Annotated in this window: 53 protein-coding genes (1 of these 53 running past the window's edge); 26 read left to right on the forward strand and 27 right to left on the reverse strand. The window is 59.7% G+C overall.

Features of this window, described 5'->3' with window-relative positions; genetic code table 11:
* The first annotated feature begins 406 nt into the window (after positions 1 to 406).
* The 3 genes from hrpB (at position 407) to FHT76_RS12815 (ending at position 4844) form a co-directional block, all read left to right on the forward strand.
* Positions 407 to 2860 (forward strand): ATP-dependent helicase HrpB, encoded by a 2454-nt coding sequence (hrpB, locus tag FHT76_RS12805; protein ID WP_259127016.1) that lies wholly within the window; start codon positions 407 to 409, stop codon positions 2858 to 2860.
* A gap of 28 nt (positions 2861 to 2888) precedes the next feature.
* Positions 2889 to 4199 carry an ActS/PrrB/RegB family redox-sensitive histidine kinase gene (locus FHT76_RS12810; protein ID WP_114714263.1) on the forward strand — a complete coding sequence of 437 codons (1311 nt, stop codon included), beginning with the start codon at positions 2889 to 2891 and terminating at the stop codon, positions 4197 to 4199.
* Positions 4200 to 4268: 69 nt separating this feature from the next.
* A complete protein-coding gene (locus FHT76_RS12815) occupies positions 4269 to 4844 on the forward strand; it encodes an ActR/PrrA/RegA family redox response regulator transcription factor (protein WP_016556903.1) in 576 nt (191 codons plus the stop codon).
* A 2-nt stretch (positions 4845 to 4846) separates the two neighbouring features.
* Here the strand turns inward: FHT76_RS12815 and FHT76_RS12820 are convergent, their stop codons facing one another.
* Positions 4847 to 5341: an MmcB family DNA repair protein gene (locus FHT76_RS12820; RefSeq protein WP_183864427.1), complete on the reverse strand. Its 495-nt coding sequence runs from the start codon at positions 5339 to 5341 to the stop codon at positions 4847 to 4849.
* A 181-nt stretch (positions 5342 to 5522) separates the two neighbouring features.
* On the opposite strand from FHT76_RS12820, the gene FHT76_RS12825 reads away from it, so the two are divergent.
* On the forward strand, positions 5523 to 6209 hold the full coding sequence (locus tag FHT76_RS12825) for a L,D-transpeptidase (protein WP_016556901.1): 687 nt from the start codon (positions 5523 to 5525) through the stop codon (positions 6207 to 6209).
* A 75-nt stretch (positions 6210 to 6284) separates the two neighbouring features.
* On the opposite strand, the gene FHT76_RS12830 is transcribed toward FHT76_RS12825, so the two are convergent.
* The 5 genes from FHT76_RS12830 to hslV all read right to left on the reverse strand — a co-directional run bounded on the left by FHT76_RS12830 (position 6285) and on the right by hslV (position 13023).
* A complete protein-coding gene (locus FHT76_RS12830; RefSeq protein ID WP_183864426.1) occupies positions 6285 to 8456 on the reverse strand; it encodes a malate synthase G in 2172 nt (723 codons plus the stop codon).
* Positions 8457 to 8548: 92 nt separating this feature from the next.
* Complete coding sequence (locus tag FHT76_RS12835; protein WP_183864425.1) at positions 8549 to 9961, reverse strand: cytochrome P450; 1413 nt, start codon at positions 9959 to 9961, stop codon at positions 8549 to 8551.
* A gap of 51 nt (positions 9962 to 10012) precedes the next feature.
* A complete protein-coding gene (locus FHT76_RS12840) occupies positions 10013 to 10960 on the reverse strand; it encodes a DUF1402 family protein (protein WP_183864424.1) in 948 nt (315 codons plus the stop codon).
* A 188-nt stretch (positions 10961 to 11148) separates the two neighbouring features.
* A complete protein-coding gene (hslU, locus tag FHT76_RS12845; RefSeq protein ID WP_183754817.1) occupies positions 11149 to 12456 on the reverse strand; it encodes an ATP-dependent protease ATPase subunit HslU in 1308 nt (435 codons plus the stop codon).
* 39 nt (positions 12457 to 12495) lie between these two features.
* Positions 12496 to 13023: an ATP-dependent protease subunit HslV gene (gene hslV, locus FHT76_RS12850; protein WP_183754819.1), complete on the reverse strand. Its 528-nt coding sequence runs from the start codon at positions 13021 to 13023 to the stop codon at positions 12496 to 12498.
* Between the two features lie 179 nt (positions 13024 to 13202).
* Here hslV and hisB point away from each other — a divergent pair, with 179 nt between their 5' ends.
* Genes hisB through coaA form a run of 7 tightly spaced genes read left to right on the forward strand, consistent with a single transcriptional unit; the run spans position 13203 to position 17856 of the window.
* Positions 13203 to 13811, forward strand: a complete 609-nt coding sequence (hisB, locus tag FHT76_RS12855) for an imidazoleglycerol-phosphate dehydratase HisB (RefSeq protein ID WP_183754821.1) — start codon at positions 13203 to 13205, stop codon at positions 13809 to 13811.
* Positions 13812 to 13833: 22 nt separating this feature from the next.
* Entirely contained in the window at positions 13834 to 14319 is a 486-nt protein-coding gene (locus FHT76_RS12860; RefSeq protein ID WP_183864423.1) for a DUF2628 domain-containing protein, read from the forward strand.
* Entirely contained in the window at positions 14320 to 14970 is a 651-nt protein-coding gene (gene hisH, locus FHT76_RS12865; protein WP_183864422.1) for an imidazole glycerol phosphate synthase subunit HisH, read from the forward strand. It abuts the gene before it with no gap.
* A 26-nt stretch (positions 14971 to 14996) separates the two neighbouring features.
* Entirely contained in the window at positions 14997 to 15746 is a 750-nt protein-coding gene (gene hisA / locus FHT76_RS12870) for a 1-(5-phosphoribosyl)-5-[(5-phosphoribosylamino)methylideneamino]imidazole-4-carboxamide isomerase (RefSeq protein WP_183864421.1), read from the forward strand.
* Positions 15743 to 16525 carry an imidazole glycerol phosphate synthase subunit HisF gene (gene hisF, locus FHT76_RS12875; RefSeq protein WP_183864420.1) on the forward strand — a complete coding sequence of 261 codons (783 nt, stop codon included), beginning with the start codon at positions 15743 to 15745 and terminating at the stop codon, positions 16523 to 16525. The genes hisA and hisF overlap by 4 nt, the downstream gene beginning before the upstream one ends.
* 15 nt (positions 16526 to 16540) lie before the next feature.
* Positions 16541 to 16864, forward strand: a complete 324-nt coding sequence (locus tag FHT76_RS12880) for a phosphoribosyl-ATP diphosphatase (protein WP_183864419.1) — start codon at positions 16541 to 16543, stop codon at positions 16862 to 16864.
* Entirely contained in the window at positions 16861 to 17856 is a 996-nt protein-coding gene (coaA, locus tag FHT76_RS12885; protein ID WP_016556888.1) for a type I pantothenate kinase, read from the forward strand. The genes FHT76_RS12880 and coaA overlap by 4 nt, the downstream gene beginning before the upstream one ends.
* On the opposite strand, the gene FHT76_RS12890 is transcribed toward coaA, so the two are convergent.
* From FHT76_RS12890 to FHT76_RS12900, 3 genes are all read right to left on the reverse strand, one after another.
* Positions 17853 to 18464 carry an alpha-ketoglutarate-dependent dioxygenase AlkB gene (locus FHT76_RS12890; protein ID WP_183864418.1) on the reverse strand — a complete coding sequence of 204 codons (612 nt, stop codon included), beginning with the start codon at positions 18462 to 18464 and terminating at the stop codon, positions 17853 to 17855. The two genes, coaA and FHT76_RS12890, sit on opposite strands and share 4 nt — an antisense overlap.
* 1 nt (position 18465) lies before the next feature.
* The gene (gene arfB, locus FHT76_RS12895) at positions 18466 to 18900 is read right to left on the reverse strand and encodes an alternative ribosome rescue aminoacyl-tRNA hydrolase ArfB (RefSeq protein ID WP_183754835.1); all 435 of its coding nucleotides are present in this window, start codon (positions 18898 to 18900) and stop codon (positions 18466 to 18468) included.
* Positions 18901 to 18996: 96 nt separating this feature from the next.
* Positions 18997 to 20607: a phosphoenolpyruvate carboxykinase gene (locus FHT76_RS12900; RefSeq protein ID WP_259126983.1), complete on the reverse strand. Its 1611-nt coding sequence runs from the start codon at positions 20605 to 20607 to the stop codon at positions 18997 to 18999.
* 341 nt (positions 20608 to 20948) lie between these two features.
* On the opposite strand from FHT76_RS12900, the gene FHT76_RS12905 reads away from it, so the two are divergent.
* The 12 genes from FHT76_RS12905 to trxA all read left to right on the forward strand — a co-directional run bounded on the left by FHT76_RS12905 (position 20949) and on the right by trxA (position 38560).
* Positions 20949 to 21680 (forward strand): response regulator transcription factor, encoded by a 732-nt coding sequence (locus tag FHT76_RS12905; protein WP_189637167.1) that lies wholly within the window; start codon positions 20949 to 20951, stop codon positions 21678 to 21680.
* A 78-nt stretch (positions 21681 to 21758) separates the two neighbouring features.
* Positions 21759 to 23549: a stimulus-sensing domain-containing protein gene (locus FHT76_RS12910; RefSeq protein WP_405049267.1), complete on the forward strand. Its 1791-nt coding sequence runs from the start codon at positions 21759 to 21761 to the stop codon at positions 23547 to 23549.
* Positions 23546 to 23998 (forward strand): HPr kinase/phosphorylase, encoded by a 453-nt coding sequence (locus FHT76_RS12915; RefSeq protein WP_405049266.1) that lies wholly within the window; start codon positions 23546 to 23548, stop codon positions 23996 to 23998. Before FHT76_RS12910 ends, FHT76_RS12915 begins: the two co-directional genes overlap by 4 nt.
* 154 nt (positions 23999 to 24152) lie before the next feature.
* Complete coding sequence (locus FHT76_RS12920; protein ID WP_007528763.1) at positions 24153 to 24554, forward strand: PTS sugar transporter subunit IIA; 402 nt, start codon at positions 24153 to 24155, stop codon at positions 24552 to 24554.
* Positions 24555 to 24570: 16 nt separating this feature from the next.
* Complete coding sequence (locus tag FHT76_RS12925; protein WP_016556881.1) at positions 24571 to 24846, forward strand: HPr family phosphocarrier protein; 276 nt, start codon at positions 24571 to 24573, stop codon at positions 24844 to 24846.
* A gap of 169 nt (positions 24847 to 25015) precedes the next feature.
* Positions 25016 to 26416: an adenosylhomocysteinase gene (gene ahcY, locus FHT76_RS12930; RefSeq protein WP_183864414.1), complete on the forward strand. Its 1401-nt coding sequence runs from the start codon at positions 25016 to 25018 to the stop codon at positions 26414 to 26416.
* Between the two features lie 203 nt (positions 26417 to 26619).
* Entirely contained in the window at positions 26620 to 29178 is a 2559-nt protein-coding gene (locus FHT76_RS12935; RefSeq protein WP_183864413.1) for a PAS domain-containing sensor histidine kinase, read from the forward strand.
* On the forward strand, positions 29175 to 30686 hold the full coding sequence (gene tsaE / locus FHT76_RS12940) for a tRNA (adenosine(37)-N6)-threonylcarbamoyltransferase complex ATPase subunit type 1 TsaE (RefSeq protein ID WP_259185618.1): 1512 nt from the start codon (positions 29175 to 29177) through the stop codon (positions 30684 to 30686). Before FHT76_RS12935 ends, tsaE begins: the two co-directional genes overlap by 4 nt.
* A gap of 13 nt (positions 30687 to 30699) precedes the next feature.
* On the forward strand, positions 30700 to 31431 hold the full coding sequence (locus FHT76_RS12945) for a nucleotidyltransferase family protein (protein WP_183754851.1): 732 nt from the start codon (positions 30700 to 30702) through the stop codon (positions 31429 to 31431).
* 3 nt (positions 31432 to 31434) lie between these two features.
* A complete protein-coding gene (gene addB / locus FHT76_RS12950) occupies positions 31435 to 34623 on the forward strand; it encodes a double-strand break repair protein AddB (RefSeq protein WP_183864411.1) in 3189 nt (1062 codons plus the stop codon).
* A complete protein-coding gene (gene addA / locus FHT76_RS12955) occupies positions 34616 to 38167 on the forward strand; it encodes a double-strand break repair helicase AddA (protein ID WP_183864410.1) in 3552 nt (1183 codons plus the stop codon). The genes addB and addA overlap by 8 nt, the downstream gene beginning before the upstream one ends.
* 72 nt (positions 38168 to 38239) lie before the next feature.
* Positions 38240 to 38560 carry a thioredoxin gene (gene trxA, locus FHT76_RS12960; protein ID WP_007528746.1) on the forward strand — a complete coding sequence of 107 codons (321 nt, stop codon included), beginning with the start codon at positions 38240 to 38242 and terminating at the stop codon, positions 38558 to 38560.
* A gap of 51 nt (positions 38561 to 38611) precedes the next feature.
* On the opposite strand, the gene FHT76_RS12965 is transcribed toward trxA, so the two are convergent.
* The 9 genes from FHT76_RS12965 to FHT76_RS13005 form a co-directional block, all read right to left on the reverse strand.
* The gene (locus tag FHT76_RS12965) at positions 38612 to 39964 is read right to left on the reverse strand and encodes a folylpolyglutamate synthase/dihydrofolate synthase family protein (protein ID WP_183864409.1); all 1353 of its coding nucleotides are present in this window, start codon (positions 39962 to 39964) and stop codon (positions 38612 to 38614) included.
* Between the two features lie 21 nt (positions 39965 to 39985).
* Entirely contained in the window at positions 39986 to 40888 is a 903-nt protein-coding gene (gene accD / locus FHT76_RS12970; protein WP_016556872.1) for an acetyl-CoA carboxylase, carboxyltransferase subunit beta, read from the reverse strand.
* A gap of 39 nt (positions 40889 to 40927) precedes the next feature.
* Positions 40928 to 41767, reverse strand: coding sequence for a tryptophan synthase subunit alpha (trpA, locus tag FHT76_RS12975; RefSeq protein WP_183864408.1), 840 nt, complete (start codon positions 41765 to 41767; stop codon positions 40928 to 40930).
* A 3-nt stretch (positions 41768 to 41770) separates the two neighbouring features.
* Entirely contained in the window at positions 41771 to 42991 is a 1221-nt protein-coding gene (gene trpB / locus FHT76_RS12980; RefSeq protein WP_183864407.1) for a tryptophan synthase subunit beta, read from the reverse strand.
* Between the two features lie 2 nt (positions 42992 to 42993).
* Positions 42994 to 43662: a phosphoribosylanthranilate isomerase gene (locus FHT76_RS12985; protein WP_183864406.1), complete on the reverse strand. Its 669-nt coding sequence runs from the start codon at positions 43660 to 43662 to the stop codon at positions 42994 to 42996.
* Between the two features lie 73 nt (positions 43663 to 43735).
* Positions 43736 to 44497: a M48 family metallopeptidase gene (locus FHT76_RS12990; protein WP_183864405.1), complete on the reverse strand. Its 762-nt coding sequence runs from the start codon at positions 44495 to 44497 to the stop codon at positions 43736 to 43738.
* Positions 44498 to 44590: 93 nt separating this feature from the next.
* The gene (locus FHT76_RS12995; protein WP_114714233.1) at positions 44591 to 45025 is read right to left on the reverse strand and encodes a DUF2852 domain-containing protein; all 435 of its coding nucleotides are present in this window, start codon (positions 45023 to 45025) and stop codon (positions 44591 to 44593) included.
* A 145-nt stretch (positions 45026 to 45170) separates the two neighbouring features.
* On the reverse strand, positions 45171 to 46448 hold the full coding sequence (locus FHT76_RS13000) for a polyhydroxyalkanoate depolymerase (protein ID WP_183864404.1): 1278 nt from the start codon (positions 46446 to 46448) through the stop codon (positions 45171 to 45173).
* Between the two features lie 206 nt (positions 46449 to 46654).
* Positions 46655 to 47497, reverse strand: coding sequence for a fumarylacetoacetate hydrolase family protein (locus tag FHT76_RS13005; RefSeq protein ID WP_183864403.1), 843 nt, complete (start codon positions 47495 to 47497; stop codon positions 46655 to 46657).
* Positions 47498 to 47889: 392 nt separating this feature from the next.
* Between FHT76_RS13005 and FHT76_RS13010 the strand changes: the two genes are divergently transcribed.
* Positions 47890 to 48483 carry a nitroreductase family protein gene (locus tag FHT76_RS13010; RefSeq protein WP_183864402.1) on the forward strand — a complete coding sequence of 198 codons (594 nt, stop codon included), beginning with the start codon at positions 47890 to 47892 and terminating at the stop codon, positions 48481 to 48483.
* A 66-nt stretch (positions 48484 to 48549) separates the two neighbouring features.
* Here the strand turns inward: FHT76_RS13010 and gyrB are convergent, their stop codons facing one another.
* The 5 genes from gyrB to FHT76_RS13035 form a co-directional block, all read right to left on the reverse strand.
* On the reverse strand, positions 48550 to 50985 hold the full coding sequence (gene gyrB / locus FHT76_RS13015; protein WP_183864401.1) for a DNA topoisomerase (ATP-hydrolyzing) subunit B: 2436 nt from the start codon (positions 50983 to 50985) through the stop codon (positions 48550 to 48552).
* A 134-nt stretch (positions 50986 to 51119) separates the two neighbouring features.
* Entirely contained in the window at positions 51120 to 51497 is a 378-nt protein-coding gene (locus tag FHT76_RS13020) for a helix-turn-helix domain-containing protein (RefSeq protein ID WP_183864400.1), read from the reverse strand.
* Positions 51494 to 52054 carry a Smr/MutS family protein gene (locus FHT76_RS13025; RefSeq protein WP_183864399.1) on the reverse strand — a complete coding sequence of 187 codons (561 nt, stop codon included), beginning with the start codon at positions 52052 to 52054 and terminating at the stop codon, positions 51494 to 51496. Before FHT76_RS13025 ends, FHT76_RS13020 begins: the two co-directional genes overlap by 4 nt.
* A complete protein-coding gene (locus tag FHT76_RS13030; RefSeq protein ID WP_183864398.1) occupies positions 52054 to 53172 on the reverse strand; it encodes a murein transglycosylase A in 1119 nt (372 codons plus the stop codon). The genes FHT76_RS13025 and FHT76_RS13030 overlap by 1 nt, the downstream gene beginning before the upstream one ends.
* A complete protein-coding gene (locus FHT76_RS13035) occupies positions 53169 to 53870 on the reverse strand; it encodes a Tim44/TimA family putative adaptor protein (RefSeq protein WP_183864397.1) in 702 nt (233 codons plus the stop codon). The genes FHT76_RS13030 and FHT76_RS13035 overlap by 4 nt, the downstream gene beginning before the upstream one ends.
* A 125-nt stretch (positions 53871 to 53995) precedes the next feature.
* On the opposite strand from FHT76_RS13035, the gene FHT76_RS13040 reads away from it, so the two are divergent.
* Positions 53996 to 54484 carry an FxsA family protein gene (locus FHT76_RS13040; protein ID WP_183864396.1) on the forward strand — a complete coding sequence of 163 codons (489 nt, stop codon included), beginning with the start codon at positions 53996 to 53998 and terminating at the stop codon, positions 54482 to 54484.
* Positions 54485 to 54575: 91 nt separating this feature from the next.
* Positions 54576 to 55058, forward strand: a complete 483-nt coding sequence (secB, locus tag FHT76_RS13045; protein ID WP_016556856.1) for a protein-export chaperone SecB — start codon at positions 54576 to 54578, stop codon at positions 55056 to 55058.
* A gap of 57 nt (positions 55059 to 55115) precedes the next feature.
* On the opposite strand, the gene dnaQ is transcribed toward secB, so the two are convergent.
* The 4 genes in view from dnaQ to FHT76_RS13065 are tightly spaced (each overlapping or abutting the next) and all read right to left on the reverse strand, a layout consistent with a single transcriptional unit that may run on beyond the window.
* Positions 55116 to 55826 (reverse strand): DNA polymerase III subunit epsilon, encoded by a 711-nt coding sequence (gene dnaQ, locus FHT76_RS13050; RefSeq protein WP_259126959.1) that lies wholly within the window; start codon positions 55824 to 55826, stop codon positions 55116 to 55118.
* Positions 55819 to 56430, reverse strand: coding sequence for a dephospho-CoA kinase (gene coaE / locus FHT76_RS13055; protein WP_183864394.1), 612 nt, complete (start codon positions 56428 to 56430; stop codon positions 55819 to 55821). The genes dnaQ and coaE overlap by 8 nt, the downstream gene beginning before the upstream one ends.
* A complete protein-coding gene (locus tag FHT76_RS13060) occupies positions 56430 to 57287 on the reverse strand; it encodes a shikimate dehydrogenase (RefSeq protein WP_183864393.1) in 858 nt (285 codons plus the stop codon). The genes coaE and FHT76_RS13060 overlap by 1 nt, the downstream gene beginning before the upstream one ends.
* Positions 57280 to 57671, reverse strand: the 3' portion of a protein-coding gene (locus tag FHT76_RS13065) for a Maf-like protein (RefSeq protein ID WP_183864392.1). 208 nt of this gene lie beyond the right edge of the window; only the last 392 of its 600 coding nucleotides appear in the window; its start codon lies beyond the right edge, outside the window — the gene reads right to left on this strand; its stop codon occupies positions 57280 to 57282. Before FHT76_RS13065 ends, FHT76_RS13060 begins: the two co-directional genes overlap by 8 nt.

Below are 57671 nucleotides of genomic sequence, written 5' to 3' on the forward strand. Positions count from 1 at the left end.
AAATCTCTAGAGCGAAGGACTTCGTCGCCAGCAGCGCCGCCGCCCTCGTTCAGTGAGTGGGCTTATAGATCCTACCCCTTTTCTAAGTCAACAGCGCAAAACAAAGTTTTTTGACATTTTTGTAACACACTGATTCGATTGACGGATTTTCGGGAGGTGCGGTTTTGGCCGTTCTTAGGGCACCGGAACGGCGACTCCCGGCTGTGCTTTTGGCGCAGTTTCCATTTTCAGCTGCAGAATCCCTCTCTCTTACCTCTGTGGCGGTCCCCGAAGAGAGACGACTTGCGCAATGGCGCGGTGTCAGTAGGTTCACGAGCGATGCAACCGCGGGGAATGACCGCATGCCGATCCTGACGGAAATGCGCCCCGCCCACGCTTATGAGATGAAGACGCGCACGTGACCCGCATGACTTTGCCGGACCTTCCGGTCTCAGACGTTCTCCCGGATATCGGCGCGGCGCTCGCCGCAGAGCGCCGCGCGGTGCTGTCTGCTCCTCCCGGCGCCGGCAAGACTACGCTTGTTCCCCTTTATCTGCTTGATCAGGATTGGCGTGGCGATGGCAAGATCGTGCTTCTCGAGCCGCGGCGTCTGGCAGCCAGGGCGGCGGCAAGCCGTATGGCATCGTTGCTCGGTGAGACCGTAGGTGAGACCGTCGGCTATCGCATGCGCCTCGACACCAGAATATCGGCCAAGACCCGCATCGAGGTGGTCACGGAAGGCGTGTTCGCACGCATGATCCTCGATGATCCGGAACTCTCGGGCGTGTCGACGGTGATCTTTGATGAGTTCCACGAGCGTTCGCTCGACGCCGACTTCGGACTGGCGCTGGCGCTGGACGTACAATCCGCTTTGCGCGAAGACCTGCGGGTGCTGGTGATGTCAGCGACGCTCGACGTGGCGCGCATCATGACACTCCTGGACCAGCCCCCGCTCGTCGAAAGCATGGGGCGCAGCTTTCCGATCGATATCCGCTATCAGGATCGACCTGCAAGCGAGCGCATCGAAGAAACGATGGCGCGCGCCGTCACAAACGCGCACGCCAGCGAAAGCGGATCGATCCTTGCCTTCCTGCCTGGCCAAGCAGAAATCGCGCGCACCGCTGAGCGGCTCGAAGGGCGCTTCGGGTCACAGACACTGATCGCTCCGCTCTACGGCAATCTCACACAGCGGGAACAGGACGCGGCGATCCGGCCGGCCGAGCCAGGAACGCGCAAGATCGTGCTCGCCACCTCGATCGCCGAGACATCAATCACCATCGACGGTGTGCGGATTGTTATCGACAGCGGTCTGCAGCGGCTACCGGTGTTCGAGGCGTCAACCGGCATCACGCGGCTGGAGACGGTGCGCGTGTCGCGCGCCTCGGCGGACCAGCGCGCCGGGCGCGCCGGCCGAACCGAGCCGGGTATCGCCATCCGCCTGTGGCACCAGGGACAGACTGCCGCACTGCCGGCATTTACACCGCCACAAATACTCTCCAGCGATCTCTCCGGCCTTGTCCTCGACTTGGCGAATTGGGGCGTTCAGGACACACGTTCGCTCTCCTTCGTCGATCAGCCGCCGGAGACGACGCTTTCCGAAGCACGTACGCTGCTAGTTCAGCTCGGTGCACTCGACAAGGAAGGTGCTTTGACGCGGCGCGGAAAGATGATGCGCGATCTTGCCCTGCCACCGCGTCTGGCCGCCATGGTGATTTCGGCAGGCGAGACGGGGCATGCAAGAGATGCAGCGGAGCTTGCGGTGCTGCTGACTGAACAGGGGCTCGGAGGCCCCAGCATAGACCTCGAAGAGCGGATGCGGCGCTTTCGCTCGGAGCGCGGCGATCGCGTCGAAGGCGCGCGTCAGCTGGCGGCTCGACTGGCCAAGGGTCTCGATGTCACCAAAGCAACGGAACCGAGCCAGACGGGACGGCTGTTGCTGCACGCCTTTCCGGACCGCATCGCACTGCAGCGCGGCGGCAGAGGCCGCTTCCTGATGGCGAACGGGCGCGGCGCCGAACTGCCGGAAACCGAACGGCTCGCCGGCAGCCCGATGCTCGTCATCGCAGACTTGACGGGTCGGGCCGCGCAAGGGCGCGTCCTGTCGGCAGCCGAGATCTCACGCGCCGACATCGAGGAGGACCTGCCCGGCGCCATTTCGACCGGCGATCAGATCGTCTTCGACCGGCAGAGCCGGCAGGTGAGAGCCAGGCGGGCGACACGGCTCGGCGCCATTATCTTCGACGAGACACCTCTGCCCCGCCCCACCGGCGAAGCCGTCAGCCGCGCGCTGGCAGACGGTGTGCGCGAGTTGGGGTTGGAACAGCTGCCGTTTTCCAAAGAAGCCATGCAGTTGCGCGAACGCATCGGCTTTCTTCATCGCAGCATCGGCGGCCCGTGGCCTGACGTCAGCGACGCGGCACTGGTTGCGCGCTTGGACGATTGGTTCGTTCCCTACCAGACGGATGCCCGGGGGATTTCCGACATCTCTTCGTCCGCACTCTCGAACGGATTGATGGCGCTGATCCCACACGAGCTGCAGCGCGATCTCTCACGTCTCGCGCCGACGCATTTCGAAGCGCCGACCGGACAGCGGCATCCAATTCAATATAGCGGCGAGGAGCCTGTTCTGACGATCCGTGTGCAGGAGCTGTTTGGCCTCAGGCAGCATCCCGCGATCGGCGGCGGACGACTACCATTACTTCTCGAGCTGACCTCACCGGCGCACCGGCCGATTCAGACGACACGTGATCTGCCCGGATTCTGGGCCGGATCTTGGAAAGATGTGCGGGCCGAGATGCGCGGCCGCTATCCCAAGCATCCCTGGCCCGAACGACCGGAAGACGCCATGCCGACGACACGGGCGAAGCCGCGTGGTACATGAGCCCTAGCATAGCCCATGGGGATATCAGATGGTCGATAATGTCGTGAGTTCGCCGGAAGAAGATAGGCACAGCAGCAGGCGCCTGAGACTTCAAACGCTGGTGCGGCTGCGATGGCTTGCCGTGGGCGGCCAGGCTGTGACTGTGTTCATCGTTGCCTTCTGGCTCAAGTTTCCGCTTCCACTTGGTGCCTGCGCGGCGCTGATCGCAGCCCTGGCGGCCGTCAATTTCTACCTGATGATCCGCTATCCGCCGACACACCGGCTCTATCCCGGCGCGGCCTTCGTGCTGCTCGGCTTCGACCTTCTGCAGCTCTGCGCACTGCTCTTCATCACCGGCGGCCTGGCCAATCCCTTTGCGGCCCTCGTCTGCGTTCCCGTCATCATTTCCTTCGCATCGCAGCCGATCCGCTTCAGCACCGTGCTTATTCTGATCGCGATGGTCTGCATCACTATCCTCGCCTTTTCCCCCTTTCCCTTGCCGTGGTTCGATGGCGTCGAGATCAACGTCCATACCGTGATGCAGTTCGGTGTCTGGTGCTCGATCGCATCGACCATGGCTTTTGCCGCCTTCTATGCATACCGGGTCTCGATGGAGGCGAGCCAGCTGGCCGATGCGCTGGCGGCCACCGAGTTGGTGCTGCAGCGCGAGAAGCACCTTTCTCAGCTCGACGGTCTTGCTGCCGCCGCAGCACACGAACTGGGAACGCCACTCGCCACCATCAGCGTCGTTGCCAAGGAAATGGAGCGCGAACTGAAGAATGACGACCGCTTTCGCGAGGATGTGCAACTGTTGCGCAGCCAGAGCGAGCGGTGCCGCGACATCCTGCGGCGGCTGGCAACGCTTTCTGCGGAAGGCGAAGCTCATCTCCGGCGGCTGCCTTTGTCGTCAATGATGGAAGAGATCGTGGCGCCTCACAGAGAATTCGGGATCAAACTCGAACTGATCGAGAAGAGCCCGCGCAAGGGCGAGCCAGTGACTGACCGCAACGCCGGCATTATGTACGGGCTCGGCAATTTGATCGAAAACGCTGTCGATTACGCGCGCGACAAGGTGATTGTGACCGTCGAGCATGATGTCAGAAAAGTTCGCATCACGGTGGAGGACGACGGCGACGGTTATTCCCCTGATATCCTGACCCGGATTGGCGAGCCCTATGTCACCAAGAGGCAGAGGGAAGACCGGGCCGGCGGGCTGGGGCTCGGCCTCTTCATCGCCAAGACTCTCCTCGAACGATCGGGCGCGTCGCTGGTGTTCGAGAACCGCATGCCCGAGACGGCTGGAGCGCGGGTGCGTGTCGAATGGCCGCGCATGCTGATCGATGCAAATTCGACAAAATGACGCTATCGGCTTAATGAACAGCGGGACACTTGACTTTTATCAGGCAGGCAGCTGCCGGGATTGACGAACATGAACGAGCTTGACCACGACTCCTCCCTCGCAGATGCGGATCATATTGGTCCGGATGCCAGCCTTCTGATCGTCGATGACGATGGCCCGTTTCTGCGCCGACTGGCGCGCGCGATGGAGACACGTGGCTTCAAGGTTGAGACTGCGGAATCGGTCGCGGAGGGCGTTGCCAAATCGAAGAGCCATCCGCCCAAATACGCAGTGGTCGATCTGCGACTTGGCGACGGCAACGGGTTGGATGTGATCGAAGCCATCCGCCAGCGCCGTGATGACACCCGGATCATCGTCCTCACGGGGTACGGAAATATTGCGACCGCTGTTACGGCCGTGAAACTTGGCGCCGTCGACTACCTGGCGAAGCCCGCCGATGCCGACGACGTTTACGCCGCCCTCACCCAGCGCGCCGGCGAGAAGGCGGAACTGCCGGAGAACCCGATGTCGGCCGACCGTGTGCGCTGGGAGCATATCCAGCGGGTTTATGAGATGTGCGAGCGCAATGTTTCGGAGACTGCACGGCGGCTCAACATGCATCGCCGCACGTTGCAACGGATCCTTGCCAAGCGCGCGCCGAAGTAGCGTCAGATATCGTCGACCTCAAACGGCTTCCCGTTTGCCCATTCGGCCATCAGCAGGCGCTGGGCGGCTGCGCGAGAGAAATTAAGCGTCACGGATTTTCGCGTCGCTGGCGCAAGGCGATGCTCTGGTGCCTCGCGGATCATATGCGCCCCGTAGCCATCCGATAGAAACAAGCCGCAATCCTCGGGGAAGATATCGAGCGGAACATCCTTGTGGGTGGCGAAGAATAGTCGGTCGCAATGGAGGCGATAGTCCGGCCATTTGCGGTCAACCCGGAAGTCCTCCACCGAGGTCTTGATCTCGATGATCCAGATTTCGCCCTTCTCCGAAATCGTGATCAAGTCAGCCCGTCGTCCGCTGGCAAGCGACAGCTCCGGCAATACGGCGTGACGCATCTCATGAAGTAAAATCTGAGTCCCGCGGCGGACCAGCATAGCTCTGTCCGACTGTCGCCCGTCTATTAACGGATTGTTATTGTAAACACTCAAAATCGTCATGGATAACCGTAGGTCTGGCGCGCGCGTTGTTGCAAAAAAACCATGCGCTTCTAATTTGCCGCTGCGTATTGGTTTTGCCGCACTGCAACAGCTTGCAAAGGCAAAGTTAATCGAAAATAAACCATAATCAAAGATGGTTCAAAAGACCGTTCTCCCCTTGCCCATTTCCTAAGAGACATCCATGCGCATCCGCAATGCATTTCCTGTATTCGGCCTGATGGCGACGCTCGCTCTGGCCGGTTGCTCCTCGACTATCGAGAGCGCCTCCGTCGAAGACAAGGTCGCGCCGGGGCCGACCGTTCAGACCGCGCAGATCTTCGACGACGCCTATGGCGTGACGACGGATGCCGGATATTCGCTGCCGGCGATCCCGATCCAGAGGGTCAAGCCGCAGTTCCGCCGCCAGATCGTCTCCTACGAAACCACCGAGCGCCCGGGCACGATCATCGTCAACACCCGCGAACGCTTCCTCTATTACATCCTGCCCGGCGGCAAGGCGATGCGTTACGGCATCGGCGTCGGCAAGCAGGGCTTCGCATGGGCGGGTACGGCCTATGTCGCATGGAAGCAGGAATGGCCGACCTGGCATCCCCCGAAGGAAATGGCCGAGCGCAAGCCCGAGGTCGCCAAATATGTCGAGGAGGGCATGGGCCCCGGCCTCAGCAACCCGCTCGGCGCGCGCGCCATGTATCTCTTCAACGAAAAGGGTCAGGACACCCTGTTCCGCCTGCACGGTACGCCGGAATGGGCTTCGATCGGCACCGCTGCCTCGTCTGGCTGTATTCGTCTGATGAACCAGGACGTCATCGATCTCTACAGCCGCGTACGTCCGGGCAAGACGACCTCGAAGGTCATCGTTATCCAGTAAGCGGCGCTGAAAAATGGGTATTAAAAAGGCCGCCGGAACATCGTTCCGGCGGCCTTTTCCATTGGTTCGTCCTTGTCAGATTGTCTGCTTGGCCTTCAGCTCGAGGCGGCGACGATGGAGGACCGGCTCGGTATAACCGTTCGGCTGCCCCCTACCCTTCAGGACAAGATCGAGTGCCGCCTGGAAGGCGATCGAACCGTCGAAATCGGCAGCCATCGGCGCGTAGGCTGGATCGGATGCATTCTGCTGGTCGACGATCGCGGCCATACGCTTCATTGTCTCGACGATCTGCTCTTCGCTTGTCACCTTGTGATGCAGCCAGTTGGCCATATGCTGGGCGGAGATGCGCAGCGTCGCACGGTCTTCCATGAGGCCGACATTGTTGATGTCAGGCACCTTGGAGCAGCCGACGCCCTGATCGACCCAACGGACAACGTAACCCAGAATGCCCTGGGCATTGTTGTCGAGTTCGCGCTGGATTTCCTCCGGCGTCCAATTCGGCCTGATAGCAACAGGCACCGAGAGGATGTCGGAAAGCTTGGCGCGGGCGCGATCCTTCAAGCCCTGCTGGACGCGGGCGACATTGACGCGGTGATAATGGGTGGCGTGCAGCGTCGCGGCGGTCGGCGACGGAACCCAGGCGGTATTGGCGCCGGCCTTCGGGTGCGCGATCTTCTGCTCCAGCATCGCCGCCATCAGATCCGGCATGGCCCACATGCCCTTGCCGATCTGAGCATGGCCGGAAAGGCCGCATTCGAGACCGATATCCACGTTCCAGTTCTCGTAGGCCGCGATCCAGGCGGCCTGCTTCATGTCGCCCTTGCGAATCATCGGCCCTGCTTCCATCGACGTGTGGATCTCGTCGCCGGTGCGGTCGAGGAAGCCGGTGTTGATAAAGACGACACGTTCGCGGGCGGCGCGGATGCATTCCTTGAGGTTGACGGTGGTGCGCCGTTCCTCGTCCATTATGCCCATCTTGATGGCGTTGCGCGCCATGCCGAGGGCATCTTCGACGCGCGAGAAGATCTCGGCGGCGAAGGCAACTTCCTCGGGGCCGTGCATCTTCGGCTTGACCACATAAACCGAACCGGCGCGGGAATTCTTGCGGCGGCCGTTCGGGCCGACGTCGTAGAGCGCAATCATGCCCGTAATCATTGCGTCCATGATCCCTTCGGGCACTTCATTGCCTTCGCGATCAAGGATTGCCGGATTCGTCATCAGGTGGCCGACGTTGCGAACCAGCATTAATGAGCGGCGATGCACTTCGAACGGCGTGCCTGACGGATCGCTGTACTGCAGATCAGGATTGAGTTTGCGAATGAAACTCGAGCCGCCCTTCGACACTTCCTCCTGAAGGTCGCCCTTCATGAGGCCAAGCCAGTTGCGATAGACGACGACCTTGTCTTCGGCATCGACGGCTGCAACCGAGTCCTCGCAGTCCATAATCGTCGTGATTGCCGATTCTAGCCAGACGTCGGAAATATGGGCCGGGTCGCTCTTGCCAATGGCGGTCGAGGCATCGATGACAATGTCGACGTGGATGCCGTTGTTCTTGAGCAGGATGTGAGACGGCGTCGCGGCATCTCCCTGATAGCCGGCAAAATGCGCTGGATCGGTCAGCGAAACATGCTCGCCGTCGGTCGAGGTGATCGCGAGAGCCCCGTCCTTGACAGCAAACGTCGCAACATCCTTCCAACTCCAGCCATCGAGCGGCGCGGCTGTGTCCAGGAAATCGCGAGCCCAGGCAATGACCTTTTCGCCGCGCTTCGGATTGTAGCCTTTGCCCTTCTCGGCGCCATCGGTCTCGGGAATCGCGTCCGTGCCGTAGAGCGCGTCATAGAGCGATCCCCAACGAGCATTGGCAGCGTTCAGCGCGTAGCGAGCATTCATCACGGGAACGACGAGCTGAGGACCGGCAATCGAAGCGATCTCAGGGTCGACGTTCGTCGTGGTAACCTGGAAATCCGAGCCTTCCGGCAGCATATAGCCGATGTCGCGCAGAAACACCTGATAGGCTTCGATATCGGTCGGCGCACCATGCTGGCGGTACCAGTCATCGATGCGGAGCTGGAGTGCATCACGCTTTGCGAGCAGTTCGCGATTGCGCGGCGCCAGATCGTGAACGATCGCCGAGAAATCGGTAAAGAACTTTTCGGCATCGATCTTCAAGCCGGGCAGCGCTTCCTTGACCAAGAAATCATGAAGGACGGCCTCAACAGCAAGACCGTTTTTATCGATGCGGCTCATTCAATATCTCCTTAGACCCACAAACGGGGTTTTGCATGCTGCTACTTTGCCCGGCTTTCATTCATAGTCAATTATGCAATAGTTCTAAAGATTTATGTCCGTTCGGGAACATATCTCGACGTGACGAGCATCGGCAGACCGTTTTGCGGCTGCGTCGTCAGTTTCTGCACCGGCCAGGGATTGGTCTGGTTTGTCACATCGAAGCGGAAACGGTGCATCAGCACGGCGAGAGCGATGACAGCCTCCTGTAGCGCAAAGGTTGCGCCGATACAGACACGCGGCCCGGCACCGAACGGCAGGAACTGGAAGCGCCCGATGCTACCGCGGTTCTCCGGCAGGAACCGCTCCGGGATATAGGCGCGCGGCTTGTCCCAATAGAGTTCGTGGCGATGCAGCGTCCACGGCATGATGAGGACGGTGACACCTGCCTCGATCTCCACCGTTTCGCCTTTCGCGTCGGTCCAGCGATCGGCGGTGATGGCGGCACGATTGATCGACGGCGCCGGCGGATAGAGCCGCAGCGCCTCCTCAAAGGCGGCGCGCGTATACGGCATCAGGTCGAGCCACTTCACCGGTTCGACATCCTGGGCCAGAACGCGATCGATCTCCTCCTCCATCGCCCCGCGGATGTGCGGCGTGTTGGCCACGCAATAAAGCGTCCAGGCAAGTGCGCGTGCCGTCGTCTCATGGCCGGCGCCGATAAAGGTGAGGATATTGTCCTCTATTTCGTCATTCGTCAGTCCGCCGGTCTCAGCCTGATCAAGGAGCAAGGTCAGAAAGTCGTCCGGTGTGGAGGCTCGATCGGCCTGCATGCGAGCCAGCCGGGCATCCATGGTCTGGCGCACGATGTTGCGGAATTTGTCGAGCACTTTCTGCCCGCCGATGCGCGTGACGCGCGGAACCCAAGACGGGGCGCGCAGCAAATCCATCGGATCGACGCGCCCCATGCGATGCAGCAGGGCGTTTACGTCGTCGGCAAAGCTGTCGGAGGAGGTGACGATCTCGCCCGAAAACAGCGTATCGGCAAGAATGGCGAAGGTCAGCTCCGTCATGTCGGCGGCAATCTCGAAGACCTTGCCGTCACTGCCGGCTGCTTCGTATTTCCTCGCATAATCTTCGGACTGGCACAGCATCTGCCCGGCAAAACCGTTGGCATGACGAGGCGTGAAAACCGGCGCCACCGCCTTTCGAGAGCGCTTCCAGACATCCCCCTCCGCCGTCAGCAGCCCGTCGCGCAGGATCGGACGCAAAATAAGCTGGCGAATATCCGACATGCGGTAGTTCGCGGCGTTATCGACGAGAACATGACGGATTAGGCCCGGATCGTTGACGATCAGGGTCCTTTCGCGAAAGAACCGTGTCTGAATCCACGGCAGCGTGTAGGAGGGCTCGCCCCAGAGCTCCAGCGGGTTGCGCAGAATGGTTCGAATTATCTGAAGACGGCTCGGCGGCACCGTACGAGGTAACGGCGCGGGCGGTACGAAGGGATCCGGACGCATGTCCATCAGAATTCAGCCTTTTCGCCGGAGATCTAGGCTCTCCCGGCAAGGCGAAAGCTAGAGCAGACGCTCCAGCTCGTCCAGCTTGTCGTTGACCAGCCAGCCGTAATAGTTTTCTTCCGGCCAGACGGTTTCACCGGAAGCACGGTTCTTGGCAGCGAGAGCCGCCGCGCGCTGGCGCGAATTGCCGACATTGTAGAGCGTCGCGGTCAGTCCCGGGTTCCTCGAGATATCCATGTCGGCGATCTGCTTATAGTCGTCGACCGACCGCCGGATGGACGCTGCGACAAAGGCGAGCGAGATATCTGGCTGCATGATCGCCTTGTAGACGGAACCGGCGTCCTTCTCGTTCAGCTTCTCGTAACCCGAGACCTTGGAGACCAGATCGGTCAACATCAGGGCCGTCAGCGGGTTGATCTGCCCAAGACCGAAGGTCTGGCCGGCGTAGAAAGGCTGGAAGAAGACTGCGCTGAAGCGGTTGTTCGGGTAGCTCTTGCCATCGACGGTCTTGCCGCGGAACTCGCTTTCCCAGATGTCCTCGCGGCAGCTCCACAGCGTGTAGGAATCGCCCTTGCCGTTACATTCGGCAAACTGCGACCGCCTGACGAAGTCATCCACATCCTCGCCGTTGTAGGCGAAGCGGAAGCTCTCACCCGCATAGGACGCGGCCTTCACGTAGTAGGATTGCAGGCGGTCATAGGCATCGACATTGTACGTATGCTCGCCGACGATCGCGCCGATCACATGGATCGGATCGATGCCGTAAGCGGCCGACACCTTTTTGATCTTGGCCATCAACTCGTGATCCGACGCCAGGAGGTCATGGACCTTGTCATACTTGCGATCGAACGAGCTCTTCGTGCCCTTGGTGCGGCGAACCGAGGCGCCCGGAATATCCGGCTGCTCGGCGTGACGATTGCCCGGCGGCACCACCTGCATGGCGAAGGCAGGTGCCGACGTCAGCACGGCAGCGGCAATCAGGAGGCTTGTCAGAAGGCGTCGCACGATCAGCGTTCCCGTCGGTTCATGGCAATGTCGCGAAGCGCGCTGACTGGACCACAATCTTGGCCGAATAATGCTGGCGCGGACAACAAAACGGGCCTTTCACTAAAAAGTAAAAGGCCCGCTGTCGAGAGTTGAAGCTATCAAAATCGTGGCATCACATCAGTAAGGCGCGCGCCGATGCTTGTTCATCACAGGATGAAGCGTGACAGATCGGTGTTTTGCGCCAGATCGCCGACATGCTTGCGGACATAGTCGGCGTCGATCGTCACGCTTGAGCCGCCGCGATCCGGGGCATTGAAGGAGATTTCGTCCAGAACACGCTCCATCACCGTCTGCAGGCGGCGCGCACCTATGTTTTCAACGGACGAATTCAAATGAACAGCAACGTCCGCCAGGGAATCGATGCCATCGTCAGTAAATTCGAGGCCGAGGCCTTCGGTTTCCATGAGAGCCTTGTACTGCCTGATGAGGCTCGCCTCGGTCTCCGTCAGGATACGGCGGAAATCTTCCTTGGTGAGCGGGCGCAGCTCGACGCGGATCGGCAGACGGCCCTGAAGTTCCGGCAGCAGATCGGACGGCTTGGAGACGTGAAAAGCACCGGAGGCGATGAAAAGGACGTGGTCCGTTTTCACCGGGCCGTACTTCGTCGACACCGTCGTGCCTTCGACCAGCGGAAGCAAGTCGCGTTGAACGCCTTCGCGCGAAACGCCGGCGCCCATGCCGCCGTCGCGAGCCGCGATCTTGTCGATCTCGTCGAGGAAGACGATGCCGTCATTCTCGACGGCCCGGATCGCCTCGCGCTGAATGACTTCGTTGTCGATCAGCTTGTCGGATTCGTCGCGGATCAGATCCGTATAGGATGCCTTGACCGTCGTGCGGACCTTCTTGGTACGACCCCCCATCGCCTTGCCGAACATTTCGGAAAGGTTGAGCACGCCGATATTGCCGCCCTGCATGCCGGGAATATCGAAACCGCCCATGCCTGTGCCCGTATCGGCGATCTCGATATCGATTTCCTTGTCATCAAGCTCGCCACTGCGCAGCTTCTTGCGGAAGCTGTCGCGGGTCGCCGGCGACGAGGTGGCGCCGACGAGCGCGTCGAGAACACGCTCTTCAGCGCTCATGTGCGCCTTGGCCTGCACTTCGCTCCGCTTCTTTTCGCGAGCGAGGCCGATGCCGACCTCGACGAGGTCGCGGATGATCTGCTCGACATCGCGGCCGACATAGCCGACTTCGGTAAACTTCGTGGCTTCGACCTTGATGAACGGCGCGCCGGCGAGCTTGGCGAGGCGACGGGAGATTTCCGTCTTGCCGACGCCGGTCGGCCCGATCATCAGGATGTTCTTGGGCATGACTTCGTCGCGCAGATCCGGATCGAGCTGCTGGCGCCGCCAGCGGTTGCGCAGCGCAATCGCCACTGCGCGCTTGGCCTCATGCTGGCCGATGATATAGCGGTCGAGTTCGGAAACGATCTCGCGGGGGGAAAATGTGGTCATATCGAATATCCCATCAGGGCGTGGATCTTTGAAACCGGATCAAGCTTCGGCATCGAGCGTCTCTACGACCACGTTGTGGTTGGTGTAGACGCAGATATCAGCGGCAATATCGAGTGCTCGACGCGCGATCTCCTCGGCCGACTTATCGGTATCCATCAAGGCGCGGGCCGCAGCGAGCGCAAAATTACCGCCGGAGCCGATTGCCATGGCGCCGTGTTCGGGCTCGAGAACATCGCCATTGCCCGTTATTGCAAGCGTCACCTGCTTGTCGGCGACGAGCATCATGGCTTCGAGATTGCGGAGATACTTGTCCGTGCGCCAATCCTTAGCAAGCTCGACGGCAGCGCGCATCAGCTGGCCCGGATATTGTTCGAGCTTCTTTTCGAGACGTTCGAGAAGCGTGAAGGCATCGGCCGTGGCGCCTGCGAAACCGGCAATGACCTCACCCTTGCCGATGCGCCGCACCTTGCGGGCATTGCCCTTCATCACGGTCTGGCCGAGGCTTACCTGGCCATCGCCGGCCATGATGACCTTGCCGCCCTTTCGAACTGTAACAATCGTTGTCATCTACTATACCTTTGCCCGTCTGCCGGGCTTGTTGCGTCGGGCCGAACGCCGGCCCTGTCGAGCCCTATGTAAGTGCGTGAAAGCCGATTGCAAATGGCGGCGTTTTCTGCCGCAGCGGTTCTGGATATTTCACGGCTCGCCTGATAAGGAACCCCCGTATTTCCTGATGGAGCAGCCATATGGCCGAGACCGCAGCAAGCCGCACGGGTACCGTGTCCCGCAAGACGAACGAGACTTCGGTTTCCGTTTCCGTCAATCTCGACGGCACCGGAAAGTCGAAAATCTCGACCGGCGTCGGCTTCTTCGATCATATGCTCGATCAGCTTTCGCGACATTCGCTGATCGACATGGAGATCGAGACCAAGGGCGACCTGCACATTGACGATCACCATACGGTGGAAGACACCGGCATCGCGATCGGCCAGGCGATTGCCAAGGCGCTCGGCGATCGCCGCGGCATTGCCCGCTATGCCTCGATCGACCTCGCGATGGACGAGACAATGACGAAGGCTGCAGTCGACCTCTCCGGTCGCCCCTTCCTCGTCTGGAACGTCGCCTTCACCGCGCCGAAGATCGGCACGTTCGACACCGAGCTCGTTCGCGAATTCTTCCAGGCGCTTGCCCAGAACGCCGGCATCACCTTGCATATTCTCAACCATTATGGTGCCAACAACCACCATATTGCAGAGACGTGCTTCAAGGCCGTTGCCCGCGCGCTGCGTACGGCGACAGAGATCGATCCGAGACAGGCGGGCCGTGTCCCCTCAACGAAGGGCACGCTCGTCTGAGCCCCCTAGGGAGCTTGACGATATGACTTCCAGCTATCTGGTTCTGACTGCGCCTGGCGGAACGGACACCAACCGCGAGAAGACGCGTTTCATTCGCGACGGCTTTACCGTGCTCGGTTTTCTCTTCCCCTGGATATGGCTCGCCTTCCACAGACTGTGGCTCTACGCCATCGCAGCGTTTCTCCTGCAAAGCCTCGGCGGTGCGCTAGCGGACCGGGCCGATCTCTGGCCAGTCGGCGTCGCAATCACCTTCGGCACCAGTTTGCTGGTCGCGCTTGAGGGTCAGAATCTTCGCGCCCGTAATCTGGTTGCGAAAGGCTGGGGCGAAGCCGATCTCGTTTCGGCCGATTCGCTTGCGACCGCGGAAGAAATCTACTTTTCGAATGTCCAGACCGATGCCGGCGAGAGCCGACCCGCGCCCTCGCCGCAATGGGATCAAGCAGCCCATGCACCGCGACACGGCAACGCCACTTCGCTCGGTCTCTTTGGTTTTGATGGAGGACGCTGAATGCGCGTCGCAATTATAGACTACGGATCCGGCAATCTGCGTTCGGCGACGAAGGCCTTCGAACGGGCAGCGCGGGAAGCCGGCATCGACGCCGTGATCGAACTGACAGACAAGGCAGGGGCTGTGGCGGCCGCCGATCGCGTCGTGCTGCCGGGTGTTGGCGCCTATGCCGATTGCCGGCGCGGGCTCGATGCCGTTCCCGGCATGTCGGAAGCGTTGATCGATGTGGTCCAGAAGAAGGCCCGGCCGTTCCTCGGCATTTGCGTCGGTATGCAGCTGATGTCGTCGCGCGGACTCGAGAAGACCGTCACCGATGGCTTCGGCTGGATTCCCGGCGATGTCGTTGAAATGACGCCTAATGATGCCAACCTGAAGATCCCGCAGATCGGCTGGAATACGCTGGACCTGAAATCCCCTCACCCGCTGTTCGACGGAATTCCGACCGGACCGAACGGGTTGCATGCCTATTTCGTGCATTCCTACCATCTGGCGGCGAAGAACCCCGGCGACGTGATTGCGACGGCCGAGTACGGCGGCCCGATCACCGCTTTCGTCGGGCGCGACAACATGGCCGGAGCCCAGTTCCATCCTGAAAAGAGCCAGAAGCTCGGCCTCGCCCTGATTGCCAATTTCCTGCGCTGGAAGCCTTGAGCTCGCGCACTGCAAGGACTGACAGAATGATCCTATTTCCAGCAATCGACCTCAAGGATGGCCAGTGCGTTCGCCTCAAGCTCGGCGATATGGAACAGGCGACCGTCTACAATCCCGACCCCGGTGCGCAGGCGAAGGCATTCGAAGATCAAGGCTTTGAATGGCTGCACGTCGTTGATCTCAATGGCGCTTTCGCGGGCGAAAGCGTCAATGGCGCCGCGGTCGATGCGATCCTGAAGGCAACGAAGAACCCGGTTCAGCTTGGTGGCGGCATTCGCACGCTCGACCATATCGAAAACTGGCTATCTCGCGGTCTTGCCCGCGTCATTCTCGGGACCATCGCGGTGCGCGATCCGGCGCTCGTGATCGAAGCCTGCAAGAAGTTTCCCGGCCGCGTTGCGGTCGGAATCGATGCCAAGGGCGGGAAGGTCGCGGTCGAAGGCTGGGCCGAGGCATCCGAGCTCGGCGTTATCGAACTCGCGCAGAAGTTCGAAGGCGCCGGCGTAGCCGCGATCATCTACACCGATATCGACCGCGACGGCATCCTCGCCGGCATCAACTGGGCATCGACGCTCGAGCTTGCCGAAGCGGTATCGATCCCGGTCATCGCATCCGGCGGCCTTGCTTCGATCGAGGATGTGAAACGGATGCTGCAACCCGATGCACGGAAGCTCGAGGGTGCGATTTCCGGTCGCGCGCTCTATGATGGACGGATCGACCCGGCAGAGGCGCTGGCGCTGATTTCGGCCGCACGCGCGAAGGAGACTGCACAATGACCCTGAAGGCTCGTGTCATTCCCTGCCTCGACGTTAAGGACGGCCGCGTCGTCAAGGGCGTCAATTTCGTCAACCTGGTCGATGCCGGAGACCCAGTCGAGGCTGCCAAGGCTTATGACGCCGCCGGTGCCGACGAATTGTGTTTCCTCGACATCACCGCGTCCTCGGACAATCGCGAAACGATCTTCGATGTCGTCGCACGTACGGCCGAGCAATGCTTCATGCCCGTCACCGTCGGCGGTGGTGTCCGCACCATTGCTGATATCCGCAAGCTGCTGCTCTGTGGCGCTGACAAGGTCTCAATCAATTCAGCGGCGGTCAACAACCCCGATTTCGTTGCCGAAGCCGCCGACAAGTTCGGCGACCAGTGCATCGTTGTGTCGATCGACGCCAAGCGCCGGACCACGCCCGCGCAGGGCAACGTCAGCGCCTGGGAGATCTACACACATGGCGGCCGCAACGCGACCGGCATCGACGCGGTGGATTTTGCTCGAAAGATGGTCGAGCGTGGGGCGGGTGAACTGCTTGTGACCTCGATGGATCGGGACGGAACCAAGGTCGGCTACGATCTCGAACTGACACGCGCCATCGCGGATTCGGTTCGGGTGCCCGTTATTGCCTCCGGTGGCGTCGGCGACCTCGACGATCTCGTGGCGGGCGTCAAACAGGGACATGCCAACGCTGTGCTGGCCGCTTCGATCTTCCACTTCGGGACCTATTCCGTCGGGGAAGCGAAGCGCTATATGTCTTCTTGCGGCATCGACATGCGTCTGGACTGAGTGGGAAGCAGAATCATGAGCGAATTCACCCTCGCCGACCTCGAAAAGATCGTCGATGCCCGGTCGAAAGCCTCGCCGGATGAGTCCTGGACGGCAAAACTCGTTGTTGCAGGCCAGCCAAAGGCGGCCAAAAAGCTCGGCGAAGAGGCGATCGAGGCCGTGATGGCCGCGATCACCGATGACCACGAGAACCTCACCTATGAAGCCGCCGATCTTCTCTATCACCTATTGGTCGTATTGAAGGTGGCGGGCATTCCGTTGCAAAGTGTGATGGCGGAGCTTGAGCGGCGCACCGCTCAATCCGGCCTGACAGAAAAGGCGAGCCGGCAAAGTTCATGAGTATCGCAAGACAACTCATCGGAGCGCCCGAGACGCTCGATCATTTTCAGGCGAATGCGTATTCGCCCTACCACTTCTTTTCCTCCGAGGAATGGGCACGCTTCCGTGCCGATACACCGCTCACGCTGAAAGGCGACGAGGTCAAGCGGCTACGCTCCATGGGTGATCCGATCGATCTCGATGAAGTGCGGCGGATCTATCTCTCGCTTTCGCGGCTCCTCTCGGCGCATGTGGAATCGTCACAGCTGCTTTTCGAGCAACGCAATCGCTTCCTCAGCCTCTCTGACGTAGCAAAGACGCCGTTTGTGATCGGCATCGCGGGGTCGGTGGCTGTCGGCAAATCCACCACGGCCCGTATCCTGAAGGAACTTTTGACGCGGTGGCCGTCGAGCCCGAAGGTGGACCTTGTGACCACCGACGGCTTCCTGCATCCGAACGCCGTGCTGCAGCGCGAAAACCTGATGCAGCGCAAGGGCTTTCCCGAGAGCTACGATACCGGCGCGATCCTGCGTTTCCTGGCGGCGATCAAGGCGGGCCAGCCGAACGTCAAGGCGCCGTCCTATTCGCATCTGGTCTACGACGTGCTGCCGAACGAATACAAGATCGTCGACCGGCCCGACATTCTGATCTTCGAGGGCATCAACGTCCTGCAGTCACGCGACCTGCCGGCCGGTGGCAAGATCGTACCGATGGTTTCCGACTTCTTCGACTTCTCGATTTACATCGATGCGGATGAAAGCCGGATTCATGACTGGTATGTGGCGCGCTTCATGCGATTGCGTGAAACAGCGTTTCGCGATCCCCACTCCTTCTTCCACCGCTATGCCTCGATCAGCGAGGAGGAAGCGCTGACGATCGCCGAAGGCCTTTGGGAAAACATCAACCTGAAGAACCTGCGGGAAAACATCCTGCCGACACGCCCGCGGGCCGATCTGATCCTGCGCAAGGGCAATAATCACCTGATCGAACAGGTAGCTCTGAGAAAGCTCTAGGGCGTTACCCGGCGAAGCGTCAGGTTGATGCGACCACCGTTCTTCAGCAGCGTCGATGTTGATGGATATATCTTGTCGACGCCGTGGAAGCAAAGGCGCCCTTCCGCTCCCAAGACCACGACGTCACCGCTTGAGAGCTTGAAGGAAAGCGTCCGGTCGTTGCGCCCGAGACCACCAACTCGAAACAGGCAGCTATTGCCGAGCGAGATCGACACGACGGGGGCTGCGAGATCCTGTTCGTCCTTGTCCTGATGCAGTCCCATACGCGCCTCGTCGGAGTAGTAGTTGACAAGGCAGGCCTGCGGCGGCTTGTCGTAGCCGGAGACATCGTTCCAGATTTCCAACAGTTCCGCATGGATACCCGGCCAAGGTTTGCCGGTCACAGGATGGGTCGGCTGATAGCGATAGCCACGCTCCTTGTCGGTGACCCAGCCGAGCGGGCCACAATTCGTCATGCGAACCGACATCGGCTTGCCCGTGCCGGGCATGATGGGCACAAACAGCGGCGCGTCCGCGACGATCGACCTGATGATATCGACCAATGCCTGCTGCCGTGGCCGGTCCAGATAGTCAGGGTGGTGACTGACGCCATTCGGCAGCTTCAGCATATCAATCACCGAGCGGTCGTCCGCGCATCTTCTTCACCTCCGACCTACCCGACTTCTCCTTCAGCCGACGTTCGACCGATCCTTTAGTCGGCTTGGTCTTCTTGCGCGGCGGCGGCGGCGGTTTTGCCGCCTCGAGGATAAGCTCTTTCAGCCGCTCTCGCGCGTCTTCCCGGTTACGATCCTGGCTGCGGAAGCGGCTCGCCTCTATCATCAGCACGCCTTCCTTCGAAAGGCGCTTGCCGGCGAGCTTCACGGCATTCCCCTTCACGCGCTCGTTCAAGGAAGGGGAGTTCGGAATATTGAAGAACAGCTGGACGGCTGTCGAAACCTTGTTGACGTTCTGCCCGCCAGGGCCGCCTGCGAGGACAAATTGCTCGGTCAGCTCCCACCCGGCGACGGTGATTCGATCGTTGATGTAAAGGGGTTCGCTGGCCATGCGCTTTCTATCTCATATCGGCCGGCCCTTGGAAACAGCCAAAGAAACCCGACGGAGGCCGCCGGGTTTCACGTGAATCATCAATGTTTTGGCGTGTCACTCAGCGGCGGCGCGAAATCCCGGGGCCGCATCGCGCACCCCACCATCGACATGGCCTTCGAACTTCGCGAAGTTCTCGATGAACATCGTCACCAGCTTGCTGGCCTGCGCGTCATAGGCGATCGCATCCTGCCACGTGGAACGCGGATCGAGGATAGCCGTGTCGACACCCGGCACCGTGACAGGAACGGCGAAGCCGAAGTTCGGATCGACACGGAAATCGGCCTTGCCGAGGTCGCCCGAGAGGGCTGCAGCGAGCAGCGTGCGGGTCGCCTTGATCGGCATGCGCTTGCCGGTGCCGTAAGCGCCGCCAGTCCAGCCGGTGTTAACAAGCCAGCATTCAACGCCGTGACGACCGATGAGATCCTTCAAAAGATTGCCGTACTCCGACGGATGCCGCGGCATGAACGGAGCACCGAAGCAGGTCGAGAAGGTTGCTTCCGGCTCGGTTACACCCCGCTCGGTACCTGCCACCTTGGCCGTGTAACCGGACAGGAAGTGGTACATCGCCTGATCCGGCGTCAGCTTGGCGATCGGCGGCATGACGCCAAAGGCATCTGCCGTCAGCATGATGATCGTCTTAGGATGGCCCGCAAGGCCTGTCTTCGACGCGTTCGGAATGAAATCCAGCGGATAGGCGCAACGCGTGTTTTCGGTCAGCGACCCATCGTTGAAGTCGGGCTCGCGCCGGTCGTTGAGGACAACGTTTTCGAGGACGGTGCCGAAGCGCTGCGTCGTTGCGTAGATTTCCGGCTCCGCTTCGGCCGACAGGCGGATGGTCTTGGCGTAGCAGCCGCCTTCGAAGTTGAAGATGCCGTCCTCGCCCCAGCCGTGTTCGTCGTCGCCGATCAGCGTGCGGGCCGGATCTGCGGAAAGCGTCGTCTTGCCGGTGCCCGAGAGACCGAAGAAGACCGCGGCATCGCCGTCAGGACCGACGTTGGCCGAGCAGTGCATCGGCATGACGCCCTTTGCCGGGAGCAGGTAGTTCAGAACGGTGAAGACCGACTTCTTCATCTCGCCGGCGTAGAACGTACCGGCGATCAGCACTTCGCCGTTCGTCAGGTCGCAAGCGATGACGGTCTCGGTGCGGCAGCCATATCGTTCCGGATCCGCCTTGAACGTCGGTAGGTTGATGATCGTCAGCTTCGGGGCGAAGGTCGCAAGTGCCGAGGCCTCCGGACGGATCAGCAGGTTGCGAATGAAGAGCGAATGCCAAGCAAGCTCGGTGACGACACGCGTCGGCAAGGCATTGTTTTCGTCGGCACCGCCGATGAGATCCTGAACGAACAGGTCCTTGCCGGCAGCGTGCGCGAGCATGTCCTGCTTCAGCAACGCGAAGTGCTGCGGCGACATCGGCTTGTTGTTTTCCCACCAGATCTCATCATCGGTGTTCCCGTCACGAACGACAAACTTATCGCGCGGCGAGCGGCCGGTATGCTGGCCGGTCAGGGCGCGCAAGGCACCATGGGCGGTCAGCTGAGCCTCGCCCCGGCGAATCGATTCTTCATAGAGGGAGGCGGCCGTAAAGTTATAGCGAGCACTGTTTGCGCTCCCCAAACCGATCGTCGCCAGCTCTATCGCCGGGTTGTGGACTCCGAACAGCTCCATGGTCTTTCCCTTCCCTTGAGGCTCGTGCCGTTAAGAACTGACGGTGACCGTACGGGCGGTTTTTTTAAAACGCAATAGAGGAAAATGGATAAAATGTAGCAATATCAAACTATTAATCGATTTAAATTTTCCTGCCTTATTTTAAATCGTTTGAATCAGAAGTGGCCGCGCGGATTTTCGACACATCTCTCGGTTGCGCTCAAAACTTTAGAACAATCCAACCCTTTATCTTTGCCACAATTTGTTCCACCTTTATCCCGATAAGCGCATCCGGTTCAGAGAGGCCGCCTGGGGACCTTCTAAAATCCTGGAGACGCGCATAGATGACGGAGACGAATACCATGCCGACAATCGCGCTCGTTGATGACGACCGCAACATCCTTACCTCGGTATCGATTGCACTCGAGGCAGAAGGATACAAGGTCGAGACGTATACGGACGGCGCCTCAGCCCTCGACGGTCTTCTTGCTCGCCCGCCACAGCTTGCCATCTTCGATATCAAGATGCCGCGCATGGATGGTATGGAGCTCCTGCGCCGCTTGCGGCAGAAATCCGACATGCCGGTCATCTTCCTCACCTCCAAGGACGAGGAAATCGATGAGTTGTTCGGCCTGAAGATGGGCGCCGACGACTTCATTACCAAGCCCTTCTCGCAGCGTCTGCTGGTCGAGCGCGTCCGCGCCGTCCTGCGCCGGGCATCGAGCCGCGAGGCTGCTGCCGCCGCCGGTGGTGCTGCACCAAAGCCGGGCACGGCACAACAGCTCGCTCGCTCGCTGGAGCGCGGCCAGCTGGTCATGGACCAGGAACGCCACACCTGCACCTGGAAGGGTGAGCCGGTGACGCTGACGGTGACCGAATTCCTTATCCTGCATTCTCTGGCCCAGCGTCCGGGCGTCGTCAAAAGCCGTGACGCATTGATGGATGCGGCCTATGACGAGCAGGTCTATGTCGACGATCGCACTATCGATAGCCACATCAAGCGGCTCCGCAAGAAATTCAAGATGGTCGATACCGACTTTGATATGATTGAAACGCTCTACGGAGTGGGCTACCGCTTCCGCGAAGCAGCCTGACGCCGAAGCGGCGCGGCATCTGAGAATTGTCGAGAGTGACGATCGCGAAAGCGGTCCGCTCTCCGAAAGGGCCTGTGGTTGGCACAGTTGGTGCAGGAAAGAGATCTGGATGAGGCGGAAGGCGTGAGCAGCCGCCGCGTCAGGGGACGGCGTTGGTCGCACCCCTTCACGATCATCCGCCGCATCTTCGGCAACGCCGTCTTTTCGAGCCTGACGCGTCGCATCCTTTTCTTCAATCTGGCCGCGCTGGTCGTTCTCGTCGGCGGCATTCTCTACCTCAATCAGTTCCGCGAAGGGCTGATCGACGCTCGCGTCGAAAGCCTTCTGACGCAGGGCGAAATCATCGCCGGCGCGGTTTCCGCGTCCGCGTCGGTGGACACCAACTCGATTACCATCGACCCCGAGAAGCTGCTCGAACTGCAGGCTGGCCAGAGCATTACCCCGGTTCCGAACGACGAGGATCTCGAATTCCCGATCGATCCGGAAAAGGTCGCGCCTGTGCTGCGTCGGCTGATTTCTCCGACCAGAACCCGCGCACGCATTTTTGACGCTGACGCCAACCTGCTTCTCGACTCTCGCCATCTCTATTCACGCGGCCAGGTCCTACGTTTTGATTTGCCGCCCGTCGATGACGAGGAGCAGAGCTGGAGCCAGTGGTTCACGACGATCTTCAACAAGGTCCTGCAACCAGGAAACCTCCCCCTCTACAAGGAAGCTCCGGGTGGCGACGGCTCGATTTATCCCGAGGTCATGAACGCACTGACTGGTGTTCGCGGCGCTGTGGTTCGCACCACAGAAAAGGGCGAGTTGATCGTTTCGGTTGCCGTTCCGATCCAGCGATTCCGTGCTGTTCTGGGCGTGCTGCTCCTGTCGACCCAAGCCGGCGATATCGATAACATCGTTCACGCCGAGCGCCTCGGCATCATGCGCGTCTTTGGCGTCGCGACACTCGTCAACGTTCTGCTGTCCCTCGTTTTGTCCTCAACAATCGCCAACCCGCTGCGGCGCCTGTCGGCTGCCGCCATCCGCGTCCGCCGCGGCGCGAAGGAACGCGAAGAAATTCCCGACTTTTCCGCCCGCCAGGACGAGATCGGCAACCTCTCCATTGCGCTGCGCGAAATGACGACCGCGCTCTACGACCGCATCGACGCGATTGAAAGCTTTGCGGCCGACGTCAGCCACGAACTGAAGAATCCGCTGACGTCGCTCCGCAGCGCCGTCGAAACACTGCCTCTGGCAAAAACAGACGAGTCCAAGAAGCGGCTTCTTGATGTCATCCAGCACGACGTTCGCCGGCTCGACCGTCTGATCAGCGACATTTCCGACGCCTCTCGTCTCGATGCTGAATTGGCGCGCGTTGACGCCGGTTCGGTCGATCTGGAGATTCTGCTTCGCGATCTCATCGACGTATCGCGGCAAATTCGCAATCGCAGAAAAGAAGTACAAATCGAATTCGCGATCGAGCGCAAGCCGGGCGTGAAGACACGTTTTGTTGTGAACGGCCATGACCTGCGCATCGGGCAGGTCATCACCAACCTCATTGAAAACGCCCGCTCGTTTGTTCCGGAGCATGACGGCAGGATCACCGTGCGGCTGGTGCGAACGCGCTCTCGCTGCATCGTGTACGTCGAGGACAACGGGCCGGGCATCCAGGCAGAAGACATCGACCGCATCTTCGAGCGCTTCTATACCGACCGACCGGAATCCGAAGGCTTTGGACAGAATTCGGGCCTCGGGCTGTCGATCAGCCGTCAGATCGCCGAAGCACATGGTGGCTCGCTGCGTGCGGAAAACATCATCGATCCCGAGACCGAAAAACTTCTCGGAGCGCGCTTCATTCTCGCCCTTCCCGCCGACACTACCCCGTGATGGACAAGCCTTCAAACATCCACGCAACCGCCATCGTCGTCGGCAAGACCGGCCTTCTCTTCCTGGGGCCGTCGGGCTGGGGGAAATCGATGCTGGCGTTCACCTGCATCAACGAAGCGCAACGCATGGGCATCTTTTCCTCGCTGGTCGCCGACGATCAGGCGCTAATTAGCGAAGTGGACGGAGCGGTGATTGCAACATGTCCTGCCTCGATTGCCGGTTTGCTCGAATTGCGCGGCACTGGCCTTGTCCGCGTGCCGTACATTGTCAACGCAACAATGCACTATGCCATTCTTCCCGGAAGCCCGTCTGGCGAGAAACGGTTGCCGCCAGACGGTGAGCGAACAACTATTGCTGGTAGCATAGAACTACCGGTCATTCGATTGCTGGCTAATACTCCGTTGCCGCTGGCGATATTGATGGCAAAAGCACCGGACATCGGACAGTAATGCCCGCAGAATCGGCAAAACGGGCCCATAAAGTCGTATTTTTGTCTTGCACTTCGGCTTTTGATCGCCAAGATGTGCCCCCACGGTGGACGCGATTGCTGCATTGCGATATTGGGGCCACCGTTTGGAATATGCCATTAGGAGCAGTAATATCATGATCGGACTTGTGCTTGTCACTCATGGCAAGCTGGCTGAAGAGTTTCGTCATGCGGTCGAACACGTTGTCGGTCCTCAGAAATTCATCGAAACGGTCTGTATCGGTCCCGAAGACGACATGGATCAGAGGCGACAAGATATTCTGGAAGCAGTATCCCGTGCCGATGACGGCCATGGAGTTGTCATCCTGACAGACATGTTCGGTGGTACCCCCTCCAACCTGGCAATCTCAGTCATGAGCAGCGGCCACACGGAAGTAATTGCTGGCATGAACCTACCGATGCTCATCAAGCTCGCGGGTGTCCGCGGCGAGAACAACATGGAGAAGGCGCTCGTCGAAGCCTCCGAGGCCGGGCGGAAATACATCAACGTCGCGAGCCGCGTTCTCAGTGGCAAATAGTGAGCACATCGCGCCCATGACGGCACTCTCCCGTGAAATTCTGATCATCAACAAGCGTGGATTGCACGCACGCGCTTCGGCAAAGTTCGTACAGCTGGTCGAGAATTTCGATGCCGCCATCACTGTATCGAAAGATGGAATGACGGTCGGCGGGACATCGATCATGGGATTGATGATGTTGGCGGCAAGCCCGGGCTCCAGCGTCTTGATCTCGGCCAGCGGCAACCAGGCTGCACAAGCGCTCGATGCGCTCGACGAGCTGATCCAGAACCGGTTCGGCGAGGAAATGTGAGCCAATCCCGGCCCATATAAACATATAAAGACTTCTTTATATCATTATTGCCTTCGTCATAGAAGCCTGCTAAACGGCCTTTCATCGCCGCGCAGACTGCGTGGACGCATGCGGTGCCCTTTGTGCGCCTTTGAATTTTTGAGCCGCTTTTCAGCCTGGAGAAAACCCAATGAGCACTGAAAAAGATTATATCGTCGCCGATATCGGCCTCGCAGACTTCGGTCGCAAGGAAATCACGATCGCTGAAACAGAAATGCCGGGCCTGATGGCCTGCCGCGCTGAGTTCGGCGAGGCGAAGCCCCTGAAGGGCGCGCGCATCACCGGTTCGCTGCACATGACGATCCAGACAGCCGTTCTCATCGAGACGCTCGTTGCACTCGGTGCTGAAGTCCGTTGGGCGTCGTGCAACATCTTCTCGACGCAGGACCATGCTGCCGCCGCGATCGCCGCTTCCGGCGTTCCGGTTTTCGCCATCAAGGGCGAGTCGCTGCATGATTACTGGGTCTACACCGACAAGATCTTCCAGTGGACCGATGGTGGCTTCTCCAACATGATCCTCGACGATGGCGGCGATGCCACCATGTACATCCTGCTCGGCGCCCGCGCCGAAGCTGGCGAAGACGTACTGTCGAACCCGCATTCGGAAGAGGAAGAAATCCTCTTCGCACAGATCAAGAAGCGCCTCGCCGCTTCGCCGGGCTGGTTCACCAAGCAGCGCGACGCGATCAAGGGCGTAACGGAAGAAACCACCACTGGTGTTAACCGCCTGTACCAGCTCTCCCAGAAGGGTCTGCTGCCCTTCCCTGCCATCAACGTCAACGACTCGGTGACGAAGTCGAAGTTCGACAACAAGTACGGCTGCAAGGAATCGCTGGTTGACGGTATCCGCCGCGGCACCGACGTGATGATGGCCGGCAAGGTTGCCGTCGTCTGCGGTTACGGCGACGTCGGCAAGGGTTCGGCTGCTTCACTTCAGGGCGCCGGCGCCCGCGTCAAGGTTACCGAAGTCGACCCGATCTGCGCGCTGCAGGCAGCCATGGATGGCTTCGAAGTCGTCACGCTCGAAGACGTTGTGTCTTCTGCCGACATCTTCATCACCACGACCGGTAACAAGGACGTCATCCGCATCGACCACATGCGCGCGATGAAGGACATGGCGATCGTCGGCAACATCGGCCACTTCGACAACGAGATCGAAGTTGCGGCCCTCCGTAACCTGAAGTGGACCAACATCAAGCCGCAGGTCGACCTGATCGAGTTCCCGAAGGGCAACCGCATCATCCTGCTGTCGGAAGGCCGCCTGCTGAACCTCGGCAACGCGACCGGCCATCCGTCCTTCGTGATGTCGGCTTCATTCACGAACCAGACGCTGGCGCAGATCGAGCTCTTCACCAAGCCCGGCCAGTACCAGAACCAGGTCTACATCCTGCCGAAGCACCTCGACGAGAAGGTCGCGCGCCTTCACCTCGATAAGCTCGGCGTAAAGCTGACGCAGCTTTCTGAGGAGCAGGCTTCCTATATCGGCGTAAAGCCGCAAGGCCCGTTCAAGGCTGACCACTACAGATATTGATCGCAGGATTGATATCCACAACATCTAGAGGGTGCCGCATTGACAAATGCGGCGCCCTTATTTTTTGGCACACACCTTCCCGCCGATTCCCTTCCGAAGTATTGTTTTAACACTCGATTCGTAGCCACGGACGTGTCCGTTTGCTTCGAAAATGGGATGTCTTGTCGTGATGCGGCACATTAAAGGACGGAGACATACCGCGCATGTCGGAAATGATGCACAGCCTGGTCGAACAGGCAGAGGTTGGCGCCTACGCTGACCACTGCCCGGTCCATTCGGGCGAACGGAAACCTGTCAGCACCGGCATCGTGTCTCGCGTGGCACGGATTTTTGCCGCTGGCACGGCCATCGCATCGACTGCGCGGCCGGTTTTCGCACAGGTCGAGGCCGAGACTGTTGCAGCGGCGCATCTTTTCACCTCATCGCAGGTTGTTGGTCTCTCCGTGGTGATCGGCGTGATTTCGGCCGCGCTGCTTTCGACCCTTTGGGTTGTGCGCCAGCGCGGAAACCTCGAAAGCGAAAGCCGTGAAATCCGCTCGGCCCTCTCTGACGCGCAACAGCGTATTTCGCAGTATCAGGCCCTGATTGCGGACAAGAACCGTCGGATCGTCATCTGGGATGGCGGCGAGCGTCCTGAACTGATCGGTCAGCTGCCGGCCGAAACCGGCGCGCCGCAGGACAGCGAATTCCTGGCCTTCGGATTGTGGTTGAAGCCGCGGTCGGCGTCTGAGCTTGAGCGTGCGATCGATCGCCTGCGCGGATCGGCCCACAGCTTCGACATGGTTGTCGAAACCCATCGCGAAGAAATCCTCGAGGCGCAGGGCCGAGTTTCGGGCGGACGTGCATTCGTCCGCTTTGTCGCGCTGAACAATCTACGGGCCGAGCTTGCCGAACTGAAGATCGAACGGGACAGACTATTGTCCTCGATCTCGGCATTCCAGAGCATGCTCGATGCAATCGACCTTCCAGCCTGGCAGCGTGATACCGAAGGCCGACTGACCTGGGTTAATCAGGCCTACGGCGAGGCCGTCGAGGCAACCACGCCGGAGCAGGCCGTCAATGAGGGTCGTGAGTTTCTAACAACCGTTGCCCGTGAGCGGATCCGCGCGACGGCGACAACTGAGTCGCCATTCCACGACAAGATCTCCACCGTGGTGTCCGGCAACCGAACGTTCTTCGACGTCGTCGATGTAAAGGTCCCTAACGGCTCCGCCGGGATCGCTGTCGACGTTTCCGGCATCGAAGCTGTTCGCGCCGAGCTCGAGCGCACGCTAAAGAGCCACGCCGAAACACTCGACCACCTCGCAACGCCTGTCGCGATCTTCGACGGTGACCGTCGGCTGCAATTCTATAATCAGGCTTTCGTCTCCCTCTGGGAATTCGATATCGCGTTCCTCGAGAGCCGCCCAGACAACGCAGAACTGCTGGAGCGCCTGAGGGCTGCCAAGAAGCTGCCTGATCAACTCAACTGGAAATCCTGGAAGGAAGCCGCGCTTTCGGTCTACCGTGCGCTCGATACCCAACCTGACCTCTGGCACCTGCCGAACGGCCAGACGTTGCGGGTCTTTGCAACAGCACATCCTCAGGGTGGTGCGACCTGGGTATTCGAGAACCTCACAGAACAGGTCGACCTCGAAACACGCTACAATACGCTTCTCAAGGTACAGGGCGAGACGATCGACCATCTATCAGAAGGTGTGGCGGTCTTTGGGCCCGACGGGCGCATTCGCCTCTCGAATCCCGCTTTCCGTGCACTCTGGGGAGTTACCGAGGCCGAGGCGAAGGCGGGCACGCACATCCGTGCCCTTGGCGAGTCGTGCTCTCAGTCCTATGACCGTCCGGACGGATGGAAGACCTTTGGCGAGTTGATCACCAGCTTCGACGACGAGCGCCGTTCCAGCCAGGGGACACTCGAACTATTTTCAGGCCTCGTGCTCGACTATGCAGTCATTCCGTTGCCGAACGCGCAGACGATGCTGACCTTCGTCAACATGACCGACAGCGTCCGTGCCGAGCGCGCCCTGACGGAAAAGAACGAGGCGCTGCGCAAGGCGGACGAGCTTAAGAACGACTTCGTCCAGCATGTTTCCTACGAGCTACGCTCGCCGCTTACCAACATCATCGGCTTCACCGATCTGCTGCGCACGCCGGGGCTCGGACCGCTGAACGACCGGCAGGCCGAATATATCGATCATATTTCGACGTCCTCTTCGGTATTGCTGACGCTGGTCAACGATATCCTCGATCTAGCCACCGTCGACGCCGGAATCATGCGGCTCAACTATTCGGCGATTGATCTTGGCGACCTGCTTGACGACGTGTCGATGCAGATTGCCGACAGGCTGCAGGAAAGCGGCGTAACACTGGAGATTACGGCTCCCGCACATCTGGGCTCGATCGTTGCTGACCCGCAAAGGCTGAAGCAGATCCTCGTGAAGCTGCTTTCCAATGCCGCCAACTTCTCGCCGGAAGGGTCGTCAATCTCGCTTGAATGCAAGCGTGAGGGCATGGATTTCGTCTTTGCCGTCAGTGATCGTGGCCCTGGCATTTCGCAGGATATGATCGCCAATGTGTTCGACCGATTCGCCACCGGCGCAACAAATGGCAAGAGGGGCGGCGCCGGCCTTGGGCTTTCGATCGTCGACAGTTTCGTCAGTCTTCACCACGGGACGGTCACCATCGACAGCCAACCGGGCAAGGGCACGATCGTGACCTGCCGGATTCCTTCGGTCGATCTTCCGACGTCCGTCGCAGCCGAATGATGGCTCCCGTCATTTCCCTCTTCCTCAAGGATGAGGCGGAAACGATCCGCTTTGGCGAAGATTTGGCGCTGGCCTTGAAGCCAGGCGATTGCCTTGCGCTGTCCGGCGATCTTGGCGCGGGGAAATCGTCGCTTGCCCGCGCATTTCTGCGGGCCATGGCGGATGACGACGAGCTCGAGGTGCCGAGCCCCACCTTCACGCTTGTGCAAACGTATGACCTGCGCATTCCGGTCGCGCATTTCGATCTGTACCGTCTTGGCGATCCGGCCGAGCTGACCGAACTTGGCTTCGATGAGGCGCTCCAGGACGGCATCTGCCTCGTGGAATGGCCCGAGATGGCCGCCGGCGAGCTGCCGGCAGACCGGATTATGCTGACGCTGGAGCACGAGGGTGCAGGTCGACGGGCAACCATCGTTGCGCCGGAAAAGCAGGCCGCACGAATCCACCGCGTCCTTGCAATACGCGATTTCCTTGATAACGCAGGATACTCCGGCGCAAAGCGTCGTTTCCTGACAGGAGATGCGTCACTCCGTGCCTACGAGGCCATCTATGCCGATGACGCGAAGCGACGCGTGCTGATGGACTGGCCGCCGCTGCCGGAGGGGCCCCCGGTCCTGGATGGCAAGCCATATCCAAAGGTCGCGCATATCGCGGAAAATGCCTATCCTTTCGTTGCCATTGCCAATGTGCTCAGGCGGCAGGGTTTTGCAGCACCCGAAGTCTACAATGTCGATTACGATCAGGGCATTCTGCTTCTGGAAGACCTTGGCGCGGACGGCGTTCTCGACGCGAAGGGCCAACCTAACGTCGATCGTTACCGGGCAAGCGTCGCCTGCCTTGCACACCTCCATTCGCTGACAATCCCGCAGGACATCCGCGTCGCGGTCAACCATGTCCATCACATCCCGGATTTCGACCGAACGGCGATGAAGATGGAGGTGCGCCTCGTTCTCGATTGGTACCTGCCCTGGAAGCGTGGGGGCATCGCAGCCAGTGATGCCGAGCGGGACGAATATCTTGCCATCTGGGATAGGCTGATCGACGAATTGGACACGGCGGAAAAGAGCCTTCTCCTGCGCGATTTTCACTCACCCAACATCATCTGGCGAGAGAACGAGACAGGCATTGAGCGAGTTGGACTGATTGATTTCCAGGACGCAATGATCGGCCCGACGGCCTATGACCTTGCTTCTATAGTGCAGGATGCACGTGTCACGATCTCTCCGGATCTTTTCCAGCAATTGATGGACGACTATCTATCACTGCGCAGAGTAGAGGGCAGCTTCGATGAAGTCCGCTTCCTGAGGAGCTGGTCGATCATGTCGGCGCAGCGCAACTGCAAGCTTGTCGGCCTGTGGGTTCGCTTGATGCAACGAGACGGAAAGCCTGGCTATATGAAACATATGCCGCGCACCCTGTCCTATCTTTCCGTTGCGCTGAAGCATGAAGCGCTTGCCCCCTTGCGCGACTGGTGCGTAAGGGCTGGAATAGTACCAAGCGAATCATAATTTCTCGGATCAGATGAGTATCAAGCAAGCCATGGTTCTCGCTGCAGGTCTTGGGACCCGCATGCGGCCAATTACTGACACTATCCCGAAGCCGCTCGTGAAGATCGACGGCAAGGCGATGATCGACTACGCGCTGGACTCACTTGCCGAAGCCGGAGTCGAAAAGGTCGTGGTCAATGTTCATCACCACGCAGACCAGATGCTGGCTCATCTGGCTTCATACCGAAACCTCGAGATCATTATCTCCGACGAGCGCGAGAAGCTGATGAACAACGGCGGTGGGCTTGCAAAGGGCCTAAAGCTGCTCGTTCCCGGCGAGGTTTTCGTCACGAATGCCGACCTCTTCTGGATCGGGGAACGCCCAAACGTTCCGAGCAACCTAACACGCTTAGCCGGATTCTTCCGACCGGAAAGCATGGATATGGCGATGCTCTGCGTGAAGCTGGAAGATACAACCGGCCACAACGGCAAGAACGATTTCAACATGGCCCGGGATGGCCGGTTGACGCGTTTTGCTGAGTCCGGGCCGGGTCCGGTCGTTTACGCCGGCGCTATTGCCATGAACACGTCGTTCCTGGACGACGCTCCAGCCGATGCCTTCAACCTCAATCTATATTTCGACAAGGCGATCTCCCAAGGCCGGCTCTATGGTACGGTGCTCGAAGGACACTGGCTCACAGTCGGGACACCCGAAGCGATCGGCGAGGCGGAGGAAACGATCCGGCGATACCGGACGTTTGCATGACGGATGGCCGAGCATCACCGGCCGAGGGTCTTAACCATCCCCGCGGGGCTTCCTTTTCTGAGGACCCTTGCCGAAAGCCTTTGTGACGGCCGGCTGACACCGCAATTCCGGTATGATCCCGACGATCCTCTATCGCTTTCTAAAACCACGATCTATCTGCCGACGAGGCGTGCGGCACGTGTGCTTCGCTCGGAATTCGTCGACCTGCTAGGCGGTCGATCTGCGATCCTACCGGTCATCCGCCCACTCGGCGAAACCGATGACGACAGCGGCTATTTCGACGAGGCCTTACCGGCGACCTTGGATCTTGCCCAGCCGCTCTCGAATACCGCCCGGCTGCTGGAACTCGCCCGCCTCATCCTCGCCTGGCGAAACAAACTCCCGGAAATTGTCCGCAGCATCCATTCCGATTCGCCACTCGTTGCGCCGGCAAGTCCCGCCGACGCCATCTGGCTTGCGCGGAACCTTGCGGAACTCATCGATGCGATCGAAACCGAGGATCGGGATTGGAGCGAGCTGTCCCGATTGAATGCCAAGGATTATTCGCTTTGGTGGCAACTGACGGCCGAATTTCTGCAGATCGCCAGCACCTTCTGGCCGGAGAGGCTGAACGAGCTTGGCAAGTCGTCGCCGGCGCGGCATCGAAACGCCATCCTTCGGGCGGAGGCGAATCGTCTTGCGACAACCCGACCGATGGGACCCATCATCATTGCGGGATCCACCGGTTCGGTGCCGGCGACGGCCGACCTTATCGCGGCGGTCGCCGCCCTTCGGGAAGGCGTGATCGTACTACCGGGCCTCGACCTCGGGATGCCGGATGAGCACTGGCGAATGGCGGCACCGGACGATCGGAAGCCAGCGGATCCCGCGAGCCGCAGTCACTCACAATACGGCCTAGCCCAGTTGCTGAAGCGACTGAAACTGATGCGCGAGGACGTTGTGCCGCTTGCAGAGCCACCAGAGGAACTGCAGCGCCGCGCTGAAATCCTGTCGCATGCGCTCGCCCCTGCCGAGGCCACCAGTGACTGGGGAAGCTGGAAGGCGAAGCTACCCGCCACGGCCATCTCGATAGCGTTTGCCGATGTCTCGTTGATCGAGGCAGGCAACGAGCGAGAGGAAGCGACCGCGATCGCGATCGCCCTGCGTTTGGCACTCGAACGGCCCGGCAAAGACGGCGAGAGCCGGGCGGCATTGATCACGCCCGATCGAAACCTCGCCCGACGCGTTAGCACCGAACTCGCGCGTTTTGGCATCGTTGCGGATGATTCTGCCGGCACGCCGCTTTCCGCAACACCACAGGGAACATTGCTGCAGTTGCTGCTCGAAGCAACGCTTCGCCCCGGTGATCCGGTCGCCATCGTCGGGCTGCTCAAGCATCCATTGGCCCGCTTTGGGCTGGAGCGTAGCGCGCTTGTCGAAGCCGTCGCGGCACTGGAGCTTCTTGCGCTCCGGGGTGGCGTAGCCGAGGTCGACATCTCTGCGCTCGAACCGCTTTTCGAGCAGCAGCTGTCCAAGCAGTCCCAGGATCGTCACGCGCCGCAATGGCGAAAGGCGCTCCCCGCCGGTGCAGTCGATCACGCCCGTGCCCTTGCCCGTCGCATTGCCGAAGCCACCGAACCGCTCGCCTCGGCGCTCGTTCGAAGCCTACCCGAAGAGCGAGGACTGACCACCAGCTTTGCCCTTTCCGAATGGGCGAAGCGCACCGGGCGCGCCCTGGAGGCCGTGGCCGGCGACGATCGCGGTGACCTTGCCGGGCTCTGGTCGGGGGAAGCGGGCGACACGCTGGCGTCAATGCTTGGCGAGGTTATTGAAACCGAAGGACGGATCAACGCCGACGGGCCGCAATGGATCGATATTGCCGCAGCGCTTCTCGCAGGCCAGGCAGCAAAGCCGCGGGCGCTAAGTCATCCAAGGCTGTTCATCTTCGGCACGCTGGAGGCTCGCCTGCAGAGCGTAGACACGCTCATCCTCGGAGGGCTGAACGAAGGGTCGTGGCCGGGGCAAACGTCCAACAATCCCTTTGTTTCCCGCACCATGAAGACCGAGATCGGGCTCGAACCGCCGGAGCGACGGATTGGCCAACTGGCGCACGACTTCGAAATGGCCAACGGCACGCGTCATCTCATCTATTCGCGGGCGCTCAGGCAAGGTTCGACGCCAACTGTTGCGTCGCGGTGGCTGCAGCGACTGCTCGCGTTTGGCGGGAAGGAGTTCGAGGCAGAGCTGAAGGGTCGTGGAGACCATTTTGTGCATTGGGCGAATCTGATCGATCAGGGCGATCGCCAGGCACCGGCACAACGCCCAAGCCCAACGCCACCACAGGAAATGCAGCCGAAGTCCTATTCGTTCAGTGAGGTGGGGCGGCTTCGTCGTGACCCCTATGCGATATACGCACGCCGGATTCTGCGGCTCGACCCTGTTGCACCCTTCAACCGGGATCCGGGTGCCGCCGAACGAGGAACGCTCTATCACAAGATCATCGATCGCTTCATCCGCGAAGGTCACATCGCCGGAACACCCGCGGCGGAAACGGCGATGGAGGTCATTCTGGCGGAGTTGTTCGACACCGAACAACTGCCCGCACACATCGACATTGTCTGGCGCCCGCGCTTTCGCGAGGTTGCCCGCGCCTTTCTTGATTGGGAGGCACGACGACGGCCGGATATCCGAAAGACGCTGACGGAAGTGCGCGGCGGCGTCGAGTTGGAGCAAATCAATCTCAGGCTCAGCGGTATCGCCGACCGGATAGACATCACGGGGACGGGAGCTGCCGATATCATCGACTACAAGACCGGATACAATCCTTCTGCGTCTCAAGCTCGCGCCCTTCTCGATCCCCAGTTGGCGCTGGAGGCCGCTGCGCTTCACGCCGGCGCCTTCCGGGACGCCGGCAGTCTCGTTCCGCAGAATCTTCTCTATGTGCGACTTCGCCCGGGCGATCGTTTCCAGGTCGATGCCGTCAACAACGAGACGTCGACGAGGAACGACAAGACAAAGTCGGCTATGGATCTGGCGGTCGAGTCGATCGATCAGCTCATAAAGTTTGTCTCGCTTCTGCAGTCGGGTGAAAAGGGCTTTACGTCCCGGCTTCTGCCGGCACAGCAATTCGACTTTGGTGGCGACTACGATCATCTGGCCCGCGTCTCGGAGTGGTCAGCGGCGGAGAGCGACGAGGCAACCGGCGATGAATGATGAAACAACATTGCCCGAGGGCGACGATCCCGTTGCCTGGACGAGTTGGACGACCATCCAACAGTCCATCGCATCCGACCCTCAACGCTCTGCCTGGGTTTCGGCCAATGCGGGTTCCGGGAAGACACATGTCCTGACGCAGCGCGTCATCCGACTACTATTGGCCGGGGCGCGCCCGTCGGCGATTCTCTGCCTGACCTATACGAAGGCGGCAGCATCCGAAATGTCGAACCGAGTGTTCGAAAGGCTCGCCGAATGGGCCGTTTTGACCGATGTGGAGCTTGAAGAGCGCATTGCGCGGATCGAAGGCAGGACACCCGAGCCTGCAAAGCTTGCGGAGGCGAGGCGGCTCTTTGCCAAAGCGCTCGAGACCCCGGGTGGACTGAAGATCCAGACCATCCATGCATTCTGCGAGGCGCTGTTGCATCAGTTTCCCCTGGAAGCGAACGTGGCCGGGCATTTTTCCGTGCTCGACGATCGAGCGGCCGCGACGCTTCTTTCGGACGCGCGTCGATCACTGCTCACGGCAACGACACCAGAGGATGACCCAGCGCTCGCGGAAGCCTTCGCCTATGTGCTCAATCTCGGCGATGAGTCAGGCCTCGAAAACCTTCTCGGGGAGATCATCGCCAACCGCAATGCGATCCGAGCGTTTACCCAGGATGCCGAGCGTCGGGGCGGCATCGAAGCCGTGCTGCGCACGAAGCTCTCCCTCTCCGAAAATGACACTACGGTTGGCATTGCCGAGGCCTATTGGCCACTCGCCGGGCTGCGTGGCGGCGTGCTTGACCAGTATCTAAACCTTGCGGACCAGAAGGGCGGGGCCAAAGCACATGTCATTGCAGCCGCCTTGCGGTCAGCCTCACGCGAACGCGACTATGCGCGGCGTGCTTTGCTGCTGGAGAAAGTCTTCCTTACGGGAAAGGGAGAGCCAAAGGCGGATTCACAGTTTTTCGTGAAGGCGATGTTGAACGAGGCGCCAGAACTCGTTGATGCCGTCGCAACGGCACGAGCGCACGTCGTATCGTGCCGGGATCGATTGAAAACCGTGCGCATGTACGAGGCCACCCGCGCCGCGCTGGTCCTCGCCGACCGTCTCAACAAGGATTACGACGACCTCAAGAGACATCGTAGCCAACTCGACTTCGAGGATCTGATAACGCGGACTGCAGAGCTGTTGAACAAGAGCGACGTTGGCCCGTGGATCCACTACAAGCTCGACCAGGGCATCGACCATATTCTCGTCGACGAAGCACAGGATACCAGCCCGATCCAATGGAGCGTCATCCAGTCGCTAGCCGAGGATTTCTTTTCGGGCGAAAGCGCCCGCACCGCCGTGCGGACCCTGTTTGCCGTTGGTGACGAAAAGCAGTCTATCTACTCGTTCCAGGGTGCCCGCCCCGAGCGCTTTTCCGAAGAAAGCCAACAGACGCGCCGGCGCGTTTCCCAGAGCGGACTTGCTTTCTCGACGGTGCGGTTACCGCTGTCCTTCCGCTCAACCTCGGACGTCCTTGCCGCTGTTGATCACATTTTCACGCCAGCTGAGAATGCCCGTGGGCTGAGTGCGACAGGCGAACCAGTGGTTCACCGTTCCAACCGTATCGGCAACCCCGGCGCGGTCGACCTCTGGGAGATGGTGGCGCCGGAGGCGACGATAAAGGAGGAAGACTGGACCGCACCCTTTGACGCTACACCGGAGAGCGCGCCAGCGTCCATTCTTGCGCGTCGCATCGCCAACACGATTGGCAATCTGGTTGGCAAGGAAACGATCGTCGAGAAGGGTAAAGAGCGACTGATCGACGCCGGCGATATCCTCGTGCTCGTACGCAAGCGCGATGCCTTCGTCAACGCGCTGACACGCGCCCTAAAGCGCCGCGGCGACATACCGGTCGCCGGTGCTGACCGCCTGCGCCTGACGAGCCACATCGCGGTGCAGGACTTGGTGGCTCTCGGCCGCTTTCTGCTGTTGCCGGAAGATGATCTCTCGTTGGCCGCGCTGATGAAGAGCCCGCTTCTCGATCTGAGCGAGGACGACGTCTTTGCAGTTGCCGCCCTTCGTGCGGAGGGCGAGAGCGCCTGGTCTCACGCGCAGAAGTTCGCCGCCGATGGCAATTCGCGCTTCGAAGCGGCGGTTTTACGTCTCAAACTCTTCCTCGATGAATCGAAAGCGCTGTCGGTTCACGATTTCTACGCGCGCGTGTTGGGATGCCACGATGGCCGACGACAGTTCCTTGCCCGCCTCGGAACCGAGGTAAGCGACATTCTCGACGAGTTCCTGACATTCGCGCTCGATCACGAGAACTCGGGCCTGCCCGGCCTGCAGTCCTTCATTTCGACGCTCGAAATTGAGGCGCCGGAGGTTAAGCGCGAGCAGGACAAGGGGCGGAACGAAGTCCGGATCATGACCGTCCACGCTTCAAAAGGTCTGGAGGCGCCGATCGTGTTCCTCGTTGACGGCGGATCAAAGGCCTTCATACACTCGCACATGCCCAAGCTTCGGCTTCTTGAACAGGAGCATGGCGAACCGCCGATGCCAGCCTGGGTTCCGCTCGGCGATCTCAGCAACTCGCTCACCCAAATTGACGCGGCGCGCCTCCAATCGCTCGCGGAACAGGAATATCGCCGGCTACTCTATGTGGCGATGACGCGAGCTGCGGATCGCCTAATCGTTTGCGGTTACCGGGGCATTCGTCCGAACACCGATACCTGGCATGCAATGATCTCGACAGCGATGACGGACAGTCATCCGCATGTCTCCGCTGCGACATTCTCCGGACCGGACGGCACCTGGGCCGGTATCGAATGGCGCGTGCCCCGAATTGAGCGCAGGTTCGAACGGTTGGTACGCACCGAACAGGCCGCAAGGCCGGAGAATATCCCCCCGAGCCTGGCAAAGCCGCTGCCGCCGCGAAGACAGTTGCCCCGACCGCTCAGCCCTTCCGGCGTCGGGACCATCGTGGACGATGGTGCTGATGATCTTCTGGTCGCCTCCCCGCTCTTTGACGAAAAGGGCAAACCGGATCGCTCCCTGCAAAAAGGGCGGCTCCTACACCGCCTGTTGCAGACGCTGCCGGATCTGCCGCGCGGCGAGCAGGCCGATGCAGCAGCGCGCTACGTCGAGCGCGCTGCGCGCTTCTGGCCGGAGAGCGAGCGTCGGCGACTCGTAGATTCGGTCCTGAAACTATTAGGGGATCCCGATCTGAAGGCCGTGTTCTCAACTCACGCGCAGGCGGAAGTCGCGGTCATGGGCACCCTGACGATCGCCGGACTCGACCACGCCGTTTCCGGCCGCGTTGACCGAATGGCAGTCTTCGAGGATCGGGTGGTGGTGCTCGACTACAAGACCAATCGCGTTCCGCCACAGACGGCAGAGACGATTCCCTTTTCCCACAAAGCTCAGCTTGCAATTTATCGTGAAATCCTGGCGCCGCTCTATCCCGGCAAACGCATCGATTGCGTGCTGGTTTACACCGAGAATGGTTCCGTTCACACCCTGACGCCCGATGCATTGGCGTCGGCGCTTGCGCAGCTCGAAACAAAGTGAAATACCGGGCATTGAAATTCCCGCACCGCACGCTCACATGTGTTTCAACAGGAATCCGTAAAGGAGCAGCCTATGGCTACCGTAAAAGTCGATATCAACAACTTCCAGTCGGAAGTTCTGGAATCCGCAGAACCCGTCGTCGTCGATTTCTGGGCTGAATGGTGCGGCCCGTGCAAGATGATCGCCCCCAGCCTCGAAGAACTCGCTGTGGAGTTTCAGGGCAAGGTGAAGGTCGCCAAGCTCAACATCGATGAGAACCCGGAACTGGCCGCTCAGTTCGGCGTCCGCTCCATTCCGACGCTCGCCATGTTCAAGGCCGGCGAAGTTGCTGACATCAAGGTTGGCGCTGCCCCGAAGACCGCTCTTTCGAGCTGGATCTCAAGCGCCGCTTAAGCATTTCCTATCAGCAGATAAGAAGAAGCCCGGCATTTGACCGGGCTTTTTTCATTTCGGGGGTGTGCCGTTGTCGGCAAGCACATCGCCGACGAGATAAAGAGAACCGCCGATCAGGATGCGTGGCGGGTGGGCCTGTTCGAAGGCGCCTTCCTTGACTGCTTCCAACGCGTCGCTGACAGTCGACATCGGCTCCGCGACGAGGCCCGCATCATATGCGGCGTTTGCCAGGATAACCGGGTCAATCATCGAGTCGCTGCCACGGATCGGCACGCAATAGACCTTTTCGGCAAGTCCCTTGAAAGCCTTGAAGTAGCCGACCGGATCCTTGGTGTTGATCATCCCAATGATCAGGAACAGCGGCCGTGACTGCTTTTCCTCGAAATTCGCCATGGCTTCGGCGATGACTTCCCCAGCGCCAGGATTGTGGCCGCCATCGACCCAGATTTCCGCCTTGGCCGGGGCACTGGCCATCAAATGCCCGTCGTTCAGTCGCTGAAGGCGACCCGGCCACTCGACCGACAGCAGCGCCTTTTCCATCATGGTCTCGGTAACCGTGAAGCCGGCAGCCTTGACGGCGCGGATCGCTGCCGCAGCATTGGCATACTGGTGGCGACCCGGAAGACGCGGCAACGGCAGGTCGGCGAGGCCAAACTCGTCCTGATAGACGAGGCGTCCATATTCCTCATGTGCCATATAGTCCTGGCCGAAGACGGCCGTCGGGCAATTCAGTCGCTCCGCAGTCGACATCAGGACGTCGAGCGCGGCATCATACTCCTGCTTGCCGATAACGACCGGGCAACGGCGCTTCATGATGCCTGCCTTTTCGGCCGCAATCAGTTCGACGCGATCGCCGAGATAAGGCTGATGGTCCAGCGAAATCGGCATGATGACGGAGACGGCGGGGTCGGAAATCACGTTGGTCGCATCGAAACGGCCCCCGAGGCCGACCTCGATGATAGCCGCGTCCGCCGGATGCTCGGAAAAAAGGATGAAGGTGACGGCGGTCAGGATCTCAAAAACAGTGATCTTCTGACCATCATTGGCTGCTGCGACGCGTCGCACAGCCTCGGCGAAAACCGCATCATCGACCAGCTGGCCGCGGCTGCCTTTGACACCGATCCTATAGCGCTCGTGCCAGTTGACCAAATGCGGAGAGGTATGGACGTGGGCGCTGTAGCCGCCGGCTTCCAGCAAAGCCCGGCAAAAGGCAGTTACCGAGCCCTTGCCGTTCGTGCCCGCCACGTGAATGACGGGCGGCAGCTTTTTCTGCGGATCACCGAGAACGGAAAGAAGCCGGGTAATGCGGTCAAGGGATAGATCGAAGCCCTTGGGATGCAATCCCATCAGCTTATCGATTTCCTGTGCTGCTTCGCTCACTGCGGCTTGGCCCCTTGGTATCATCGCGCGACCCGCCTAGTCGGCTCAGGCGCTCGCGGCGATCGCGAGCGTCCCGCTTTCCTTGTTGAGGTTTGCTGCAGGCTTCTTGGTCAGGATCTTCAAGACGCGAGCCAGCGTATCCGGAATATCGTGGCGCTTGACCACCATGTCGACCATGCCGTGTTCCAGCAGGTATTCCGACGTCTGGAAGCCTTCCGGCAGCTTTTCGCGGATCGTCTGCTCGATGACGCGCTTGCCGGCAAAGCAAATTTCCGCGCCGGGCTCTGCCAGGTGCAGATCTCCGAGCATCGCGTAAGACGCCGTAACGCCACCCGTGGTCGGGTTCGTCAAAACGACGATGTAGGGCAGCCCCGCTTCCTTCAGCATGTCGACGGCAACGGTCGTGCGTGGCAGCTGCATGAGCGACAGGATGCCCTCCTGCATGCGAGCACCGCCCGAGGCCGGGAACATAACCAGCGGGCACTTCTCCGCAATGGCGCGTTCGAAGGCCTTCACGATTGCCTCGCCGGCGGCAATGCCGAGCGAACCGCCCATGAAGTTGAACTCGTGAACGACGGCGACGAGCTTCAGGCCACGAACCTTGCCGACGCCGGCAACGATCGTGTCTTCCTGCTCGGTCTTAACGCGGCTGTCCTTCAGGCGGTCCGTGTATTTCTTGGAATCGCGAAACTTCAGCGGATCCTGTGCGACCTTCGGCTGGACGAGCGCTTCGTAGGCGCCGTCATCGAAAAGATCGGCAAGACGAGCCTTTGCCGGCATCTTCATGTGATAGCCGGACGCCGGAATGACCCACTTGTTGCTCTCCAGATCTTTATGGAAGACCATTTCACCCGTTTCCGGGCACTTGATCCAGAGGTTCTCCGGCACTTCGCGGCGGCCCAGCATGGAATTGATGCGGGGGCGGACGTAGTTGGTGATCCAGTTCAAGTCGAAAACTCCTGATTGACTATTGCCAATGTGGGGAAACTATTCGGCAGCAACAAGGCGCGCCGAACGTGTCCCCGTTGACAGTCCACGAACAAGCGTGGCGACGGCCTGGACGGTATCGGCGGTTGCCTTCCCATCCTTAGTGAGGCTTGCTGCCACCTGATTGACGATTGCGGTGCCGACGACGACGCCATCGGCCGAGCTGCCGATGACCTTCGCATGGTCGGCGGTCTTGACGCCGAAGCCAACGCAAACCGGCAGGTCGGTATGCTGCTTGATGCGCTTGACGGCGCCGGAGACGAGAGATGTATCCGGTAGCGCCGAGCCGGTGATACCGGTCATCGACACGTAATAGACGAAGCCCGATGTGTTCTTGAGAACGGTCGGCAGGCGCTTTTCATCCGTCGTCGGCGTTGCCAGGCGAATGAAATTAATCCCCTTCTTGAGGGCGGGGATGCAGAGTTCGTCATCCATCTCCGGCGGAAGATCAACGATGATGAGGCCATCGATGCCGGCAGCCAGCGCATCATCGACGAACTTGTCCACGCCATAGATATAAATCGGGTTATAGTACCCCATCAATACGATCGGCGTTGCGTCATCGGCTTTGCGGAAATCGGCTGCAAGCTGCAGTGTCTTCTTTAGGGTCTGACCGCCCTTCAGAGCGCGCTGGCCAGCCATCTGGATCACCGGGCCATCGGCCATCGGATCGGAGAAGGGCATGCCGAGCTCGATGACATCGGAGCCCGCCTCCGGCAAGGCCTTCATGATGCCGAGCGAGGTTTCGTAGTCGGGATCGCCGCCCATAAAATAGGTGACGAGTGCCGGCCGGCCTTCCGCCTTCAAATCGGCGAAGCGTTTGTCCATACGTGCGGTCATGACTTACTCACCCATTCCCAGAATCTTGCCGACAGTGAAGATGTCCTTATCGCCGCGGCCGGAGAGATTCATCAGGATGACCTCGTCCTTGCCCATCTTCGGGGCGCGCTTGATGACTTCCGCCAGCGCGTGCGACGGCTCGAGCGCCGGAATAATGCCTTCGAGGCGGGTGAGCGTCTGGAAGGCTTCGAGCGCCTCATGGTCCATGATCGGAACGTATTCAACACGGCCGATGTCATTCAAGTAGGAATGCTCCGGGCCAATGCCTGGATAGTCGAGGCCAGCCGAAATCGAATGGCCTTCCTTGATCTGGCCGTCGCTATCCTGCAGTAGGTAGGTGCGGTTGCCATGCAAGACGCCGGGCGAGCCTGCGGTGATCGAGGCGCAGTGCTCATCGCCATTGAGGCCCTTGCCGCCCGCTTCGACGCCGACGATCTTGACGCTCTCATCGTCGAGGAACGGATGAAAGATGCCGATCGCATTGGAGCCCCCGCCGACGGCGGCGATAACGAGATCCGGCAAGCGCCCTTCGGCCTCCAAAATCTGCTCACGAGCTTCGGTGCCGATGACTGCCTGGAAGTCACGGACCATTTCCGGATAGGGATGCGGGCCGGCAGCCGTGCCGATCAGGTAATAGGTATCATCGACGTTGGTGACCCAGTCACGCAGCGCCTCGTTCATGGCGTCCTTGAGCGTGCCATGGCCGGCCGTGACTGGCTTCACCTCGGCGCCAAGCAGCTTCATGCGAAACACGTTCGGCGCCTGACGCTCAACGTCGGTTGCGCCCATGTAAACGACGCAAGGGAACCCGAAGCGGGCGGCAACCGTTGCGGAGGCAACGCCGTGCTGACCGGCACCGGTTTCCGCGATGATGCGGGTCTTGCCCATACGCTTGGCGAGCAGGATCTGGCCGATGCAGTTGTTGATCTTGTGCGAACCGGTGTGGTTCAGCTCTTCGCGCTTGAAGTAGATCTTCGCGCCGCCGAGTTCGGCCGTGAGGCGCTCAGCGAAATAGAGCGGGCTTGGGCGGCCGATGTAGTGGGTACCAAGCTGTTTCAGCTCCGCCTGGAATTCCGGATCGTCCTTTGCCTTGTTCCACTCGTCCTGAAGGTCGAGGATCAAAGGCATCAGCGTCTCGGCGACGAAGCGGCCGCCGTAAATACCGAAACGGCCGTCTTCATCAGGGCCGGAACGGAAGGAATTCGGTTTTGGCGTCTGGTTCACTCTCAACTCCCTGAGGCCGCTTCGGGCTGGCAGGCCCACGCGACCGCATCGAAAAACTCATCGATCATTGCCACATCCTTGACGCCCGGCGCGCTTTCGACGCCGGAAGACGCATCGATCCCGGGCGCCTTGGTCATGGCGAGCGCCTCGGCAATGTTGGCTTTGTTCAAGCCACCGGAAAGCATGTAATCCACATTGTCGTCAAGCCAAGAGAGCAAGCTCCAATCGAAGGAAACCCCGTTGCCACCGGGCAAATCGGATCCCTTCGGGGGCTTGGCGTCGAACAGGAAACGATCGGCAATGCCAATGTAAGCCTCGACCCGCTTTAAGTCGTCGGCCGTCCGCACGGAGAAAGCCTTCATGACCGGCAGTCCATACACCGCCTTTATGGTCAATACGCGCTCAGGGCTCTCGTCGCCGTGCAGCTGGAGAATATCCGGCTTCAACAGCGCCACGATCTCATCGAGATCGTCGTTGCTCGGATTTACGGTGACGGCAACGATCTTGGCCTTGCCGCGAGCCGGCTCTGCAAGCCTGCCGGCGATATCCGGCTCGATGTAGCGTGGGCTCTTCTCGAAGAAAATGAAGCCGATATGCGTGGCGCCCCTTGCCAAGGCGCGATCGATCGCTTCAGCTGTCTTCAACCCGCAGATTTTGATATCTGGTTTCATGGCAGCGAAGTGACACGAAATACGCTTGGAGTCGAGCCAAATCGCGACAAAAGCTGAATTTTCGAGGCTTCGATCAATCAAAATCGATGGCGTGAAGCTGGCTGCCGTGACGCTTCAACCAGGCTTTTGCCTCTTCCATGTGAGGGCAGAGCTTTTTGCAGAGCGCCCAGAAGCGCGGTCCGTGATTCATCTCCCTGAGATGGGCCACTTCGTGCGCCGCCAGATAGTCAACGACCGACGGTGGCGCCATGACGATGCGCCAGGAAAAGCTTAGATTGCCTTCGGACGAGCAGGATCCCCATCGACTGCGAGTGTCCTTCATGGCGATCGACTTGATCGGTGCATTGATTGATCGGGCGTGCAGCGTTGCCAACCTCTCAAGATCGGCTCGCGCCTCCTTCTTCAGGAAAGCCGCAATGCGTCGCCCGACATGCTCGGGCATCCCGCTGACCTTGAGCACGGGTTTGCCATCGACGACGACGCCCTCCGTCAGCCCGCGAAGGCTGCCCGTATGGTAAATGCGATGAGACACGCCGCGGAAAGGAACAGTGCCGCCGTCACGAAGAGAGCCATCAGTGGAGAATTTGGCAAGCTTCGTCAGCAGCCAGCCCTGATGACGGTCAAGGAACGCATTCACCTCCTGCGGTGCTAACCCACTCGGGATCGTCATCTTCAGTGCCCGGCCACCCGGCTCGATACGCAGGGTAATACGGGTCGCCCGCTCGTGTTGCTTGATCGTCAGCGGCATCAGGCGGCCAGCCACGTCAAGCGTTCGGGTCTCCGGCGGAGCCGGCTTCCGAACGCTGCGGCGTGGCTTTGCGAGAAGCGGGAACATGGGTTCTTTCTATATGATTCGCCTGTCCTGCAGACAAAGAAAAGCCGGCATCAACGATGCCGGTTCAAGTTTCAGTGCTGAACAGTCCTGGAATTACGGCGTCTGGTATTCTGCTACCGGGCCATTATCGTCACGCTTGGCGTTCTTGCGATCGCGCATGAAGCGGTCGAACTCTTCCTGGTCCTTGGCGCGGCGCAGTTCGCGTACGTAGGAATCGAACTCTTCGCGCATCTCATCCAACTTGCGACGTTCTTCTTCGAGCCGGTCGAGCTCGGCCTTCCGCCAGTCGTCGAAGGCGACGTTGCCCGTCGAGAAATGCGGGCGATAGCGGCCATGCGAACGTCGGCAGCCGGCAAAGAATCCATCCGCGGCATTGTTGGCGTCGCGCTTGAAACCGCGCAGACGCTCCCCGAAGATGATGTAGGCGAGCATGGCCAGACCCAGAGGCCAGAAGACCACGAAGCCGAGGATCATCAGGGCAATGGTAGCCGGAGTCCAATCCGGGCGAAGCAATGCTGACTGGTTCATCGTGCGGTGTCCTCGCATTTTCCGCGCCCGGCAAGATGCCGAGCGCTAGAATCGATGTGGTTACACGGCCAGGAAGCTTCAAGACGGGGCACGTCTAAATCGCACAACACCTTGAAATACAATTACTAATTCAGAATCCACTAATTCAGCTGGACTTACCGCCTTTGATCACCCGCTTTACAGCAGGCTTTCCTGTACGCGCATGTTCCCTGACGAAATTGACGATGCGTGGAGCGATTTCGCGGCGGAAGCGCGAGCCGTTAAAGACTCCATAGTGGCCGACATCGGGCTGCAGGTAGTGCATGCGCATACTGTCGGGGATGTTGATGCAGATGGTCTGGGCAGCCTGAGTTTGGCCAACGCCCGAGATATCGTCATTCTCGCCTTCTACGGTCAGAAGGGCAACGTTGCGGATCGCGGCGGGATCGACAAGCTTGCCGCGGTGGACCAATTCGCCCTTCGGCAGCGCGTGCTTGATGAACACCTGGTCGACCGTCTGAAGGTAGAACTCGGCCGTCAAATCCATGACCGCCAGATATTCGTCGTAGAAATCACGGTGCTTCTCGGCCGGCTCGCCGTCATTCTTCACGAGATGCATGAAGAATTCCTTGTGCGCGATCACGTGCCGATCGAGGTTCATCGACATGAAGCCGGACAGCTGCAGGAATCCTGGATAGACCGGGCGCATGAAGCCCGGCTGAGGCCACGGCACGTTCATGATCACGTTGTCGGCAAACCACTCCAGCGACCGCTCCTTGGCTAGCTGGTTTACCGCCGTCGGGTTGATGCGCGTATCAATCGGTCCGCCCATCAATGTCATCGAAGACGGCGAAAACGGATCGTTTTCCGCCTCCATCACCGCGGCCGCGGCCAGTACAGGTACGGACGGCTGACAGACGGCGATGACGTGGGTGTCTGGACCGAGGAAGCGCAGCATTTCGATGACGTAGTCGACGTAATCATCGAAATCGAAGGTGCCCTCCGTCATCGGCACCATGCGAGCATCCATCCAGTCCGTGATGTAGATGTCGGCATTTGGCAATAGCGCCTCAACCGTACCGCGCAGCAGCGTCGCATAGTGCCCGGACATCGGCGCAACAACGAGAATGCGCGGGTCTGACACATGACCACTCGGAACATTGCGGGCGAAATGGAGTAGGCTGCAGAAGGGGCGTGACCAGACAATCTCTTCTCGGACAGCAACCTTTCGGTCGCCGATGACGGTCTCTTTCAGATCGAATGAGGGTTTGCCGTAGCGGCGCGTTGTGCGCTCGAACATTTCGAGACTTGCCGCCATAGTGCGGCCCCAGGGCGTCTGCGAAATGGGATTGAACGGATTGGCATAGACCATGCGCATGATATCGGCGAAAGCACGATAAGGCGCCAATGCAGCATGGTTCAATTCATAAAGCTGATAGAACATGAGATGCGCCACCTTTCTCTAATCTGGAAGACGACGCCGATTGAAAAGGCATCGGATTCTTTCCAACGACGTGCTGGCACCTCAACGCAGATTAACAGGTTTTTGTTGCGCAGCAACATTGGCATCCGCACCGCAAAAAGAAATGCCGGGAAAATTATCCCGGCATGATGGTGCGCTCGAATGCTTAATGATCTCGGAATGGGGTCTCAGCGGTCAGCCGCGAAGGTCTGCTTCTGTGAGCCCAGACCCTCGATACCGAGCTCAACGACGTCACCGGACTTAAGAAACCGCGGTGGCTTCATGCCCATGCCGACGCCAGGAGGCGTCCCAGTCGAGATGACATCGCCCGGATGCAGGGACATGAACTGGCTGAGATAGGACACCACGTAGGCAACGCCATAAACCATCGTCTTCGACGAGCCGTTTTGCATGGTTTCGCCATTGACCTTCAGCCACATCCCGAGGTTTTGCGGATCCGCGATTTCGTCCTTGGTGACGAGCCAGGGCCCGATCGGACCAAACGTGTCGCACGACTTGCCCTTGGTCCATTGGCCGGCACGCTCCGTCTGGAAGGCCCGCTCGGAGACGTCGTGGGACACACAATAGCCGGCGACGTAATCAAGCGCATCGGCTTCACTGACATACTTCGCCGTTTTGCCGATGACGACGCCGAGTTCCACTTCCCAGTCGGTCTTCTCGGAGCCGCGCGGAATGAGGACATTGTCGTTCGGCCCCACGATTGCCGACGTTGCCTTCATGAAGATGACGGGCTCCGGCGGGACGGTCGCGCCAGTTTCCGCGGCATGATCGGAAAAATTCAGGCCGATGCAAATGAACTTTCCGGTTCCGGCAACGCAGGCGCCGATGCGGCCGGGTGCCAATTCCGGCAGGCTCTTCGGGTCAATAGCCTGAAGCTTCGATAAGCCTTCGGGCGAGATCGCTTCGCCGCCAATATCCGCGACATGCGCGGAAAGATCACGGATCTTGCCATCGGAATCGAGCATGGCGGGCTTCTCATGGCCAGTCTCTCCAACACGCATAAGCTTCATGAAATTCCTCCTCAGAAAAAGCGACGTCGTGATCACCTATGAACGACATATTCACCGGTGTCATTACGGCTTTTTGGCGAAGCGGTACGCAGCTCCAGAAAATTTCCGTAGATCCAGCCTTCCGACGATCAATCTTTGACCAGGCCCCGCCTGCAAGAAGATCAGTTTCCTTTCATCACTTTGCGACGCGTGCGCAGCTAGTGACAAGAGAGACTTGCGCTCTCCCAGTAAGCGACCATCGCTTGCCAAGCGCCTCTGATGAAGCCTAAGACAAGCGGGAAGGAGCTTGATATGCAAGGTCGACTATCGCCAGCGCCCATGCCAGCAAGTATCTTCTCTGCCAAAAACTCAACATCCACTAGGATATGTGAGAAACCGCACTCGGAAGCGCAATGACAAAGAGCAATAGCCGTGAATCCCAGTATGCGATCGACCCGTTGTTCCTCGATCGCTGGTCGCCTCGCGCGTTTACCGGAGAAGTGATTGATGAATCGGTTCTTTTGACAATTCTCGACGCAGCGCATTGGGCACCATCGTCCGCCAATCAGCAACCCTGGCGTTTTGTCTATGCACTCAATGGCTCGGAGGACTGGAGCAAGTTCGTCGACCTCTTGGTCGAGTCGAACCAGGAGTGGGCGAAAAACGCTTCGGCGCTCATCTACGTTGTTTCAAGGAGTTTCAACGGCGACTTTTCCGAAGGAAGGAAGAGCTACACGCACTCGTTCGACGCCGGCACCGCCTGGGGCTATCTCGCGCTGCAGGCCCGGCTTTCAGGCTTCTATGCCCACGGCATGGGCGGCATCAAGCACGAGGAAATCCACAAGGCGTTCTCGATTCCCGAGAGCTACCGGGTCGAGGCAGGCGTAGCGGTTGGTCGCCTTGCCGACAAGAGCGTGCTTTCAGAGCGCAACCAGGAGCGGGAAGTTCCGAGCCAGCGCAAGTCTCTTTCCGAGGTCGCCTTCCGCGGCAAGTTCATCGCGAACTAGGATTTATAAAGCAAAACCCCACGTTGAAGCGCGGGGCCTTGGATACAAATCTGAGGTTTCGATATCTTAGATATCGAGGTTTGCGACGCTGAGTGCGTTGTCCTGGATGAACTCCCTGCGCGGCTCGACTTCGTCACCCATCAAGCGAGCGAAGAGGCCATCGGCATCCGTAGCGTCGGCAACTTTGACCTGGAGCAGTGAACGAACGTTCGGATCCAACGTCGTTTCCCAGAGCTGTTCGGCATTCATTTCGCCGAGACCCTTGTAACGCTGCATCGTCAACCCCTTGCGACCGCTTGCGAAAATCGCGTCCAGAAGTGCTCGGGGGCCGGAAATTTCCATGTTGCCGTCGCGCCGGGAGAGCGATGGAGGTGTCTGATAGATTTCCTTCAGCCGAGCCGACAGCTGATCGATAAGCCTTGCGTCCTGCGAGCCGATCAAGGCCATGTCAAGGACGACGACTTCCTTTACGCCACGCACCATGCGCTCGAGCTTGAGGCCACCTTCGCTGGTCACGCCCCCTTCCCAACCCCGCTCGGTGTCTTCCGCAATCAGATCGAGCCTGCTGGCAACTTCGCCAGCCAGCTGTTCTGCTCTCCCGCGGTCGCTGACCGCTTCGGCGTTCAGAGCGCCGGCGATCGCCGCCTGTTCGACGACAGCGCGATTGTAGCGCGAATGCAAGTTGTCGAGCAGCGCGCGAAGACGCAACGCGTCGCTGATCACCTCGCCAACGTCCTGCCCTGTGCGCACTTCACCGCTGCCGAGCCTCAAGGCGGCATCTTCCAGGCCCTGGGCAATAAGATAATCCTCAAGGGCCTTCTCGTTCTTCAGGTACTGGATCGACTTGCCGCGCGATACCTTATAGAGCGGCGGCTGAGCGATATAGAGGTGACCACGCTCGATCAGCTCAGGCATCTGACGGAAGAAGAAAGTCAGAAGCAGAGTACGAATGTGGGCGCCGTCGACGTCAGCATCCGTCATGATAATGATCTTGTGGTAGCGCAGCTTTTCCGCGTTGAACTCGTCCTTGCCAATGCCGGTGCCAAGCGCGGTAATCAGCGTACCGATTTCCTGGCTGGACAGCATCTTGTCGAAGCGAGCACGCTCGACGTTGAGGATCTTTCCGCGCAGCGGCAGGATAGCCTGGTTTTCGCGCGAACGCCCCTGCTTGGCCGAACCACCTGCCGAGTCGCCCTCGACGAGGAAGACTTCGGACTTGGCGGGATCACGCTCGGAACAATCGGCGAGCTTGCCGGGCAGAGAGGCAATGTCGAGGGCACCCTTGCGGCGGGTGAGTTCGCGCGCCTTACGGGCAGCTTCGCGCGCCGCGGCGGCTTCGACCACCTTGCCGACCAGCACCTTGGCTTCCGACGGATGCTCTTCGAGCCACGTGCTCAGCGCTTCGCTGACGAGGTTTTCGACAACGGGGCGAACTTCCGAGGAAACCAGCTTGTCTTTGGTTTGCGACGAAAACTTCGGATCCGGCACCTTTACGGAAAGAACGGCCGTCAGGCCTTCGCGGCAATCGTCGCCAGTCAGGGTCACCTTTTCCTTCTTTGTGATCCCCGACGTATCGGCGTAGGAGGTGATCTGGCGGGTCAGCGCGGCGCGGAAGCCGGCCATGTGCGTGCCACCGTCGCGCTGCGGGATGTTGTTGGTGAAGCACAAGACGTTCTCGTGGTAGCTGTCGTTCCACCACATCGCGACCTCGACGGTAATCCCATCTTTCTCCCCGCGGATCGCCACCGGCTTGTCGACTAGCGGCTTCTTGGCGCGGTCGAGATAGGAAACGAAGGCCTCCAGGCCGCCGTCGTAGATCATCTCTTCCTGCTTGATATCCGAATGGCGCTTATCGCTGAGCAGGATGCGTACACCGGAGTTCAGGAATGCGAGCTCGCGTAGGCGATGCTCCAGCGTGCCGTAATCGAATTCGGTCATCGTAAAGGTTTCGGTACTCGGCATGAAGCTGACTTCCGTACCCGTTTCATCGCCAGCGTCTCCGATCACCTTCAATGGTGCGTCGGCCACGCCATGCGTGAAGCTCATTTCATGGATCTTGCCCTGACGGCGGATCTTCAGCCTCAGCCAGACGGAAAGCGCGTTGACGACGGAAACGCCGACGCCGTGCAGACCGCCGGAGACCTTGTAGGAATTCTGGTCGAACTTACCGCCGGCGTGCAGCTGCGTCATGATGACCTCAGCGGCCGACACGCCTTCGCCGCTATGAATGTCCGTCGGGATACCGCGACCGTTGTCGGTGACGGTGACCGACCCGTCGGGATTGAGCGTCACGGTCACGATATCGGCGTGGCCGGCGAGAGCTTCGTCGATCGCGTTGTCGACGACCTCATAAACCATGTGATGAAGGCCGGAGCCGTCATCGGTATCACCGATATACATACCCGGGCGCTTGCGCACCGCATCAAGGCCCTTCAGAACCTTGATCGAGTCTGCGCCATATTCGGTGCTAACGCCGTTTTCCGTCGTGGGTATATCGGTCATACTTTTCGAGAATTTCCCTGTTGTCGGGGCAGAGAAGAGACTTGCGAATCACCTGCCTTTTACATGCCAGAATATAGGGTTTTTGATCGAAGTTCCCAATGCCAGCGGGCTCAAACTGGCCATAAATCAGGGGATTATGACCGTTTTCCGTCCGCTTTTCCGCCGTTTTCGAGAATGCTTGTCAGTTCGCCCAGCGTCGTTTGATCGAGATCGCGAATACAGCCGGCCAGAAGGTTCGCAAATGCGGTATGTTCGGCCGACAAACCGGACGTATCCACCACCACGCGGGGGTCGGAAGAACGCGCCAAAAGGAAAAGTTCCTCTGCTTCATCCCAAATGATGTTGAAGTAACCGGCGATCCGCTGGAGCAGATCGAAGCTGGGCAAGCCGCGCTTGCCATGCTCGAGTGCGGAGAGATAGGCCGGAGAGACATTGAGGGCAGCTGCCATCTGCTTCTGCGAGACACCCTTGCGCTCGCGCAGCTTGCGGATCGCCTCGCCGAACGGCGTCACAACCTTTCTCCATGTCGGCGTGACAGCCTGATATAGAGCGCGCCCTCACCCCCGTGATGTTGGGCTGCCGTTTCATAGGATGAGATGAAATAGCGAAACTCGGGCTTCGAAAACCACATCGGGACAGCACGCTTCAGTGCGCCGTCACTGCCAAGCGAACTGCCCTTGCCGGTAATGACGAGAACATGTCTCATCCCCCGCTCGTGGGCCCTTATCAGAAATTCGAGAAGCAAGATGTGGGCTTCGCTTTGAACCAGCCCATGTAGGTCGATACGGGCTTCGAGCGGCAGCCGCCCCTTGGCGATCTTACGTTTGACCGGTCTTTCGAGTGGGTGATGGAGACCGGATCGCGATTTCGGAGCCGGAGGCATAGCTGCGACCAAGCTTTCAGACGATGATTTCGGGCTCGCTGCCCTCCCGCTTTCAGCCTCCGCCTCTGTCAGAAAAGCGTCGAGCTCAGTCAAGTCGTCCTGCTTGCCGGGCATAGGCCGCGTACTACGTGCCACCTTGCCCCAGAGTATCCTTTCATCCGTACTGAGCTTTCGGTCGCGTGCCATCAGGCGAATCTCTCCGCTGCGGCGTTCGGAAGCAGGATAAAGAAGTCGGCATCGTGACGCACTGTTCCTGCAAGCTCCCCCGCTTGGTCCCCGGATCCGGTAAAGATATCACCTCGCGCCGGGCCGACGATGGCCGACCCGGTATCGAGCGCCAGCATCAGCCGCGCGAACGGTCGTCCCCCGTCCAGGTGGACCAGGTTTTCGGAGCGAATGAAGAATGTGAAGCCAAATGTGTGAATGAGCCGGTCAACGGCCAGCGAACGACCGGCAATCAACGGCACTTTTGCCGCCGCAATGGGGCCGGCGTTCAAATCCGCCGACGGAACTTCCCGGAAGAAAATATAGGAACGATTATGCCAGAGAATTTCATCAACCTGACCGGGGTGTGAAGCCAGCCATCGCCGAATGGCCTGCATCGAAATTTCCGAGCGTTCGATTTCTCCGCGCTCGATCAACAACTTGCCAATCGCCGAGAACGGATGTCCGGCCTTCGCTGCATAGGTAATCCGGCCGATGGCGCCGTCCGGATATCGCAGGCGTGCTGCACCTTGCACATGAACAAAGAAGACGTCGACCTTCGACTTTGCCCAGGCAATCTCCAATCCTCGGCCAGCCAGGAAACCCTCGTCAATCTCACGACGATCCGGATAGGCGTCAATTGCGCCATCTGTCAGCCTGCCGAACGCATAGCCACCAGGTAAAGTGGCCGGACGATTACCCTCATCAAGATCGATCAGGTCGTCGGGGCGCCGATAGAAGGGAAAGCGATAGTCTTCGTCCGGTACCGCCGAAACCAAAACCTCAGGCTCATAGAAGGCAGTAACGAAACCCGGACTGCCATCCATCCGGCAAATTCGGAAGGGTCGACAGTGGGATTGGAGGAAAGCCCGGGCATCGGTAGCCGATGAAATCCTCGCACTCCGCGCCGCTTCGAGCAGCGGCAAAAGATCCTGTGCCGTCAACCCGAGCGAGCCCGTCCGGTATGCCTTAACCTCGCTGATCTGCCGGCGACATGCCTCCATTGCTTCAAAAAGGCCGGAGGGATCATCATCCTTCCAGCCTTCCAGATCATCGAAGCTTATTGCTTGCAGGGCAAAGCCCGGGGTTTCCTCACTCATGCTTCCGATTCGGTGGCCACGAGTTTCCAGTTGGGATCCCGCGAACGGGTGTCGCGTGCAAAAGTCCAGAGATCGTTGACCTCCGCGACATTCTCCGCATCGCCATCAATGAGCTTGTCAGCGTTGTCATAGGTGGCTGAGATCAACTGGCTGACGAGGCGAAGCGTAATCTGCACCTCCGTGCCTTTGATTTCGGCGCTGGTGATCTCGGCCTTATCGATACCGACGAAGGTCGACTTCACCTTCTCGCCCCTGGATTCACGGTCTGAAATGGCGGCATCGAAGCCGTCATAAACTTCGCGCGATAGGAGGTTCTTCAGAGCCTTGCGATCGCCATCCGCAAACGCCATCACAATCATTTCATAGGCCATTCGGGCGCCGTTCACGAATTCCTTCGGATTGAACGAAGCATCAGCCTTGTTGATTTCCCGGAGCGATTCGTTCAGCGATGTGCCGGCTGGAGCAAAGGCGTCGATTGCGGCAAAACGATCGTCTTCTTCGGCCGACGCATCGCGACGCGGCAGTGTTACTACCTTTCCAGCATCCGGCGAGTCAGGCGCAACGGCGTCGCGCGGCGTGTAAAGATCGCGCGGGGGCTTCTCATTTCCCGTACGGCGACCGAGAACGCTGCGCAGTTGCAGAAAAATCAGCACCGCCGCCACGAGAAAAAACAATGTGATGAAGTCGTTTGAACCCATATCCCGCCGCAGCCGCTGTTAACATCCCTGATTTGTACTCCCATATAGTCCGCCTATACAGATGATTCAAATGGGGTCTGCAACGCGACCCTCCAACGGAGTCCGGCTTAGGCCGGAATTAGACGATGCCCTTGAAGATCCTGCCTGGTTTTCTGCTGCTGTTGCCGCTCGCTGAGATTGCCGGTTTCGTGCTCGTCGGAAGAGTGATCGGACTTTGGCCGACGCTGGCGCTGGTCATTCTAAGCTTCATGGTCGGCATGGCCCTGCTCAGGCGTCAGGGCGTCGGAATCCTGCGCCGCATGTCCGCTGAAGGGCGAAACGGAATGGTGCCGGGGCGAGAACTGCTTCGTCCGGCCATGTTCGTGATTGCCGCATTGTTGCTGATGGTCCCTGGCTTCATCACCGACATCGTGGCGTTGCTGATCTTCATTCCAGCTGTGCGCGATCTGGCCTGGCGGTATGTCAGCCGCCGTTTCGTCGTCGTAGGCCCAACGGGCGGCTTCAGCTCCTCTGGCCGCTCCAAGGACTCGAAGATCGTGGACCTGGACGACGATGACTTTCGGCGCGAGCCGAACGGCAACTCTCCCTGGTCGGGAAAGCATCTGGGCAAGTAGGAGGCGGTCGAGGCGGCAAGCTGGCTCAGGGTTGTAAGGCCATGCCCGAAATGATAGAGCGGCACCATCCAATGCCCTCGAGGAAAAGCCAATGGCCGACGAAAACAGCAATAACGGTGCAACGAGCCCGAGCCTTACCATCCTTGCCCAGTATACCAAGGATCTCTCCTTCGAAAATCCGGGTGCTCCGCGTTCGCTGCAGGCGCGTGACAAGGCTCCGGCCATCAACATTAATGTCAACGTCAACGCCAATCCGCTCTCCGATACGGATTTCGACGTCGTTCTCTCTCTGAACGCCGAAGCCAAGGATGGTGACAAGACGGTGTTCCACACTGAGCTCGTCTATGGCGGCGTTTTCCGGATTGCGGGTTTCCCGCAGGAGCACATGCTGCCGGTCCTCTTTATCGAGTGCCCCCGCATGCTCTTCCCGTTCGCACGTCAGATCATTGCCGACGTCACGCGTAATGGCGGCTTCCCGCCGCTGATGATCGATCCGATTGATTTCTCTCAGATGTTTGCGCAGCGGGTTGCCGAAGAGCAGGCCCGTGCCAAGGTCCAGGCAACCACGAACTAACAGTTCGCGCATAGCACGCTGGAACAAAATCGAATGCCCGGGTCGCCCCGGGCATTTTTAGTTTGCGAGATCGTATTTTCCCCAGACACCCTTGGCGCCGAGTTTGGCAATGAGCGCGTCATGGGCTTGCTGCTCGCCTTCGCTGAGACGCGGCGCAAGGGGCCGCGGCCGTTCGAGCGTCCCGACGATGATTTCCTCGACCACGATTTCCTGGCCTGCCGAATTGCTCGCGGCGGTTCCGAGGCCAAGGGCGGCCTGACGGCCACCGATCATCTCGATGTAGACATCGGCCAGCAGTTCGGAGTCGAGAAGCGCGCCGTGCTTCGTTCGATGTGCATTATCGATGCCATAGCGGCGACAAAGCGCATCGAGCGAGTTGGGTCCCATCGGATGCTTGCGGCGCGCCATCGACAGTGTGTCGAGCACGCGGTCAGGCAGAATCGGCGGCAAATCGAGCCTTGCGAGCTCAGCGTTTATGAAGCCCATATCGAACGTGGCATTATGCGCGATCCATTTCGCGTCGCCAAAGAAATCGATAATTTGCTGCGCAACATCTGCGAACGAGGGCTTGTCCTTGAGGAACTCATCGGTGATGCCGTGAACGGCAAGCGCGTCCGGGTGTACTTTCTGATCGCCCGGATTGATGTAAATATGGATCGTATTGCCGGTCGGAAAATGATTGAAAAGCTCGATGCCGCCGATCTCGATAATGCGGTCCACACGGTTATCGAGGCCCGTGGTTTCCGTATCGAAGATGATTTCACGCATTCAGGAAGTCCCCGCTGGCGAGCCGCCGCTTCAGGTCCGAGATAATCTCGGCGACCCGTGTTCTGGCCGTTTCGATGCTATGCCCGGTATCGATCACATAATCGGCTCTTGCTCGCTTTTCCGCATCCGGCGTCTGGCGCGCAAGAATCATATTGAATTTTTCCACTGTCATTCCCGGCCGCGCAAGTACGCGGTCTCGCTGTATCTGTGGATCACAGCTGACGACCACGATGACATCGACCCTGTTCTCAGCCCCTGTTTCGAACAACAGCGGGATATCGATCAACACCATTGGCGAGCCGCGTTGCCGCTCACGTTCGATGAATTCTAACTCGCGCTTTCTCACAAGCGGATGGACGATGGCTTCGAGGCGCCTGAAACCGTCCGGGCTTCCGGCCAACTGACGACCGAGCTCCTGCCGATCGACGGCACCGTCCTTCATCGTGCCGGGAAAGGCCGCATCGACAAGCGGTGCTGCCTCGCCGGCGTAAAGGTCATGGACGACGGCATCGGAATCATTCACGGGCACTCCTGCTTCAGCGAAGAGCTTTGCCATGGTTGATTTGCCCATTCCAATCGAGCCGGTCAGTCCAATCCGCAACATCAATGCCTGTCCATATCCTCAATGATGATCGCACGCAGCTTCTCGTCGACCGCCGGGCGATGCCCGAACCATTTCTCAAATCCGGGCACGGCTTGGTGCAGCAGCATGCCGAGCCCGTCGACAACAGCGAAGCCTTGCTGTTGGGCCTGCACCAGGAACGGCGTCATCAGGGGGACGTAGACGATATCCGTCACAACGGCATCGGAGAGTAACGGCGAAAAATCGATCCGAGGCGCGCCTTCGCCATCCATACCCAGCGACGTCGTGTTGACGAAAAGACCCACGCCACTCATGACTTCAGGTAGCGCAGCCATCGAATGAGCATGTATCTTGGGTCCAAACCGATCCGCCAATTCCTTGGCGCGCTCGACCGTTCTGTTGACCAGATGAATTTCCTTGACGCCTCGGTCGCGCAGGGCCTGGATGATGGCTCGGCTTGCCCCTCCCGCGCCGAGGACCACCGCCTTTTCCGCCTCGTCCCAACCGGAATGTCGTTCATCGAGATTGGCCGTAAAGCCGCGTCCATCCGTATTTGTCGCCTTCAGCCGGCCGTTGTCCATCCAAAGCGTATTGGATGCGCCCAATTCTTCGGAAAGTTCATCGGGATCGTCGGCAAGTTTGAACGCCATTTCCTTATGCGGGATGGTGACATTGCCGCCTACGAAGCCGGATTCGCCGTTCTTCAGAGAATCTACAAAGGCTGCAAAATCGTTAGGCGCAACCTCGTGGGCGCAGTACGAACCTGGCAATCCAAGGGTCTTCAGCCAGTAGCCATGGATGAGAGGGGACCTGGAATGCTTGACGGGAAAGCCTGTGACGAAGGCCTTTGGCTCGAATGTTTCACGTGAATCATGCATCGATGGCACCCAATTCTCTGAGCTTCTCCAACAGCGGCAACATCGGTAACCCCAAGATTGTAAAATAGTCTCCATCGATCTTCGAAAACAATTGAAGCCCCTCTCCCTCGAGTTGATAGGCACCGACGCTGCCGAGTGCCCTCTCCCCCACCCGGTTCAAATGCCGAGCGATGAAATCGGTGGTTAGCGGTCGCATCGTTAGGTCCGCGTGCGAGACATGCTCCCAGACGATGTCGCCGCCGTAAGCAATCGCGATCGCGCTGTTCAGCCGATGTGTCTTGCCCGAGAGCGCGCGAAGGTGGTTCGCAGCATCCGCCATGTCCTTTGGCTTGTGGAAGGTCTGCGGCCCAAGCGACATCGTCTGATCAGAGCCGATGACGAAGC

Source organism: Rhizobium sp. BK176 (assembly GCF_024808055.1).

Coding starts and splice junctions, on each gene's coding strand:
- hrpB (WP_259127016.1), top strand. CDS start 407: ATGACTTTGCCGGACCTTCCGGTCTCAGACGTTCTCCCGGATATCGGC.
- FHT76_RS12810 (WP_114714263.1), top strand. CDS start 2,889: ATGGTCGATAATGTCGTGAGTTCGCCGGAAGAAGATAGGCACAGCAGC.
- FHT76_RS12815 (WP_016556903.1), top strand. CDS start 4,269: ATGAACGAGCTTGACCACGACTCCTCCCTCGCAGATGCGGATCATATT.
- FHT76_RS12820 (WP_183864427.1), bottom strand. CDS start 5,341: ATGACGATTTTGAGTGTTTACAATAACAATCCGTTAATAGACGGGCGA.
- FHT76_RS12825 (WP_016556901.1), top strand. CDS start 5,523: ATGCGCATCCGCAATGCATTTCCTGTATTCGGCCTGATGGCGACGCTC.
- FHT76_RS12830 (WP_183864426.1), bottom strand. CDS start 8,456: ATGAGCCGCATCGATAAAAACGGTCTTGCTGTTGAGGCCGTCCTTCAT.
- FHT76_RS12835 (WP_183864425.1), bottom strand. CDS start 9,961: ATGGACATGCGTCCGGATCCCTTCGTACCGCCCGCGCCGTTACCTCGT.
- hslU (WP_183754817.1), bottom strand. CDS start 12,456: ATGACCACATTTTCCCCCCGCGAGATCGTTTCCGAACTCGACCGCTAT.
- hslV (WP_183754819.1), bottom strand. CDS start 13,023: ATGACAACGATTGTTACAGTTCGAAAGGGCGGCAAGGTCATCATGGCC.
- hisB (WP_183754821.1), top strand. CDS start 13,203: ATGGCCGAGACCGCAGCAAGCCGCACGGGTACCGTGTCCCGCAAGACG.
- FHT76_RS12860 (WP_183864423.1), top strand. CDS start 13,834: ATGACTTCCAGCTATCTGGTTCTGACTGCGCCTGGCGGAACGGACACC.
- hisH (WP_183864422.1), top strand. CDS start 14,320: ATGCGCGTCGCAATTATAGACTACGGATCCGGCAATCTGCGTTCGGCG.
- hisA (WP_183864421.1), top strand. CDS start 14,997: ATGATCCTATTTCCAGCAATCGACCTCAAGGATGGCCAGTGCGTTCGC.
- hisF (WP_183864420.1), top strand. CDS start 15,743: ATGACCCTGAAGGCTCGTGTCATTCCCTGCCTCGACGTTAAGGACGGC.
- FHT76_RS12880 (WP_183864419.1), top strand. CDS start 16,541: ATGAGCGAATTCACCCTCGCCGACCTCGAAAAGATCGTCGATGCCCGG.
- coaA (WP_016556888.1), top strand. CDS start 16,861: ATGAGTATCGCAAGACAACTCATCGGAGCGCCCGAGACGCTCGATCAT.
- FHT76_RS12890 (WP_183864418.1), bottom strand. CDS start 18,464: ATGCTGAAGCTGCCGAATGGCGTCAGTCACCACCCTGACTATCTGGAC.
- arfB (WP_183754835.1), bottom strand. CDS start 18,900: ATGGCCAGCGAACCCCTTTACATCAACGATCGAATCACCGTCGCCGGG.
- FHT76_RS12900 (WP_259126983.1), bottom strand. CDS start 20,607: ATGGAGCTGTTCGGAGTCCACAACCCGGCGATAGAGCTGGCGACGATC.
- FHT76_RS12905 (WP_189637167.1), top strand. CDS start 20,949: ATGCCGACAATCGCGCTCGTTGATGACGACCGCAACATCCTTACCTCG.
- FHT76_RS12920 (WP_007528763.1), top strand. CDS start 24,153: ATGATCGGACTTGTGCTTGTCACTCATGGCAAGCTGGCTGAAGAGTTT.
- FHT76_RS12925 (WP_016556881.1), top strand. CDS start 24,571: ATGACGGCACTCTCCCGTGAAATTCTGATCATCAACAAGCGTGGATTG.
- ahcY (WP_183864414.1), top strand. CDS start 25,016: ATGAGCACTGAAAAAGATTATATCGTCGCCGATATCGGCCTCGCAGAC.
- FHT76_RS12935 (WP_183864413.1), top strand. CDS start 26,620: ATGTCGGAAATGATGCACAGCCTGGTCGAACAGGCAGAGGTTGGCGCC.
- tsaE (WP_259185618.1), top strand. CDS start 29,175: ATGATGGCTCCCGTCATTTCCCTCTTCCTCAAGGATGAGGCGGAAACG.
- FHT76_RS12945 (WP_183754851.1), top strand. CDS start 30,700: ATGAGTATCAAGCAAGCCATGGTTCTCGCTGCAGGTCTTGGGACCCGC.
- addB (WP_183864411.1), top strand. CDS start 31,435: ATGGCCGAGCATCACCGGCCGAGGGTCTTAACCATCCCCGCGGGGCTT.
- addA (WP_183864410.1), top strand. CDS start 34,616: ATGAATGATGAAACAACATTGCCCGAGGGCGACGATCCCGTTGCCTGG.
- trxA (WP_007528746.1), top strand. CDS start 38,240: ATGGCTACCGTAAAAGTCGATATCAACAACTTCCAGTCGGAAGTTCTG.
- FHT76_RS12965 (WP_183864409.1), bottom strand. CDS start 39,964: ATGATACCAAGGGGCCAAGCCGCAGTGAGCGAAGCAGCACAGGAAATC.
- trpA (WP_183864408.1), bottom strand. CDS start 41,767: ATGACCGCACGTATGGACAAACGCTTCGCCGATTTGAAGGCGGAAGGC.
- FHT76_RS12985 (WP_183864406.1), bottom strand. CDS start 43,662: ATGAAACCAGATATCAAAATCTGCGGGTTGAAGACAGCTGAAGCGATC.
- FHT76_RS12990 (WP_183864405.1), bottom strand. CDS start 44,497: ATGTTCCCGCTTCTCGCAAAGCCACGCCGCAGCGTTCGGAAGCCGGCT.
- FHT76_RS12995 (WP_114714233.1), bottom strand. CDS start 45,025: ATGAACCAGTCAGCATTGCTTCGCCCGGATTGGACTCCGGCTACCATT.
- FHT76_RS13000 (WP_183864404.1), bottom strand. CDS start 46,448: ATGTTCTATCAGCTTTATGAATTGAACCATGCTGCATTGGCGCCTTAT.
- FHT76_RS13005 (WP_183864403.1), bottom strand. CDS start 47,497: ATGAAGCTTATGCGTGTTGGAGAGACTGGCCATGAGAAGCCCGCCATG.
- FHT76_RS13010 (WP_183864402.1), top strand. CDS start 47,890: ATGACAAAGAGCAATAGCCGTGAATCCCAGTATGCGATCGACCCGTTG.
- gyrB (WP_183864401.1), bottom strand. CDS start 50,985: ATGACCGATATACCCACGACGGAAAACGGCGTTAGCACCGAATATGGC.
- FHT76_RS13025 (WP_183864399.1), bottom strand. CDS start 52,054: ATGGCACGCGACCGAAAGCTCAGTACGGATGAAAGGATACTCTGGGGC.
- FHT76_RS13030 (WP_183864398.1), bottom strand. CDS start 53,172: ATGAGTGAGGAAACCCCGGGCTTTGCCCTGCAAGCAATAAGCTTCGAT.
- FHT76_RS13035 (WP_183864397.1), bottom strand. CDS start 53,870: ATGGGTTCAAACGACTTCATCACATTGTTTTTTCTCGTGGCGGCGGTG.
- FHT76_RS13040 (WP_183864396.1), top strand. CDS start 53,996: ATGCCCTTGAAGATCCTGCCTGGTTTTCTGCTGCTGTTGCCGCTCGCT.
- secB (WP_016556856.1), top strand. CDS start 54,576: ATGGCCGACGAAAACAGCAATAACGGTGCAACGAGCCCGAGCCTTACC.
- dnaQ (WP_259126959.1), bottom strand. CDS start 55,826: ATGCGTGAAATCATCTTCGATACGGAAACCACGGGCCTCGATAACCGT.
- coaE (WP_183864394.1), bottom strand. CDS start 56,430: ATGTTGCGGATTGGACTGACCGGCTCGATTGGAATGGGCAAATCAACC.
- FHT76_RS13060 (WP_183864393.1), bottom strand. CDS start 57,287: ATGCATGATTCACGTGAAACATTCGAGCCAAAGGCCTTCGTCACAGGC.